Here is a 50900-nt window from a genome sequence, read left to right as displayed (position 1 = left end):
TTTTTTTTTTTTTCTCCCCCCCCCCCCCCCCCCCCCCCCTTCCTTTCCCCCCCCCCCCCCCCCCCCCCCCCAACAGGTCGGCGGCTCCTCGGCGCGCTCGCCGGCGTCAGTCCTCCACGACCAGCGACGGCGTCGACTTCGTGAGGACCTCGCCCCGGAAGAAGGCCGGGCTGCGGCGTTCGGTGACCGCCATGACGACCAGGCCGAGGCCCAGCAGGCCGACGCCGATGACGAAGACGCTGCCGACGCCGAGGACGGTGGAGCCGGAGCCGTAGGCCGGGTCCCACATGTCGATCAGGGTCTTGAAGAAGACGGCGGCGAGCAACAGTCCGCCCAGGACCGGGAAGACGCCCTTGAGAAAGAGGTCGCGGGTGCTGCGGCGCAGCTCGCCGCGGAAGTACCAGGCGCAGGCGAAGGCGGTCAGGGAGTAGTAGAAGCAGATCATCAGGCCGAGCGCGAAGATCGTGTCGGTGAGGACGTTCTCGCTGACCAGGGTCATCACGGTGTAGAAGGCGCCGGTGGCGACGCCCGCCATGACGGTGGCGCGGCCGGGGGTCTTGAACCGGGGGTGGACCTTGGCGTAGGCGGGCGGCAGGGCCTCGTAGGTGGACATGGCGAGGACCGTGCGGGCGACGGGGATGAAGGTGGTCTGGAGGGAGGCGGCGGCCGAGGCGAGGACGGCGACGAAGAGCAGGATGCCGAGGACGGGGCCCATGACGGGTCCGGCGAGGGCGGCGAAGACGTTGCCGGAGGTGTCGGGGTTGGCGAGGCCGAGGCCGGTGGTGCCGGAGCCGACGGCCATCTGGGCGGCGATGCCGGTGGCCAGGTACGAGCCGACGAGGACGACCATGGCGATGAGCGAGGCGCGGCCGGGGGTCTTGGCGGAGCCGGTGGTCTCCTCGTTGGTGGCCAGGCAGGCGTCCCAGCCCCAGTACATGAAGATCGAGAGGGAGAGTCCGGCGGTGAAGGCGCCCATGGACTCGACCGCGAAGGGGTTCATCCACTGCCAGGAGAAGTCCAGGCCGGTGTCGAAGGCCCCGGTGCCGGATCCGCCGGCGCCGCCGGTGGTGGCCTTCTGGAAGGCCATGACGACGAACACGGCGAGGACGGCGAGTTGGAGGCCGACCAGGGCGTACTGGACGCCCTTGGTGGCGGTCATGCCGCGGTAGCTGATGGCGGTGGCGACGGCGACGAGGGTGAGGCAGGTCGTGATGTGGACGAGCTTGTTGTCGTCGAGGGCGGCCACCGAGTCGCTGCCGGTGATCTCACCCGCGAGGAGCCAGAAGTAGGAGGTGGCGACGCCGGCGAGGTTGGAGAGGACGATGATCGTGGCGATCACCAGGCCCCAGCCGCACATCCAGCCGATGCGCGGGCCGAAGGCCTTCACGGTCCAGGTGAAGGAGGTGCCGCAGTCGGGCATGGCCTTGTTGAGCTCGCGGTAGGCGAAGGCCACCAGGAGCATCGGCAGGAAGCCGGCCAGGAAGACGGCGGGCATCTGGACGCCGACTTCGCCGGCGGTGGAGCCGAGGGTCGAGGTCAGGCAGTAGACGGGGGCGACGGTGGAGATGCCGATGACGGCGCTGCCCACCAGTCCCACGGACCCCTTGCCGAGGCCCTTGCCGCGTACGTCGGCGACGTCGCGTGCCGTGTCTTCGGCTCGGGGCCGAACGTCCAGCTGAGTCATGCCACAGGACGGTAGATCCTGCGATTTCCATATCCGGAGGTCTTAGATCCGGATCTCGGAACGGCGAATCCCCTTGGAATCCTGCGCCATGACCCGTTGGCGGATCGGCAATGAAAGGTTCACATGCCGGTGTTACCCCCGGTTCAGAGGGGCCCGGAACGCCGTTCCGATATGCGGAAACCGCAGCCATGCCCGTTTTGCCCGTTCCAAAACTTTCCCGTGCCGGTTTTTCGGCCGCGACGCTTGGCGCGGACATGCCGGTCGACCTAAGCTCCGACGGCCAAGATCATCTACACGGGGGAACGGGGACGACACGGACATGCCCTCCAGGACAGCCGGCGCCACAGCCGCAGCCACAGCCCTCGCCGCGCTCCTCACCCTCACCGCCTGCGGAGGCGGCGACGACGCCGCCGCCGGCTCCGGCATCGCCGCGATCGGCGGCCTCGAAGGCGGAAGCGGGACGGGAAACGGGAGCCGCGGCGACGGCGGGGCCGCGAAGAAGGGCAACGGCCTCGGCTTCAAGGGGCTGACGAAGGCCGGCTCCATGGCGGAAGCCGCCCGCATCATCAACGGCTACACCAAGTGCGACCGCATCAGCTCCACCAAGAACGACTCGTCGGGCTCCAGCAGCGACCCGGACGCCAAGTACGACAGCAAGACGTACTCCGTCACCGAGCGCGGTTACTGCGGACGCCGCAACGTCACCGGCATCTTCATGATCAAGGACCCCAAGGTCTTCCAGGCCGCCATCAAGGCCGAGACCGACAAGGACCACGCCGACGGCAAGGGCGGCAACATCAACAGCGGCCCCATCGTCGGCCAGGACTTCGCCACGGGATCCGAAAGCTCGGACGCCATGAGCGCCCTCCTCGCTCCCGGGAGCGGAATGCTGGTGCTCAACTGCCACCCCGGCTTCAACCCGCCGAGCGGATTCCGCAAGGAGCCGTCCCTGGTGAAGGGCTGCGTCCTCACCGACTACTACAAGGACTGAGCCGCGCACGAGACGGACGCCGCCGCGTACGAGGACGGCAGCGGGCCGGGGCGGAGGACCCCGGCCCGGCCCCGCCCCGCCTCCGCCCGCTCCCCTCAGCCCGCCCAGACGATCGACTGCACCTCGCTGTACGCGTGCAGTGCGTACGAGCCGACGTCGCGGCCGACCCCGGAGCGCTTGAAGCCGCCGAACGGCGCCTCCATGTTCCGGCCGATCGTGTTGACCCCGACCCCGCCCGCCCGCAGCCGGCGCGCCACCCGGAACGCGCGTGCCGCGTCCCCGGACCACACGTAGCTCAGCAGCCCGTAGTCGCTGTCGTTGGCCAGGGCGACGGCCTCGTCCTCCCCGCCCTCGAACGGCACGACCACCACCACCGGCCCGAAGATCTCCTCCCGGACCACCCGCATGTCGCTCGTGCAGTCCACCAGCAGCGTCGGCGCGACGTAGAACCCGCGCCCGCGGCCCGCGGCGCCCTCCACCACCGGGCGCGCCCCGCCGAACGCCAGGCGCGCGCCCTCCTTTCGGCCCAGCTCGACGTACGCCTCGACCCGGTCCCGGTGCGCGGCCGAGATCACCGGGCCGACGACCGTGCCCGGCGCCGCCGGGTCGCCGACCTTCATGTGGCCCAGGTAGGCGGTCAGCTTCTCGACCAGCTGTGCGTACACCGCCCGGTGCACGATCACCCGGGTCGGGGCGGTGCAGATCTGCCCGCTGTAGAAGGAGAAGGTGGTGCCGATCCCGGAGACCGCCGCGTCCAGGTCCGCGTCCTCGAACACGACCGCGGCGCCCTTGCCGCCCAGCTCCATCAGCTGCCGCTTCATGGAACGGCCGCAGACCTCCGCGATGCGCTGCCCGACCGCCGTGGAGCCGGTGAAGGACACCATGCCCACGTGCGGGGAGGCGACCGCGGCCTCGCCGACCTCCACCGCCTGCCCGCCGACGACGTTGACCACGCCCCGCGGCACCCCGGCCTCGGCCAGCGCCTCGGCCATCCGGAACACCGACAGCGGGTCCTGCGGGGCCGGCTTGACCACCACCGTGTTGCCCATGGCCAGGGCGGGGGCCACCTTGCCCGCCGGGTTCGCCCACGGGTTGTTGTACGAGGTGATGCAGGTGACCACGCCGACCGGCTGGCGCACCTCCAGCGCCCCCAGCACGGCCGCCCTCCCCATCGGTCCCGCCTCGGTGACCTGCGGCGGGAGGCCCCGCTCGACCGGTTCCAGGGCGCCCCTCGCGTACCGCCGGAAGCGGGCCACCCCCACCCCGACCTGCATGCCGCGCGCGATGCCCGTCGGGGCGCCGGTCTCCGCCCGGGCCAGTTCCGCCCAGGGTTCGAACTCCCGCTGGACGATGTCCGCGGCCCGGTCGAGGATCGCCGCCCGCTGCTCCGGCCTGGTCCGCGACCAGCCCTCGAAGGCCTCGGCCGCCGCCGCGGCCGCCTCCAGGACCTGCGCGGGCGAGGCCTCCGGCGCGAGGCCGACGACCGACTCGTCGGCCGGGTTGACCACCTCGTAGTGGCCGCCCGCCGGCTCCACCCACTCGCCGCCGATGAACAGGCACTGCCCGTCCCGGCCCTGCCCGCCCGGGCCCTGCCCGCTCCGGTCCTGCCCTGCGCCGGTCCCCGTCACCGGGTGCTCACCGTCCTCGTGTCCCGGCCCGACCGGAGCACGGTGCCCGGGACCGCGCCCGTCACCCGGTCGTCCCGTACCGTCTCGACCCCGTTGACCCGCACCGACACGATGCCGACCGCCCGCGCGTCCAGCCGCGGGCTGTCGCCGGGCAGGTCGTGGACCAGGGTCGCCGGCCCGGCCTCGATCCGCTCCGGGTCGAACAGCACCAGGTCCGCGTGCCAGCCCTCGGCGATCCGGCCGCGCTCGCGCAGCCCGAACAGCCGGGCCGGGTCGTCGGTGAGCATCCGTACCGCCTGCTCCAGCGGCAGCAGCTTGCGGCCGCGCAGGCAGTCCCCGAGGAACCGGGTCGTGTACGGGGCCCCGCACATCCGGTCCAGGTGCGCGCCCGCGTCCGAACCGCCCAGCATGACGTCCTCGTGCTGCCACGTCTCGGCGCGCAGTGCCCAGCTCGCCGGGTCGTTGTCGGTCGGCATCGGCCACAGCACCGTGCGCAGGTCGTCGTTGGCGCAGATGTCCACCAGGCAGTGGAAGGGGTCCTGGCCGCGCTCGGCCGCTATGTCGCGGACGACCCGGCCGGTGAGCCCCTCGTTCTCCTTGCTGTACGTGTCCCCGATGACGTACCGCCCGAAGTCGGCCAGGCGGCGGAACACGCCGGCCTCCTTGCTGTCGGCGCGGCGCAGCATCTCCGCCCGTACGACGGGGTCGCGCAGCCGGGCGATCCGCTCGGGCACGGGCAGGCCGAGGACCTCGCCCCAGCCGGGGATCAGGTTGAGGGCGCAGAAGGTGCCGAGGGACATGTTCATGGGGGTGAGGATCGGCATCGTCAGTGCGACGATGCGGCCGCCTGCCTTGCGGGCGCGCTCGCTGGGGACCAGTTGGCGCGGGACGCGCTCGGGGACGGCGGCGTCGATGGTGAGCACGTTCCAGTTGAGGGGGCGGCCGGCGGCGGCGCTCATCTCGACGAGCAGGTCGATCTCGGCGTCGGCGAACTGGTCGAGGCAGCCGGCGACGATGGCCTCCAGCTGGGTGCCCTCGTGTTCGCCGACCGCGCGGGACAGGGCGATGAGTTCGGCGGGCTCGGCGTGCCGGGAGGCGACGGGGGCGCCGTCCCCGTCGGAGTGGGTGGAGGACTGGGTGGTGGACAGGCCCCAGGCGCCCGCGTCCATGGCCTCGTGCAGGAGGGCGGTCATCTGCTCCAGCTGGGCGGGGGTGGGCCGGCCGCCGGTCGCGTCCGCGCCCATGACGTGCCGGCGCAGCGCGCAGTGGCCGACCATGAAGCCCGCGTTGACGGCGATCCGCCCTTCCAGGGCGTCGAGGTATTCGCCGAAGGAGGACCAGGTCCAGTCGACGCCCTCCTCCAGGGCGGCCAGGGCCATGCCCTCGACCTTGCTCATCATCCGGCGCGTGTAGTCGGCGTCCTCGGGGCGGGCCGGGTTGAGGGGGGCGAGGGTGAAGCCGCAGTTGCCGCCGGCGACGGTGGTCACGCCGTGGTTCATGGAGGGCGTGGCGTACGGGTCCCAGAACAGCTGGGCGTCGTAGTGGGTGTGCGGGTCGACGAAGCCGGGGCAGAGGACGAGGCCGGCGGCGTCCTCGCTGGTGCGGGCCTCCTCGGTGACGGTGCCGGGGGCGCCGATGACGGCGATGCGGCCGTCGCGGATGCCGACGTCGGCGGTGTACCGGGGGGATCCGGTGCCGTCGACGACGGTGGCTCCCCTGATCAGGTGGTCGAGCATGGCGGGTGACGTCCCTTCTCCTCAGTTCCGTTCCCGGCCGGGGCGGGGGCAGGCCGCTGCCCGCGCGCCCCGGCCGGTTCCGCGGGGCCGGGGCCCCCGGGACGGCGGTCCGGGAAACCGCCGTCCCCGCTGCACCGCCGGTCAGGCGCCCGCGTCGGCGCTCTGGCGGAAGCGGGTGGTGCGGTGCACCGGGTCGGTGTCGATCTCCGGGATGACGTGCTCGCCGATCAGCTTGATCGTCGTCATCGTGTCCTCGTACGAGACCCCGGTCGGCAGGCCGAAGGACAGCTGGTCGGCGCCCGCCTGCTCCCAGCGCTTGCACTGCGCGAGGACCTCGGACGGGTCACCGCAGATCAGCAGTTCCTCGGCGATGAGGAGCTCGATGATCTCCGCGTTGTACTCGGGCAGGATCTCGGGCCACTGCGGAATCGCCTCGGGCCGCGGGAAGGTGTCGTGGTAGCGGAAGACCAGCGACTGGAAGCGGTTCATGTTCGCGTTGACCGCGATCTCGACCGCCTTGTCGTGGGTCTCGGCGCAGATCGCCGTCGAGGTGACCATCACGTTGTCGTTGACGAAGGCGCCGATGGCCTTCGCCTCCTGGATCGCCGTCTTGTACTGCTCCAGCACCCACTCCATGTCGGAGACCTTCTGGACGCTGAAGCCGAGGACGCCGAGGCCCTTCTTCGCCGCCATCGCGTACGAGGACGGGGACCCGGCGGCGTACCACATGGCCGGGTGGGCCTTGCCGTACGGCTTGGGGAAGATCTTGCGCGGGGGCAGCGACCAGTGCTTGCCCTGGAACCCCTCGTATTCCTCCTGGAGGAACATCTTGGGGAACTCGGCGATGGTCTCCTCCCATATCTCCTTGGTGTGGTTCATGTCCGTGACGCCGGGCAGGAAGCCGAGGATCTCGTGGCTGCCGGCGCCGCGGCCGGTACCGAACTCGAAGCGGCCCTTGGAGAGGTGGTCGAGCATGGCGACCTTCTCGGCCACCTTGACCGGGTGGTTGACGGGCGCCAGGGGGTTGAAGATGCCGGAGCCGAGGTGGATGCGCTCGGTGGCGTGGGCGAGGTAGGCGAGGAAGACCTCGTTCGCCGACAGGTGCGAGTACTCCTCCAGGAAGTGGTGCTCGGAGGCCCAGGCGTACTTGAAGCCGGACTTGTCGGCCTGGATGACGTACTCGGTCTCCTCGATCAGCGCCTTGTGCTCTGCCTCGGGGTCGACCCTGGACCGCGCCTCAGGCACGTATCCCTGCACGAAGAGCCCGAATTCCAAGGGGGTTCACCGTCCTCGCTCATTTCTGACGATCCGTCAGATCGGATGGGTCGACTGTTCCACCACGGGGCGGGAGCGTCAATACCTGATTGACCGTCAGAACACGCTGACGCCCGCCATCCAGCCGCCGTCGATGACGAACGGCTGCCCGGTGATGTACGAGGAGTCCTCGCCCGTCAGGAACAGCGCCAGCCGGGCAACCTCCTCCGGTCGCCCCACCCGCCCCAGCGGCACCACCCGCCGGTACAGCTCCCCCATCGCCTCGCGCGCCTCCTCGCTCACGCCCGCCGGGTCCAGCAGCCCCGGATTGGCCATCGGGGTGTCCACCGCACCCGGGCACATCGCGTTGACCCGGATGTTCTTCGCCGCCAGCTCCAGCGCCGCCACCCGGGTCAGCCCGATGATCGCCGCCTTGGTCGCCGCGTACGCACCCACGTACGCCATGCCCGTCAGACCGGTGTACGAGGACGTGTTCACGATGGTCCCGCCGCCGGCCGCCTCGATCTCCGGGGCCAGCACCTTGATCCCGAGGAAGGCGCCGACCTGGTTGACCTGCACCAGCTCCTGGAACTCCGCCAGCGGGGTCGAGGCCAGCTCGTTGAAGCGCAGGATGCCCGCGTTGTTGACCAGGCCGTCGACCCGGCCGAAGGCCTCCCTGGCGGCGGCCACCGCGGCCACCCAGTCCACCTCCCGGCTCACGTCCAGCCGGACGTACCGGACCCGGCCCTCGCCGACCTCCTCGGCGATCTCCTTCGCCACGGCCGCACCCTGCTCGTCCAGCACGTCACCGAGGAGCAGCTGCGCCCCCTCGGCGGCGAACAGCCGGGCCTCCTGCTCGCCCTGGCCGCGGGCGGCACCGGTGATGAGGACGACGCGGCCGTGGAGCCTGCCGGTGGATATGCCCATGCCCGTACTCCCTCTAGTCGTTGAGGAGGGGCGCCACCTCGGCGCCGAACGCGGTGATCTGGTCGGTCAGCTCGGCGCGGTCGCGGCTGCGGAAGCGGACCTGGATCTGGTCGACGCCCAGCGCCCGGTACGCGCGCAGCGACTCGGCGAGCACCTCCGGCTTGCCGGACAGGGTGCGGCGGCCGGTGTCCCAGGCGGGCTCGCCGACGTACAGCGCCTCGGTGATCGCCCCGAACTCGAACGGCTCCGCGACCCCTGCCCGCTCCCGGAGTTCCCTGATCCGGGCGATCTGCGCGGGCAGCCGGTCCCGTGGATCGCCCTGCGGGAGCCAGCCGTCGCCGCGGACGGCCGCCCGCCGCACGGCGGCGGGCGAGGAGCCGCCGACCCAGACGGGGATCCGGGGCTGCACGGGCCGGGGCCGCTGGCCGAGGTCCCGGAAGGAGAACCGTTCCCCCTCGAAGGCCGGGAACTCCTCGGGCCCGAGGGCCGCGCGCAAGGCGTCGAGCGTCTCGTCGAGGAGGGCGCCGCGCCCGGCGAAGTCGACGCCGAGGACCTCGAACTCCTCCTGGACGTGGCCCGCGCCGACGCCGAGGATCAGCCGGCCGCCCGAGAGGTGGTCGACCGTCGCGTACTGCTTGGCGCCGAGCAGCGGGTGCCGCAGGCCCAGGATCGCGACATGGCTCAGCAGCCGCACGCGCTCGGTCACCCCGGCGAGGAAGGCGAGGGTCGCCACCGGGTCGTACCAGATGGTGCTCATGGGGCCGGCGAGGCGGCGCGGTACGGCCACGTGGTCGCAGGTGGCCACGTAGCCGAACCCGGCCCGGTCGGCGGCCCGGGCGACCTCGGCGAGGTCGGCGGGGCCGGCCGAGGCCTCCCAGGCCTCGGCGTACAGGGTGCTCTGCGACTGGATCGGGAGCTGCATCCCGTACACCAGCCGGCCTTCCGCAAACACGCGCGCCATAGGGTCCCCGCCTCGATGCTCTGTCCGGCTCGTCCGGGGGCCATCGTCTTATCTGACGATCCGTCAGGCAATAGGGCGGTCAGAAGCCGTGCGGACCCATCACGATGACCGGCTTCGCCGCCGGGTCGAGCGTCTTCAGCACCCTGTGCATGGCCTGCTTCGAGATGCCCACGCACCCCTGAGAGGGCCCGTCGTGGTCCACGTGCAGCCAGATGTTGCCGCCCTTGCGCTCCCCCTCCGGCTTCGTCGGGTCCAGCGGCGACACGCCCCGCTTGCGGTTGAAGTCGATCGCCACGACGTAGTCGAAGGAACCGGCCAGGGACTCCCCCTCGACGCCGTGACCGAAGGCCGTGAACGCCCTGCTGCGGTCGTACGGCAACCGCGTCCCCGGCGGCTTCGGCAGCAGACCGCCGGCGTCACTCAGCGAGAACACCCCTACGGGGGACGTGAGATCTCCATAACTACGCTCCGTGGACCACCCCCTGGCCCCGTTGCGCGCGGGCCAGCGCTCGGCCAGGACCCAGTCGGCACCGGCCGCGGGGCGCGTGTAGAGGGCGGCGGTCGCGTACGAGGAATCCCTCGCCTTGCCCGTGACCAGGATGAGCTGGAGGGAATCCGCCGGGATCCGCGCCAGGGTCTGCTCACTGATGCCGGGGAGCCCCTGCATGTCGTACCGCCAGGCCTCACGCCCGGCACGGCCGTCGGCGGTGGCGGCGGGGCGGTCGTCGGTGACGGTGTGGGCACGCGCCTCGGCGTTGCCGGGAGCGTCCTGGACGGCATGGAACCAGGCCGCCGTACAGGCCAGCAGGCCGGCGGCGGCAGCAGCGCCGACCCCGGCCCCGGCACGCGCGGCCACACGGGGCCGAGGAAAGCCGACTCGGGCGAACTTGCTCATTCCACCGACCGTACACAGCCCGGGCCCCCCACGCCGTGGACGTCAACCTCCCGGGGGGTGTCGAGGCGCGAGGGTGACGGCGACGGAGGGAGGCGGCGCCGGGGGGACGTACGCGCGGAGAGAGCAGACGGGGAAAAGAGGAGCACCCGGCACCGCCCGGGATCCGGCGCTCCCGGGGCAGCGGAACACCGCAAGGCGGAGCCGCGGGCGGGCGGCTCCGGCGGGGCCGTTTTATGGATGTGGTACCCCCTGGCCATCCTTCGGGGGCTTCCCGGCGACTCTTTGGCATTCCGGGGCGGGACGGTCGGTCAAGGGTGGCCGAAGGCCATCGCGAAGCGACGCGACCGGAGGGAGCGCCCTTGAGGGACCGGCCCGAACCGGAAGGACAATGGGCCGACGGGAAGCCCCCGAACACACTCCCGACCCCGAGTGCGGCATCCCGCCCCCACCCCCTTCCCCCCTCCGCGGCGTACGCTCGGGGGATGAGAACTCCCAGGCACGCAGCGCGCATTGTGGTTCTGGATCCCGGTGGGGCGGTGTTCCTGTTCCGGGAGAACAACGTCGAGGTCGGCATTCACTGGCTGCCGCCGGGCGGGGGGATCGATCCGGGTGAGACGCCCGAGGAGTGTGTGCGGCGGGAGCTGCGGGAGGAGACCGGCTGGACCGATCTCCTGCCGCAGCGGCTGCTGTGCACGTGGGAGCACGACTTCACGCACGAGGGCGTGCCCGTGCGCCAGCACGAGCACATCTACGTGACCACCGGCCCCCGCCGCGACCCCGTCCCCGAGGACCCCGGGGCGCACTGGCGGTGGTTGTCGCCGACGGCGCTGGCCGGACTCGGGGAGCCGTCGTGGCCGCCGCGGTTGGCGGAGCTACTGGCGGCCGAGAAAAGCGGGGAGCCCGTTCACCTGGGACTCGTGGTCTGATCCCCCGCACCGGCACCGGCACCGGCACCGGCACCGGCACCCGAGCCCACCCCAGTACCCGAGCCCGCACCAGCACCAGCACCAGCACCAGCACCAGCACCCGAGCCCACCCCAGCACCCGCACCCGCACCCGCACCCGCACCCGCACCCGCACCCGGGGCCACCCCAGCACCCGCACTCGCCCCCGCCCCGCCCGTCGCCCGGGCGTACAGCGCGGCCGCGTAGTCGCCGAGGACGGTGCTGGTCGAGACGTCGTCGGTGTCGCCGCCGGTCAGGATGCCCACGATCTTGCCGTCACGGGCGAGCCAGGCGCTGCCGCTCGTGCCGCCCGGGAAGTCCGCGCAGTCGAAGCGCTGCTGGGTCGCCGACTCGCGGACCGCCTTGGCCGTGCAGGTGCGCGGGACCTTGCGGTCGGCGGGGTAGCCGGTGACGGTGACCTCCTCGCCGGCGCGGCCCGTGGTGTCGAGGGGGGCTGCGCCGACGACGTCCTCGATGTTGCGGCCCGTGGCGTCGGGGGCGAGGCGGGCGAAGGCGAGGTCGTAGTCGTCGTCGGAGCCGTCGGACCAGCGGCTGTCCTCGAAGACCTCTTCGATCTTCCAGGCACCGTACGGGGCGGCCCCGTTCCCGTACGCGGGTGCGAAGAGGGCGCCGCCGCCCGCCACCTTGCCGGCGAGCAGACAGTGCCCGGCGGTGACGATGAGGTTCTTGCCGGGGCTGCGGACCACGGTGGCCGTGCAGAAGTGATCACCCTGCACATCGCCCTCGAACAGGGCTCCGGTGAAAGCGGCCGAGGTGCCCGGCTTCGGTATGCCGGCGGTGGTCAGCTGAGGCTGCTTGGGTGATTGCGTTCGCGAAGTCGGACTCGGTGAGGGTTGCGCCGGGGCCGCCGCTTCGGTCCGGGTCGCCGGTCGACTCCCCGGGTCCGGCACCACCTTGGTCATGGCGGCAGATGCGCCGATCGCCGCTATCGCGCACAACACCCCGGTCACCACGGTCCGCTTGTCCATCACTGCCGCCCCTTCAGCTTTGCTCTGGCGAAGCATGCCTTGGCGGTCCGGTCACCCGCAAGGGGACGGCCGTTCACCGTCCGCTACACCCCGCGCCCGAGGGGCGGTTCACCGCCCACCACCCGGGTCGGAGCGGCCGTTCACCGTCCGCTACGCCCCGGGCCAGAGCCCCTCCGGCGTCAGCCCCAGCAGCTCGATCGCGTTGCCGCGGACGATGCGTTCGACCACGTCCGGGTCCAGGTGACCCATCTGGGCCTCGCCGACCTCGCGGGACTTGGGCCAGGTGGAGTCGGAGTGCGGGTAGTCGGTCTCGTACAGGACGTTGCCGGCGCCGATGGCGTCGAGGTTGCGCAGGCCGAAGGCGTCGTCGAAGAAGCAGCCGTAGACGTGTTCGGCGAAGAGCTCGGACGGCGGGCGCAGCACCTTGTCGGCGACTCCGCCCCATCCGCGGTTCTCCTCCCAGACCACGTCGGCGCGTTCCAGGATGTACGGGATCCAGCCGATCTGGCCCTCGGCGTACATGATGCGGAGGTTGGGGAAGCGTTCGAACTTGCCGCTCATCAGCCAGTCGACCATCGAGAAGCAGCAGTTGGCGAAGGTGATGGTGGAGCCGACGGCGGGCGGGGCGTCGGCGGACGTCGAGGGCATGCGGCTGGAGGAGCCGATGTGCATGGCGATGACGGTGCCGGTGTCGTGGCAGGCCTGGAGGAAGGGGTCCCAGGCGTCGGTGTGGATCGACGGCAGTCCGAGGTGCGGGGGTATCTCGGAGAAGGCGACGGCGCGCACACCGCGCGCCGCGTTGCGGCGTACCTCGGCGGCGGCGAGTTCGGCGTCCCAGAGCGGGATGAGGGTGAGGGGGACGAGGCGGCCGTGGGCCTCGGGGCCGCACCACTCCTCGACCATCCAGTCGTTGTAGGCGCGTACGCCGAGCAGCCCCAGCTCACGGTCCTTGGCCTCGGTGAAGGTCTGGCCGCAGAAGCGGGGGAAGGTGGGGAAGCAGAGCGCGGACTGGACGTGGTTGACGTCCATGTCGGCCAGCCGGTCGGGAACCGAGTAGGAGCCGGGGCGCATCTGCTCGTACGTGATGACCTCCAGCCGGATCTCGTCGCGGTCGTAGCCGACGGCGGTGTCGAGGCGGGTGAGGGGGCGGTGCAGGTCCTCGTACACCCACCAGTCGCCGATCGGTCCGGGGTCGCCCTCGGCGCCCATGACGGGGGCGAACTTGCCGCCGAGGAAGGTCATTTCCTTCAGGGGGGCACGGACGATACGGGGTCCGGTGTCGCGGTAGCGGGACGGGAGCCGGTCCTGCCAGACGTGAGGAGGTTCCACGGTGTGGTCGTCCACCGAGATGATCTTCGGGAAGGTCTCCATGGCCCTCACGGTAGCGTCAATCTGACGAACCGTCAGCTAGTTGAGGAGTGATCGGTTCGACACGGGCTGACGGGTACGAGCAAGACAGGGCAGACTGACCCTTACACCGACGGAAGGCAGGGGGGACGACAGATGGAGGGCATACCGGCCATCCCGCACCAGCGGAACCACCCCGACGCAGCCCGGCGCGCACCCGGAACGGCCCAAGCCGCCCCCGGCACCCCGCAGGCCGCCCCCGGGCCCGAGGCCGTGCCCACGACCCCCACGACACCCGCCACCCCCACGACACCCGCGTCCCCCGCACCCCCCGGACCCCCGATGGCCGGCCCGGTCGCGCGGGCGGCCGCGCCCCCCACACCCCACGCCGCCGCAGACCCCTCCCCCGCCTCCCGCTTCGCCGTCCTCGGGCCGATCCGCGCCTGGCGCGGCGGCGAGACCCTGCCCTCCGGCACCCCCCAGCAGCGCGCCCTGCTCGCCGTGCTGCTGCTGCGCGGCGGCCGCACCGCCACCGCCCCCGAGCTGATCGACGCCATCTGGGGCGAGGACCCGCCGCAGCAGGCCCTCGCCACCATCCGCACCTACGCCTCCCGGCTGCGCAAGGTCCTCGACCCCGGCACCCTGGTCACCGACGCCGGCGGCTACGCCATCCGCACCCCCACCGGCACCCTCGACCTCGGCGTCGCCCGCAGCCTCGCCTCCGACGCCGACCAGGCCCGTACCGCCGGCGACCGGGGCCTCGCCCGCACCCTCCTGGCCCGCGCCCTCGACCTGTGGGACGGCGAACCCCTCGCCGGGGTCCCCGGCCCGCACGCCGAGACCGAGCGCGCCCGGCTCGTGGAGTGGCGCCTGCAGCTGCTGGAGACCCGCCTCGACCTCGACCTGGAGGTCGGCCACCACGCCGAGGCCGTCTCCGAGCTCACCGCGCTGACCGCCGCCCACCCCCTGCGCGAGCGGCTCCGCGAACTGCTCATGCTCGCCCTGTACCGCAGCGGCCGGCAGGCCGAGGCCCTCGCCGTGTACGCCGACACCCGCCGCCTCCTCGCCGACGAGCTCGGCGTCGACCCGCGCCCCGAACTGGCCGCACTCCAGCAGCGCATCCTGCGCGCCGACGCCGAACTCGCCTGCGCCGAGGCCCCGGCCCCGGCCGCCTCGCCCGTCCACGTCCGGCCCGCGCAGCTGCCCGCCACCGTGCCCGACTTCACCGGCCGCGCCACCTTCGTGGGCGAGCTCGGCGCCATCCTGTCCGCCGCCGACGGCCAGGTCATGGCCGTCTCCGCGCTCGCCGGCATCGGCGGCGTCGGCAAGACCACCCTCGCCGTGCACGTCGCCCACGCCGCCCGCCCGCACTTCCCCGACGGCCAGCTGTACGTCGACCTCCAGGGCACCGAACCGCGCCCCGCCGAGCCCGTCGCCGTCCTCGGTTCCTTCCTGCGCGCCCTCGGCACCCCCGACACCGCCATCCCCGACACCGCCGACGAGCGGGCCGCGCTCTACCGATCCACCCTCGACGGCCGCCGCGTCCTGGTGCTCCTCGACAACGCCCGCGACGCCGCCCAGGTCCGGCCACTGCTGCCGGGCACCGCCGGCTGCGCCGCCCTCGTCACCAGCCGGGTCCGCATGGCGGGCCTCGCCGGGGCCCATCTCGTCGACCTCGACGTGATGAGCCCCGAGGAGGCCCTGCAGCTGTTCACCCGGATCGTCGGCGCCGAACGCGTCGCGGCCGAACGCCAGGCCGCACTCGACGTCGTCGGCGCCTGCGGCTTCCTCCCGCTCGCCATCCGCATCGCCGCCTCCCGCCTGGCCGCCCGCCGCACCTGGACCGTCTCCGTCCTCGCCGCCAAGCTCGCCGACGAGCGCCGCCGCCTCGACGAACTCCAGGCGGGCGACCTCGCCGTCAAAGCCACCTTCGAGCTGGGGTACGGCCAGCTCGAACCCGCCCAGCAGCGCGCGTTCCGCCTGCTCGGCCTCGCCGACGGACCCGACGTCTCGCTGGCCGCCGCGGCCGCCGTCCTCGACCGGCCCGAGCACGACACCGAGGACCTCCTGGAGGCTTTAGTCGACTGCTCCCTGCTGGAATCCGCCGCGCCCGGCCGCTACCGCTTCCACGACCTCGTACGCCTCTACGCGCGTGCCTGCGCCGAACGCGACGAGCAGCCCGCGACCGAGCGGGACGCCGCCCTCGACCGGCTGCTCGACTTCTACCTCGCCACCGCCTCCGCCGTGTACGCCGTCGAACGCCCCGGCGACCGGCTCCCCGCCCACCTCGCGGCCACCCACCACCCCGGCCTGCGCTTCACCGAGCCCCGCGCCGCCCTGGACTGGCTGTACGCCGAGGCCGACCCGCTGCTCGCCTGCGTCCGGCAGTCCTCCGTACGCACCACCGGGCGCGCCGACGTGCTCCGCCGGGCCGTGGACCTGCTGTGGGCGGCCAAGGACCTCGCCGAGTCCGGCGCCAACTCCAAGCAGTACGAGTCCGCCGCCGCGGCCCTGCGCGACGCGGCCCGCACCGCCGCGGACCCGCACACCGAGGGCCGCGCCCGCACCGCGCTGACCAACGTCCACCTCGTCGCCGGCCGGTTCGCCGAGGCCGACGACGAGGCCCGGCAGGCCACCGTCCTGGCCCGCGCGGCCGGCGACCCGCTGCCCAGCTGCTGGGCGCCCAACGACCGCGGGATCATCGCCCTCTACCAGGCCCGCTACGCCGACGGCGAGCGCTACCTGCTGGAGGCCATCGAGAACTTCCGCGCCGACGGAAACCACATCGGCGAGGCCAGCGCCCTGTGCAACCTCTCCCGCATCCACGTCGAGCTGGGCCGGCTGACCAGCGCGATCGAGCTGGCCGAACAGGGCATCGCCATATACGACCGGATGGGCCTGACCCTGCGCCTGGCCAACGGCCGGTACGCGCTCGGCATCGCCCTCACCCAGGCCGGGCGGCTCGCCGAGGCGCAGGCGCAGCTCACCGAGGCGCTGTCCCTCTTCCACGACAACCGCCAGCCCCTGTGGGAGGGCGTGACGCACTTCCGGCTCGCCGAGGCGCACCTGGCCGCGCACCGGCCGACGCTGGCCGCCGCCCACGCCGAGCAGGCCATCGCACTGCGCGGCATCGGCGGCGAGTGGCGGCGGGCGACCGTGCTGACGGTGCTGGGCAAGGCCCTGCAGCGGCTGGGGCAGCGGGACCGGGCGCGGGTGTGCTGGCGGGACGCGGAGGCCGTCTTCGCGGGGCTCGGATCGCCGGAACTGGCCGAGGTGCGGGCGCTGCTGGCATCGGAGATCGCGGCCTGATCCCGCGGGCCGGCGGGAGTTGAACGAGGCATTCATCGTTCGTTTATCGCCTTCGGCCACGATGGACACATCGACTCACCGCGTCGGGGGGCGCGGGAGTCCGCTGGAGGACCGCCCGTTCGGCGGTCCGCGGGGGAATTGCCGAACGGGCCCTACCCATCCATCAGGAGATCCGATGACGACGAACGAGAACATCCTGCCGAACGAGAGCGACATCATCCCGCTCGACAACCACGCCTCGGGAATCGCGATCAAGCCGGTCGACGGACCCGTCGCGGGCGACGTCGACATCACTCCGATGGACAACCACGCCTCCGGCATCGCGATCAAGCCGGTCGACAAGCCGGCTGCGGACGAGGAGATCGTCTCGCTGGACAACCACGCGTCCGGCCCGCGTCCGTAACCGAGCGCTCCCCGCACGGCCGTCCCACGGGGGAAACGGGGGACGGCCGTGCACGGGGGACACGGGGGAAACAGGGGGGTGCGCCGGGGTCACGGGGGGACCACGGCGCCACCACGGGGGAGCACCACCACGGGGGAAGCAAGGCAACGGGGGAGCACAACGCAGGAACGGCGGCCGCGGTGGCCCGGAGGGGGAGCCACCGCGGCCGCCGCGTGCGTGCGTCCGGCAGCTGCGCAGCAGGTGCGGACGCGGCTGGGGCCGGGAGGAAGGGGCGGGCGCCGGTCCGTGGCTAGGCTGGGACCGTGTTCACCTCACAGGGGCCGAGCCTGCGCGAGCTCGCCGTTCAGGCCTTCTCTTCGGTCGAGCGGGGCTACGACCTGCTCGCGCCCAAGTTCGACCACACGCCGTTCCGCACCCCGGACCGCATGCTCGACGCCGTCGAGGAGGCCCTCGCCGGGTACGAGGGGTCCTTCGGCTCCGGCCTGGACGTCTGCTGCGGCACGGGCGCGGCCCTCGGAATGCTCCGCCGGCTGTGCCGGGACCGGGTGACCGGAGTGGACCTGAGCGCGGGCATGCTGGCCGAGGCCGAGCGGCTGTACGGCGGCGGCGCCGGGGTCGGCGGCGTCGACCTGGTGCGGGCCGACGCGCGGGCCCTGCCGCCCGGGCTGGCGGACACGTACGACCTGGCGGTCAGCTTCGGGGCGTTCGGGCACTTCCTGCCGGCCGAGCGGCCCGCCCTCTTCGGCGGTGTCCACCGGGCGCTGCGCGCGGGCGGGGTGTTCGCCTTCCCGATCGGGGCGCCGATACCGCCGACCTCCCCGCTGTGGTGGGCGGTGGCGGGCTTCGACGCGGCGATGCGCGTGCGCAACGCGGTGTGGCGGCCGCCGTTCGTCATGTACTACCGGACGTTCCCGTGGGGCGGGGTCCGCGCGGACCTGCGGGCGGCCGGCTTCACGGTGGGGACCGTGCCGTTGGAGCCCTTCGGGGAGCGCCCGGACGGCACCCCGCGCTGGCGGCTCGTCCTCGCCCGCAAGCCCGCCCGGTAGGTGGGCGTCAGCGGGCGCGGAGCTCCCGTTTGAGGACCTTGCCGCTCGCGTTGCGCGGGAGCTCGGGGACGAACTCCACGGCACGCGGGACCTTGTAGTTGGCCATCTCCCGCCGGGACCAGGCGATCAGGTCGTCGGCGGTGAGCGTGGAGCCGGGGCGGCGCACCGCGTACGCCTTGCCGACCTCGCCGAGGCGGGGGTCGGGGACTCCGACGACCGCCACGTCGGCGATGTCCGGGTGCAGGCCGAGGAGTTGCTCTATCTCGGCGGGGTAGGCGTTGAAGCCGCCGACGATGAACATGTCCTTGATCCGGTCGGTGATGCGCAGGTTGCCGCGCTCGTCGAGGACGCCGACGTCGCCGGTGCGCAGCCAGCCGTCCGGGGTGATGGCGAGGGCGGTCTCGTCCGGGTCCTCGAAGTAGCCCTGCATGACGTGGTGGCCGCGCACCCACACCTCGCCCGCCCCGCCCGCGGGCAGGACCCGGCTGTCGCCGTCCGCGATGCGGATCTCGGTGCCGGGGACGGCCCGTCCGGAGGTGGCGGCGATGACCTCGGCGGGGTCGCCGCGGCGGCACATGGAGACGATGCCGCCGGCCTCGGAGAGCCCGTACGCGGTGAGGACGGTGTCGACGCGCAGTTCGGAGCGGAGCCGCTCGACGAGCCGGAGCGGGACGACGGCGGCGCCGGTGACGACCAGGCGGAGGGTGGACAGGTCGTGGTGGCCGCGCTGGGGGTGGTCGAGGAGCGACTGGTGGAGGGTGGGCGGGCCGGGGAGGACGGAGATCCGCTCGGCCGCGATGTTGGCGAGGGCGGTGTCCACGTCGAAGACGGGCTGGGGGACCATCGTGGCGCCGCGCATGAGGCAGGCGAGGATGCCAGCCTTGTAGCCGAAGGTGTGGAAGAAGGGATTCACGATCAGGTAGCGGTCGCCCTCGCGGAGTCCGGCGAGCTCGCTCCACACCTCGTAGCAGCGCAGGGACTGGGCGTGGGTGATGACGGCGCCCTTGGGTCTCCCGGTGGTGCCCGAGGTGAAGATGATGTCGGAGGGGGCTTCGGGGCGGATGGATACGGCCCGCCGGCGGACGTCCTCGGCGGGGACGGCGTCGCCGCCGGCCAGGAAGTCCTTCCAGGTGCGGAAGTCCTCGGGGGCGTCGTCGGCGAGGACGACGACCTGTTCGAGGTGCGGCAGGCCCGGCAGCGGGCCGCGTCCGGCGGTGCCGCCCTGCGCGGTGGGGCCCTCCCCGGTGAGGCCCTGCGCGGCCGGGGCCTGCGCGGCGGCCCGGCGCAGGGAGGCGACGTAGGAGGTGCCGAGGAAGGTGCCGGTGACGAACAGCAGGCGGGCCCGGCTGCGGTCGAGGACGTACGCGGCTTCCGTGCCCTTGAAACGCGTGTTGAGCGGGACGAGGACGGCGCCCGCGGAGACCGCGCCGAGGGCGCAGACGATCCAGTCCAGGGTGTTGGGGGCCCAGACGGCGACCCGGTCGCCGGGCTCGATGCCGGCGGCGAGGATGGCTGCGGCGGCGCGTTCGACGCGCTCGCCGAGCTGCGCGTAGCTCAGCCGGGTGCGGCCGTCGGCCACGGCCTCGCGGTCGGCGTGGCGGGCTGCGGCCGCACGCACCAGGCCCGCGATGCTGCCCCAGCGCAGATCCCCCCGCACGCCCTCGTCCGTGGCGCCCGGGCCCGCCGCGGGACCTGTCCCGGTGCCTGCCACGGGCTCCGCAGCGGCCACTCCTGCTCCGGAGCCTGCTTCGGCTCCTGTGCCGGGCCCTGTGCCAGGTTCTGTGTCCGGCCCCGTGTCCGGCCCCGTGTCGGGCCCTGCTGCGCTTCCCGCCCCGCGTCCCGCCCCCGGTCCGGTTTCGGGACCCGGTCCGTGCCCGGACGTGCGTACGCCCTCGCCCATCGTCCGCCTCCCCACGACACCAGTAGCTGACTATCCGTCAGATTAGCTGTAGCCTTCGCGGCTGTCAGCACTGGCGCGGCCCCGGAGGTGGCGGATGGCGGCAACACTCAAGGACGCTACGGCGATCGTCGGAATCGGCCAGACGCCCTTCGCCAGACGGCTGCCCGGAACCGAGAAGGAACTCGCCTGCCGGGCGGTCCTCGCCGCCCTCGACGACGCCGGGATCGCCCCCGCCGAGGTCGACGCCTTCGCCTCCTACACCATGGAGGAGACCGACGAGGTCGAGGTCGCCAAGGCGATCGGTGCCGGCGACGTCACCTTCTTCTCCAAGGTGGGCTACGGCGGCGGCGGCTCCTGCGCCACCGTCGGCCACCTCGCCGCCGCCGTCGCCACCGGCCAGGCCACCGTCGGGGTCGCCTGGCGCTCCCGCAAGCGCGGCTCCGGGCCCCGCCCGTGGACCAACACCGCCGTGCAGCTGCCCACCCCCGGGCAGTGGACCCGCCCCTTCGGCCTGCTGCGGCCCGCCGACGAGATCGCCATGCTGGCCCGCCGCTACATGCACGAGTACGGGGCCACCCGCGACCACCTCTTCAACGTGGCCATGGCCTGCCGCAACCGGGCCAACGAGAACCCCGCCGCGATCATGTACGACCGGCCGCTGACCCGCGAGATGTACATGACCTCCCGCATGATCAGCGAACCGCTGTGCCTGTTCGACAACTGCCTGGAGACCGACGGGGCACTGGCCTGCATCATCGTCTCCGCCGAGCGCGCCCGGGACTGCCGGCAGCGCCCCGTGTACGTGCACTCCGTCGCCCAGGGCCTGCCCGCCCAGCACCACGGCATGGTCAACTACTGGAACGACGACCCGCTCACCGGCCCCGCCTGGACCGCCGCCCGGCACCTGTGGAAGCACGCCGACTTCGGCCCGCAGGACGTCGACGTCGCCCAGATATACGACGCCTTCACCCCGCTGATCCCGCTCTCGTTGGAGGGCTACGGCTTCTGCGGACGCGGCGAGGGCGCCGCGTACACCGAGGGCGGCGCCCTGGAGACCGGCGGCCGGCTCCCGATCAACACCGGCGGCGGCGGCCTGTCCGAGGCCTACGTCCACGGCTTCAACCTGATCAACGAGGGCGTCAAGCAGCTGCGCGGCGCCTCGACCGCCCAGGTGCCCGACGCCACCACCTGCCTGGTGACGGCCGGCGAGGGCGTCCCGACGTCCGCGCTCCTGCTGCGCGCCTGAACCGCCCCCGCGACGACCGAGGAGACGAGGTACCACCGTGACCGCGGCCCCCGAAGAACTGCTCCTGCCCGTCCCGGACGCCGACGGCGCCCCCTTCTGGGAGTACGCCGCCCGCGGCGAGCTCCGCGTCCAGGCCTGCACCGCCTGCGGCCGGTTCCGCTTCCCGCCGCGCCCGTGCTGCCCGCACTGCCAGTCCTTCGACTCCGAGTGGCGGCCCACCAGCGGCCGGGGGCGCATCTGGTCGTACGTCCGGCCGCATCCGCCGCTGCTGCCCGCCTACGCGGCGCAGGCCCCGTACAACGTCGTCCTCGTGGAGCTCGCGGACGCGCCGCACATCCGCCTCGCCGGGAACCTCGTCACCTCGGCCGACGCCCCGCTGAACTCGGTGGACCCCGCCCGGCTGCGCATCGGCGCGCGGGTCCAGGCGGTGTTCGCCGATGCGGGCGGGATCACCGTGCCGCGCTGGGTCCTGGAGAAGCCGTGACGCTGCGGGTGGAGCGGGACGGGGCGAGCGGGGTCGCGGTCGTCACCCTGGACCGCGAGCACCGGCACAACGCGATCGACCAGCCGACCGCCGCCGAACTGGCCGCGGTGTGGCGCGGGTTCCGGTACGACGACGGGGTGCGGGCGGTGGTGCTGACCGGGGCGGGCCGGGCCGCGTTCTGCACCGGCATCGACCGGGACGCCGCCGTCCCGCAGCCGGGCTCCCCGTACTCGGTCGACGACCCGCTGGCCGCGATCGGCCCGAAGGCGGCCGACCTGTGGAAGCCGGTGGTCGCCGCCGTCAACGGCATGGCCTGCGGCGGGGCGTTCTACCTGCTGGGCGAGGCGGAGTTCCTCATCGCCTCCGACGCGGCGACCTTCTTCGACCCGCACACCTCGTACGGGATGGTCAGCGCCTACGAGGCCGTGTACATGGCCCAGCGGATGCCGTTCGGCGAGGCCGCCCGGATGTCCCTGATGGGGACCTCGGAACGGCTGTCGGCGCGGCGGGCGTACGAGATCGGGCTGGTCTCCGAACTGGCCGCGCCCGCCGAGCTGGCCGGGGCGGCCCTGCGGGCGGCGCGGACCCTGGCCGGCTTCCCGACGGAAGCCGTGCAGGGCACCGTACGGGCACTGTGGTCGGCGAAGCAGGCGGCACTCCAGCAGGCGCTGGCCCAGGCCCCCGCGCTGATCGCACTGGGCAACCTGCCGCCGGACCGGCAGGCGGCCCTGTTCGCGGGCCGCCGGACGACGCCGGAGCCGCGCGTGCGGTGACGGGTACCGGCCAGTCGGCGGCTGGCGAAAAACCGCAGCTCGGCCCGCATCTGGCGGGCCGTCCGCCCTCCCCTCGCCCCCGGTGCGCCCGGCCCCGGGCGCCCCACCGCCCCTTCCCGGGGTCCGGGACTGCTTGGCCGGTTCACAGTTGCCATGCATATGATCAGCGCCAGCCGACGGGGAGCGCAGACATGGCAGATGAACTCGGTCCGGACCAGCAGGTGAGCATGCGGCTGAACGGCGAGGGGCCGCTGGCCCCCGGCGCGACCGCACCACCCCCACCGCTGCTGCAGTCACCCGGCACGGCCCACCCGCCGCTGCTGGCGACGGGCACGAACCCGCCGCCGCCCCTGCTGCAAGCGCCCGGCGGGCAGGACTTCGCCTCCACCCCGGCCGAGAAGAAGGCCGCCGCGAACACGATCGAGACCGAGCTCCAGCCGAACACGAAGACGGCCGCGGACCACGCGGACGACTCGACCGGCGCCGCACAGAAGGGCTTCGACGGCTGGGAGACCGCCGCCGGCCTGAAGAAGGTCGCCGAGACCTGGGACCAGCAGGTGAAGAACCTGATCGCCCGGCTCGAATCGGAGAAGGCCGCCCTACGCGGCGCTTCGGGTCTTTTCGCCCGCAACGACGTAGGACTGGGCAACGACTTCCTCACCACCAAGTCGAAGCTGAACGGCCTGTAGGGGGAGCTGAGCTGTGGCACTGAACTACCACGAGGTCATGGGCACGAACTTCGGGCTGCTCGGCACGGCCGCCGGCAAGTGGGAGTCGATGGCGGGCGAGCTGGGGAAGGTCGAGACCCGCTACGGCGAAACCGTCCAGAAGATCACCACGACGAACGGCTGGGCCGGCTACAGCGCCGAGAGCGCCTCGAAGGGCTTCGCCGCGACCCGCTACGAGTACGCGGCCGCGCAGGTGCAGGCGAAGGCGATCGCGGGCCTGCTGCGGGACGCCCAGGAGAAGTTCACCGACCTGAAGAAGAAGCTCGAAAGCGCCCGCGACGACGCGATAGCCGCCGGCATGACCGTCTCCGAGCAGGGGTACGTCGCCTTCGACTGGTCGAAGCTCACCCCGGGCGAGCGCAGCGCCTACCACCACGACCCCGACGGCCAGAAGGCCATCGGCGAGGCCGTCGGCAAGTGGCAGAAGCACATCGACGACCGGGTGAAGGCCGTCGCCGAGCTCGACCAGAACATCAAGGCCGTCCTCGAGACCGCCGTCACCGACAGCAACAAGGACGCCCTCGGCAAGGGCGCCGACATGTCCCTCGCCGGCTTCAACGCCGGCGCGACGGGCGACCTGGACCAGGCCCTGAAGGACGAGAAGGCCGCACAGGAACGGGCCGCCAAGGAGGCGGAGGCCGCCAAGAACGGGCCGAAGTCCGAAGGCGGCATCAAGTTCAGCGGCCCCGACGTGGGAGTTTCGGCCAGCGGCCAGAAGTACGGCAAGGAGGGCTCGGCCAAGGCGTACGCCGACCTCTTCAAGATGACCGCGGAGGGCAAGTACCAGAACGGGGACCTCACCCTCTCCGGCGTCGACGACATCACCCTGGGAGCCAGGGCCAGCGCGAACTACGGCATGACGCACGACGGCCTCGTGGGCAAGGCCGAGACCTCGGCGGGCATCCGGGCCCTGGTCGAGGGACGCGCCGAGTACAGCCACTGGGGCGCCGGCTACGCCCGCTTCGACGGGTTCGCAGGCGGCGAGGCCGCGCTCAGCGGCTCGGCACGGTGGGACGGCGTCAGCGCCGGCGCCAAGGCCTTCGCCGGCGCCAAGGCCGGCGTCGCGACGGGCGGCGAGGTCGCCGGCATCGGCGCCGGCGCCACGGCCGAGGGCTGGGCCGGCGCGGGCGCGGAGGCCAAGGCGACCTTCGGCAAGGGCGACGACGGCAAATGGCATGTCGGTGGCAAGGTGGGGGTCGCCCTCGGCATCGGCGGCTCGGTGGGCGGCGAGTTCACCATCGACACGGACAAGTTGAGCAAGTCCGCCGGTGACGCCGCCGACTGGGTGGGCGACACGGCCGGCGACATCAAGGACGGCGTCGTCGGACTGTTCGACTGATGCACTTCTCAGCACGAGGAAGGAGGGCCTGAGACAACATGCCCACGACACTGCCGATTCCGATCGCGTTCGCCCTGCCGGAGGGCTGGCGGCCCGCCCCTCCGGACGAGGTCGGCGCCCCGGGCGTGGCGTTCGTCGCCCTGCACCCGGAACCGGACGCCGGATTCACCGCCAACATCACCATCGACGGCGACTTCTGGACCGACGAGGAGGAGACCCTCGCCGACATGGCCGAGGGGTCGGTGGAACGGCTCCGCCGGGCCGCCGCCGGAGCCGTGGAGGTCGCCGCCCGCCGCGAGCTCGGCTCCGCGGACGCGCCCGGCCTCGCCCAACGGCTGACGTTCACCACCGTCGTGGGCGGCGTGCCGCGCGAGCTCGTCCAGTCCCAGGTCTACCTGTCCATGCAGGACGTGACCGACCCGCACAAGCGCGTGGTGATCCGGCTCATCCTGACCGTCACCGCGGCCCAGGAGGACGCCGTGCGGCCGGACTTCCAGGAATTCCTGCGCTCGGTCGAGCCGGACACCGGGGCCGCCGGCACGGATCCCGGGCCGGACGCCGGGGCCCCCGGGCCGGACGCCGGGGCGGGGGCGTAGCCATGGGATTCAAGGACAGGCTGACCGGTACGCGCCGCCCCGACGGCGGTATCCCGCCCGAGCCGGCCGCGGAGGTCCGGGCCGCGCTGCTCGCGCTGGGCGGGCCGGACGCGCCCTACACCGTGCGCAACGCCCTGCCCGCGGAGGACGCCGACCTGGTGGCGGAGTGGCGGGTGCGGGAGCCCGCCTGGCACGGCTTCTTCCTCCGCCACCAACTGGAGCGGCAGGTGCAGATCCGGATGCGGATCGACCCGGACGGGCACGAGGTGCGGACCGCCGACCGGCAGTGGGAGGTCTCGTGGGTCGGCGGCACGCCGCGGCTGGCGACGTCGGGCGAGTACTCCCGGGGCCAGGTGACGACGGTGTCGAAGCAGTGGACCATCGGGCGCGGCAAGGACGGCCGCACCGAGGTCGCGGAGACGTTCCGCTTCGCCACGTCGGACCTGAAGGCGCCGCTGCAGAAGGTGGTCCTCGGCGCGGGCTGGACCTGGCGCGGAGTGGTGTTCGGCCGGCTCTGACCGGCCGGCTCCGACGGGCACGACGCGGCGGAGGCCCCGCCCCCCGTAGGGGGCAGGGCCTCCGGCCGTACCGGGCGCGCCCGGGAAACGGAAGGGATCAGGCCTCGACGACGCCCGAAGCCGCGACCTCGATCTTGGCGCGAGTGGTGCCGGACGGCGAGCCCAGCTTCTCGATCGCGTCGACGATCTCGGTGCCCTCGACGACCTCGCCGAAGACGACGTGCTTGCCGTCCAGCCACGGGGTGACGACGGTGGTGATGAAGAACTGCGAACCGTTGGTGTTGCGGCCGGCGTTCGCCATCGACAGCAGGTACGGGCGGTCGTGCTTCAGGTCGAAGTTCTCGTCGGCGAACTTCTCGCCGTAGATGCTCTTGCCGCCGGTGCCGTTCTGGTTGGTGAAGTCACCGCCCTGCAGCATGAACTGCGGGATGACGCGGTGGAACGGCGAGCCCGCGTAACCGAAGCCGTGCACGCCGGTGGCCAGCTCGCGGAAGTTCTTGGTGGTCTTCGGGACGACCTCGTCGAAGAGGCGGAAGACGATCCGGCCGGCGGCCTCGCCGTTGATGTTGATGTCGAAGTAAACGTTGCTCATGGGGTCCATCCTGTCACTCCCGGTGCCGTACGCGACCCGGCGGGGCCGCGGAACGGCCCCGCACCCCCGTCCGAGCCGGTCACCCGCCGGTCGCGCCGCAGGTCACCGGCCCCGGGTCGGCGCGCCGCTCACCCGCCCGTGCGCGTCCCCGTTCCCTTGGCCGCGTCGAGCGCGTACACGCAGCGGTCCTTGCTGCACGCGTACACCACGCCACCCTCCGCGACCGGCGCCCCGGCGATCTCGCCGCCCGTGGCCAGCTTCCAGCGGAGCTGCCCGCCGGCCGCGTCGAGGGTGTACAGGCAGTGGTCGGCCGAGCCGAAGTGGACCCGGCCGTCGGCGACCGCCGGCGAGCCGGTGATCTCGCCGCCGGCCGCGAACCGCCACTTCGGGGTGCCGGTGACCGCGTCCAGCGTGTACAGGGCGCTGCCCGCACCGAGGTGGATGCTGCCGGCCGCGATCAGCACCGGGTCCGAGGACGAGCGGGCCTCGGTGGCGATGCGCCAGCGGTCCTTGCCGGTGATCGCGTCCAGCGCGTACACGGTGCCCAGGTAGTCCACGAGGTAGACGCCGCCACCGGTGACGGCCGCGCCCGGCGCGAACGCGGGCGGGGCCAGGAACACGGCGGGGGCCTCGAAGTGCCAGCGGACCCGGCCCGACGCCCGGTCCACGGACAGCACGCGGGTGCCGGCGGTGACGTAGGTGTTGCCGTCGGGGGCCGGGGTGACGCGTACGGGCACGTTGCCGCAGGAGGCCGCGTCGCCGACCGGGTACGACCAGGTCTCCAGGCCGCTGCGGGCGTCCAGGGCGCGCAGCCGCGCGTCCTGCCACACGTACACCGTTCCCTCGTGCAGGACGGGGGCCGCCTCGGGGGTCTCGAAGTCGCTCTGCGCCCCGGCCAGCTCCCACAGCTTCTGGCCGCTGGACGCCTCCCAGGCCTGTACGCCGCCGCCGCGGGTGGCGGTGACGACGGTGCCGCGGTCGGCGCGCAGGCCGTACACCCAGGCCTCGGTGGACAGCCGCCACCGCTCGGAGCCGTCGGAGGCGTCGAGGGCGTACAGGGAGGGGCCGTCGGAGGCGTGGATGCGGCCGTCGGAGACGGCCATGGACCAGGCGACGTCGCGGGTCTTGAACTGGCGGCGGCCGGTGGCCACGTCCAGGGCGTGCACCTCGAAGGAGGTGACGTAGAGCAGGTCGCCGGCGACGGTCGGGGTGCCCCAGACCTCGTTGGACATGCGGAACCGCCAGGGGCGCCAGCGGCCGCTGTCGGCGGCCGGGCCGGGGTTCGTCCCGGACGGCGCGCCCGCGGCCGAGGTGACCGCGGAGGCGGGGCCCGCGCCGGTCGGGGCCGGGGTGCCGCCGGGCGGGCGGACCCAGCCGGTGGCGGAGTCGGCGGCTCCGGCGTGGGCGGCGGGCGCCGACGCGGTGGCGCGCGGGCCGGGGCCGATCGGTACGGGGGAGCCGCCGAGGCGCACCGGCTCGCCGGAGGGCGCGGGTACGGCGCCGGGCGCCGAGGAGGGCGCCGACGTCGGCCGGGGCGGGTGCTGGGGGCGCTGCGGGATGGCCTGGCCGGTCCGCGGGTCGACGCCGGGCTCGGCGAGGCCGCGGGGCGCGTGGCGGTTCGTGGGCACGTCGGCGGGTCGCCCCTGGACGTCCGGGCCGGGGGCCGGGCCGGGGCCGCGGCCGGGCGCCGGGACCGGTGCGGCCACCGTGCGCTGGCCGGCCCGCCGGGTCTCGATCATCGCGACGGCCCGCCCGGGCAGCCAGGCGGACGCGGTGCCGCTGTCGTCGCCGCCGTCGAAGAGGTGGGGGGCGAGCTGGGCCTGGAGGTCGGCCGGGGTGGGCCGCTGGGCGGCCTCCATCTGCATGCAGGACTCGATGAGGGGGCGCAGCTCCTCGGGCAGCCCGTCGAGGTTGGGCTCCTCGCGCAGCAGCATGAACACCGTCTCCACCGGGTTCGCGCCGTGGTAGGGCGGGTGCCCGGTCGCGGCGAACACGAGGGTGGAGCCGAGCGAGAAGACGTCGCTGGCGCCCTTGACGCTCCGCGAGTCCTTCGCCTGCTCGGGCGACATGTAGGCGGGGGTGCCGACGGCGACGTTCGTCATGGTCAGGCGGGTGTTGGAGACGCCGCTCGCGATACCGAAGTCGATCACGCGCGGGCCGTCCTCGACGACGAGCACGTTCGACGGCTTCAGGTCGCGGTGGACCAGGCCGGCCCCGTGGATGGACTGGAGCGCCTCGGCGATGCCGGCCGCGAGCCACCGTACGGCCTGGACGGGCATCGGCCCGCACTCGTTGACGATCTCCTCCAGGGAGGGCGCCGGGACGTACGCGGTCGCCAGCCACGGCACGGCGGCCCGCGGATCGGCGTCGACGACGGCCGCGGTGTAGAAGCCGGACACGGCGCGGGCCGCCTCCACCTCGCGGGTGAAGCGCACCCGGAACAGCTGGTCCTCGGCGAGCTCGGTCCGCACAGTCTTGATCGCCACCCGGCGCCCGGACGCCGACCGTGCGAGATAGACCAGCCCCATGCCGCCGGCGCCGAGACGGCCCAGCACCTCGAAGGGGCCGATCCGTCTCGGGTCGTGCTGCGTCAGCTGCTCCACCACTCGCCTCACACCTCCCCGTACGGGCCTTGGCCTGGCCCGTTTCCACCTACACGCGCGCCGGCACGGTGGTCGGCCTCCGTGCAGCGTTGCATTCCGGGCGCCGCCCGGAGTCGCGCAACCCCGATTCTGTCAGGCCCGCGCCCAGGGCGTGTCGTCACAGTCGGGGCCGCGCCCGGACGCGTCGCTTCCGGCGGCCCGGGGAGGGCGTCCCGGGCGGTCCGCGGGGGGCGTCCCGGGCCGGTCCGTGCCGGGCCGGGCGGTCCGCGAGGGGTGCTTGCTTCAGGCCGGTCCGTGCGGTCCGGCCTGCTGCCCGGGGGACTCCGAGAGGAGGGCGAAGACCGCGCCCTGGTTGTCCGCGACGACCGCGATCCGCCCGTAGGCCGTGTCGAAGGGGTCGGCGGTGACACGCCCGCCGAGCCGCTTGACCGTCTCGACGGACCGGTCGCAGTCCGGGACGGCGAAGTACGCGAGGAAGTGCGCCGGCATGATCTCCGGGAAGGCGTCGGTGATCAGGCTGCGCCCCAGGACGGCCGTCTCGGCCCCGGGGGCGCTGCCGGGCGGGGACCACAGCCGGTACTCGACGCCGGAGCCGTCGTCGTCCTGGTCCTCGGGGACGAAGCCGAAGACGTTGGCGTAGAAGACGTCGACCGCGTCGCGGGCCCGCGTGTAGAGCTCCGCCCAGCAGTAGGTGTACGGCTCCTGGTGGGCCTCGAAGCCGTGGTGGGTGCCGGGCTGCCACAGGCCGAAGACGGCCCCGCCGGGGTCGGCGGCCAGGGCCGCGGTGCCGTACGGGCCGACGGGCTGCGGGTCCATCACCATCTGGCCGCCGGAGGCGCGGATGCGGGCGGCGCAGGCGTAGGCGTCCTTGGTGGCGAGGTAGATCCCCCAGACGGTGGGCATGCGGCCGTCGGGCTTCGGGGCGAGGGCGGCGACGTTGCGGCCGCGGCTGTAGGCCTGGGTGTAGCCGCCGTACGCGGCACCGGCGCTCTCGCTGAAGGTCCATCCGAAGAGCTCGCCGTAGAAGCGCTTGCCCGCCTCGACGTCCGGGAGCGAGGCGTCCACCCAGCAGGGTGTGCCTTCCGCGAATGCGGCCATGGCCCGTTTCCTTCCGTTGTGCGGGGGTGTGTACCCTCCGTACGCGCCTGCGCAGCTCCCGGCGATGTCCGTTTCGGCCATGATCTGCCCGAAGACTTGTCCACAGCCTGTTGATAAGACTAATCGGGGGATACTGGAAGAAAGCGACCACCCCCTCGGGCGGCCGGACCGGACCGTGCCCGCAGTCGGAACCAGGCCGGAAACCGCCCGCCGGAACCACCGGGAGCGCCCATTGCCCAGGCCGGGTAGCACGTAACCCCATTTGCAGGCGGCCGAATCGCGCCCACATCACCCCTCGGTAAGCTGACGGCATGACAGGACAAGTACGCACCGTCGACGGCCGCGTTGCCGGCCGACGCGGTCAGGCGACGCGGCAGAAGCTGCTCGACTGCCTCGGCGAGATGCTCAGCTCCTCGCCGTACCGCGACGTCAAGGTCATCGACGTCGCCCGCAAGGCCGGAACCTCCCCCGCGACCTTCTACCAGTACTTCCCGGACGTCGAGGGCGCCGTCCTGGAGATCGCCGAGCAAATGGCCACCGAGGGTGCGCAGTTGACCTCGCTCGTCGAGGGGCGCAGCTGGGTGGGCAAGGCCGGCTGGCAGGCGGCCGAGGAGCTCGTCGAGGGCTTCCTGGACTTCTGGCGGCGCAACGACGCGATCCTGCGCGTCGTCGACCTCGGCGCGGCCGAGGGCGACAAGCGCTTCTACAAGATCCGTATGAAGATCCTGAACTCCGTCACCAACTCCCTTACGGAGTCGATCAAGGAGCTCCAGGCGAAGGGCAAGGTCGACAAGGAACTCAGCCCGGCGGCGATGGCGGGTTCGCTGGTCGCGATGCTGGCCGCGGTCGCCTCGCACCAGAAGGGCTTCCAGACCTGGGGCGTCAAGCAGGCCGAGCTCAAGCCGAACCTGGCGCTCCTCGTACACCTGGGCATGACCGGCAAGAAGCCGACCAGGTAGCGGCGGACCTCCGGACCACCTGCCACCACCGGGGTCCGTCACGGTCGGGGTCCGCCTCGATCAACGTCGTTCCAGGCGGAACAGCCGGATCTCGCGCTCGATGCGTGCCTGGTACGTCGCGTACGGCGGCCAGAACCCCAGCACGGCCTGCCACGCCGCGGCGCGCTCCGCGCCCTGCAGCAGCCGGGCCCGTACGGCGATGTCCTGCCCCTTCCAACTCACCTCGGCGTCGGGGTGCTCGAGCAGGTTCGCGGTCCACGCCGGGTGTCCGGGGCGGCCGAAGTTGGAGCCGATCAGGATCCACCCGGCGCCGGACTCCTCCGGCATGCACGCGAGGGGCGTGCTGCGCGGCTGCCCGGTCCTGGCTCCCCTGGCGGTGAGGATCACCCCGGGGAGCATGCGGGCGCTGGGGATGACCCTGCCGCGGGTGAGCCGGTGCACGGTCCTGTCCAGGGCGGGGATGACGTGCGGTGCGATCCTCGCGAACAGCCTCGTCGAAGAGAGCTTCTGGATGAGCTTGACGCCGAGGGCCATCAGACGGCCGCCTTCTCGCTCGGGTGGAGGGGGGTGGCGGGGGCGGGTGCCGCGGCTGGTGCGAGTGGTGCGGGTGCGGGTGCGGGCGCCCCGGGGGAGAACAGTCCTGCCTGGTGGGCCGCGTGTGCGCGCAGCCGGTGGGCCGGCCCGAAGAGCAGCTCGTCGGCCGCGGCCCGCTTGAAGTACAGGTGGGCGTCGTGCTCCCAGGTGAAGCCGATGCCGCCGTGCAGCTGGATCGCCTCGCCGGCCGTGAGCCGCAGGGCCTCCAGCGCCTGGGCCAGGGCGAGGCCGCCCTGCTCCGGGTCCCAGGCGGCGTAGTACGCGGCCGAGCGGGCCGCCTGAACCTGTACGTACAGGTCGGCGAGCCGGTGCTTGACCGCCTGGAACGAGCCGACGGGCCGGCCGAACTGCTCCCGGGTGCGCACGTACTCCACCGTCCGGTCCAGCGCCCGGCCGGCTGCCCCGGCCGCCTCGGCGGCGAGCACGGCGGCGGCGGTACGGCCGGTGGCGGCGAGGGCGCGGAGCACGCGGCCGCCGTCGGCGGCGGCGCCGTACGTGTCGGCGGCACGGGTGTCGGCGGCACGGGTGTCGGCATCGGCGCCACCGGTTCCGCCGCCCAGCAAGTCGGCCTCCACGTGACGCAGTTGGACGCGCGCCTGCGGCCGGGTCTCGTCCAGGGCGGTCTGCCGCAGCCGGACGAGCCCGGCCGCGTCCCCCCGTACGAGGAACAGCAGGGTCCGGCTCCGGGCGAAGCCGCCCGTGTGCGCGGGGACCAGCAGCAGGCCGGCGCTGTGCCCGTCGAGCACCTGGACGGCCTCCCCGTACAGCCGCCAGCCGCCCTCCTCGGCCCGGCGGGCCTGCACCCCGCCGGCCCGGCCCCCGCCGGCCCAGTCGCCGGGGGCGTTGTCGGCGGTCAGCCCGAGGGCCGTGGACAGGGCCGGGCCGGGTACCGCGAGGGCGGCGGTGAGCCCGCCGGAGGCGAGCCGGGGCAGCAGCGCGGAGCGCTGGGCGGCGCTGCCGAGGGCTGTGATCAGCGGTACGGCCAGCGCGGCGGTGGCGAACAGCGGCGAGGGCAGCAGGGCCCGTCCGGTCTCCTCGCAGGCCAGCGCCAGGTCGCCGGGGGCGCAGCCCACGCCCCCGTACTCCTCGGGCACCGCGATGCCGGGCAGGCCGAGCTGCTGCGCCAGTTGCCCCCACAGCTCGTGGTCGTACCCGTCGGGGGTGCGGACGGCGGTCCTGACCTCGTCGGGGCCGCAGCGTTTGGCCAGGATCTCGCGCAGGGTGCGGCGCATGCCGTCCTGCTCCGCGGTGAAGGCGGCATCCATCATCGGGCTCCTCCCCGTATCTGACGGCGCGTCATATTAGGGCGGGCGGCCACAGATGCCCAGGGGTGCAACGACGCGGGAAACGGGGAGCCGGCCCCGGGCGCACCCTGGAACTGACGGGCAGTCAGATGTACGGTCCTCCCATGCCTGGACCCCTCCCCGGACCTCCGCCCGGGCCCTTGAGCGGCCCCGCCCCCACCCCCGACGCAGCGCGCCGCAAGGTCGCGGTCGTCGGCGTCGCCCTCTCGGACTGCGGCCGCGTCGACGGCCCCACCCCGTACGCCCTCCACGCACAGGCCGCCCGGCGCGCCCTGGCCGACTCCGGCCTCGACCGCTCCGTCATCGACGGCTTCGCCTCGGCCGGCCTCGGCACCCTCGCCCCGGTCGAGGTGGCCGAGTACCTCGGACTGCGCCCCTCCTGGGTCGACTCCACCTCGGTCGGCGGCTCCACCTGGGAGGTCATGGCGGCGCACGCGGCCGACGCCATCGCCGCCGGCCACGCGCGCGCCGTCCTGCTGGTCTACGGATCCACCGCCCGGGCGGACATCAAGGCCCGGCGCCGCACCTCGAACCTCTCCTTCGGCGCGCGCGGGCCGCTGCAGTTCGAGGTCCCGTACGGGCACACGCTCGTCGCCAAGTACGCGATGGCCGCCCGCCGCCACATGCACCAGTACGGGACCACCCTCGAACAGCTCGCCTCGGTCGCCGTACAGGCCCGCGCGAACGCCGCCGCCAACCCGGACGCGATGTTCCGCGACCCGATCACCGTCGACGAGGTCCTGTCCGGCGAGATGATCGCCGACCCCTTCACGAAGCTGCACTGCTGCATCCGCTCCGACGGCGGCTGCGCCGTCCTGCTGGCGGCCGAGGAGTACGTACCGGACACCGCCAAACGGCCCGTCTGGATCCTGGGAACGGGCACCGCCGTCTCCCACACCACCATGTCGGAATGGGACGACTTCACGGTGTCCCCGGCCGCCGTCTCGGGCCGCCTGGCCTTCCGGCGGGCGGGGCTCACCCCGGCGGACGTGGACGTCGCCGAGCTGTACGACGCCTTCACGTACATGACCCTGGTGACCCTGGAGGACCTCGGATTCTGCGCGAAGGGGGAAGGCGGAGCCTTCGTCGAGAAGGGCCGCCTGCTGCGGGAGGGCGAACTGCCCGTCAACACCGACGGCGGCGGCCTCTCGGCCTGCCACCCCGGCATGCGCGGCCTGTTCCTGCTGGTCGAGGCGGTCCGCCAACTCCGCGGCGAAGCCGGCCCGGCCCAGGCAACCCGCCGCGACGGCACCCTCCCGGAGGTGGCCCTGGCATCGGGCACGGGAGGCTGGTTCTGCTCCTCGGGGACGGTGATATTGGGTCGGGGGTGAGGGATAGGGGCGAGGGGACGGGGGCGACGGGCCGGGCGAGGGGACGGGGGCGACGGGCCGGGCGGGAACGGGAACCGCCCCGCCCACCACCCCCGGGGACCTCGCGCCCCCCCTACCCTGGCCCCATGCCCCCTGAGACGGACGAGTTCCACCGCACCCTGCACTCCCTGCGCGTCTGGGACACCGAGCTCCCCGGCTTCGACCCCGGAGCCGCGCCCGACGCGCCGGTGCCGCTGTTCCGGGAGTGGTTCGTGCACGCCGCCCGGGCGGGGCAGGTCGAGCCGCACACGATGAGCCTGGCCACCGTGGACGCCGGGGGGCGGCCCGACGTGCGGATCCTGATGCTGCACGACGCCGACTCCCGCGGCTGGCACTTCGCCTCGCACGCCACCAGCGCCAAGGGCCGCCAGCTGGCCGGGCAGCCGGATGCGGCGCTGGCGTTCTACTGGCCCGCGGTGGGCCGCCAGGTCCGCGTCCGGGGGCCGGTCACCGCGTGCGGCCCGCAGGAGAGCCGGGCGGACCTGGCGGTCCGCTCGCGGGGCGCGCTCGCCGCGGCGCTCACCGGCCGGCAGAGCGAGGTGCTCGGCTCCGTACGGGAGCTGGCGGAAGCCTCGGCCGCCGCCTGGGAGCGGGCCGGTGCGGAACCGGACGCTCCCGCCCCGACCTGGACGCGGTACGTCCTCGCCCCGGCCGAGGTCGAGTTCTTCCAGGGCGACGCCGCCCGCCGGCACGTCCGCCTGCGCTACCGCCGCACCCCGGAGGCCTCCGCATGGGTCCGCGAGCTGCTCTGGCCCTGACCCCGGTTCACCGCGGCCGGAACACCGCCACCCACACGCCCTCCGCCGCCTCGCGGAACGCCACCTCCAGCGGCATCCCGATGCGGAGGTCCGCCGCGTCGCAGTCCACCACCTCCGTCATCATCCGCGGCCCTTCGGCCAGGTCGACGACCGCGGCCGTGTACGGGACGCGCTGCCCGAAGGGCGGCAGGTCGTTGCGGTGGACGACGGACCACGTGTAGAGGGTGGCGCTTCCGCCGGCCCGCTCCCAGACGACCTGCTCCTCCCCCGCCCAGCAGAACGGGCAGAACTCCCGCGGGTAGTGGTGCGCCCGCCCGCACCGCGTGCAGCGGCGCAGCAGGAGTCGCCCTTCGGCGGCCGCTTCCCAGTAGGGGCGGGTGAAATCGTCCACGTCCGGCAGGTCGAACCGCACCCCACCCCCACCCGAGCCCGAGCCCGAGCCCGCGGCCGCGCCCGCGCCCGCGCTCACAGGAACAGTCCCAGCGCCGAGTCGAGGGACCAGACCTGCCAGCCCATGGCGAGGAGCGCGACGAGGGAGACGAGCATCATCATCGCGTTCTGCCCCTGCTCGGCCCAGTCGTGGATCATCAGCAGCAGGTAGAGCAGGTTCAGCAGAAGCCCGCCGACCAGCGCGATCGGCGTGAGGAACCCGAGCACCAGCCCCAGGCCGAGTGCGAGTTCCGCGTAGACGACGACGTACGCCATCAGCCGCGGCCTGGGCCGGACGACCTTCTCGAAGCCGCCCTTCACGAAGGGCCAGCGGTGTTTGCCCGCGACGTCGGCGGCCCAGGCGATGCCGGTGCCGCGTTCGAACCAGCCCTTCTTGTCCTTGTGCCGCCAGCTCTCCAGCCACCACAGGCCGAGGCCTATTCGGAGCACGGCGAGCCACTCGGCCCCACTGAGCCAGACGGTCCGCATCGGCAGTCCCCGCCTTCCCTCTCCGCACGATCTGACGGTACGTCAGTTGAGCGGATCCGGGTCGATCCCGCAAGGCCCCGCGTCCGCACGACGCCCGCAGCGGGGCCGCACCCCGCACCCGCCGTGACCGATCCGCAATCGATTTCCCTCCTTCTCCGAGACCCAACAACGCTGTGTGTCGATACGCTCACTCCTCATGCCCGGAGACCCCACCGCCCCAGACATGACCACCCAGCCCCGACCCGTGTACGTGATCGGTGCCGGGCCCGGTGGCCTCGCCGCGGCCGCCGCGCTGCGCGCCCGCGGGATCCGCGCGGTGGTCGTCGAGAAGACCGACACGGTCGGCTCCTCCTGGCGCGGCCACTACGACCGCCTCCACCTGCACACCACCCGCCGGCTCTCGGCCCTGCCTGGCCTCGCCATGCCCCGCCGGTTCGGCCGGTGGGTGGCCCGCGACGACGTGGTGCGCTACCTGGAGAAGTACGCCGAGTTCCACGAGCTGGAGCTCGTCACCGGCGTGGAGGTGACCCGCATCGAACGCGCCCCGCACCCCGCCGACAGCGGGCCGGAAGCCGGCACCGGCACGGGCACCGGCCGCAAGGGGAAGGGCAAGCGCAAGGCCGGGGCCGGGTCCAAGGCCGAGCACGACCCCGAGGCCGACGCGTGGCTCCTGCACGCCAGCGGCGGGCGCGTGCTGACCGGCCGCGCCGTGGTCGTCGCCACCGGGTTCAACCACACGCCCGCGCTGCCCGACTGGCCGGGCCGGGACTCGTACGGCGGCCGGCTGCTGCACGCCCGCGACTACCGGAACGCGGAGCCGTACACCGGCCTGGACGTCCTCGTGGTCGGCGTCGGCAACACCGGCGCCGAGATAGCCGTCGACCTCGCCGAGGGCGGCGCCGCGCGGGTGCGGCTCGCCGTGCGGACCGCACCGCACATCGTGCGCCGCTCCACCGCCGGCTGGCCCGCCCAGCGCAGCGGGATCCTGGTGCGGCGACTGCCCGCGCCGATCGTGGACCGGATCAGCGCACTCATCGCCAGGGCGTCCGTCCCGGACCTGTCGGCGCACGGGCTCCCCCGCCCCACCACCGGCCTGTACAGCAGGGTCAAGCAGGGGGCGATCCCGGTGCAGGACGTCGGCCTGATCGACGCCGTCCGCACCGGCCGGGTCGAGCCGGTCGCCGCGGTGGACTCGTTCGACGGCGGGGAGGTGGTGCTCGCCGACGGCTCGCGGATCACCCCGGACGCGGTGATCGCCGCCACCGGCTACCGGCGCGCCCTGGAGGGCCTGGTCGGACACCTGGACGTGCTCGACGAGCGCGGCCGGCCCCGTGCGCACGGCGCGCGCACCCTGCGGCACGCTCCGGGCCTGTACTTCACCGGCTTCGGCAATCCCATCAGCGGGATGTTCCGCGAGATGGCGCTGGACGCCGAGAAGATCGCCAAGGTGCTGGGCCGCCGCCTCGGCGTACGCTCCGGGGCCCGGGCCAAGGTTCGGGAGGAGGCCCTTCAGGACACCGGCCTCCGCCCGGTCGATCCCCTCGCCTGACGGGGGCGCGAGACGCGGCGCGCAGGTGCCGGTGCGGGAGCGAGGAGCCACTCCCGCAACCCTCCCTCGACGCCCTCCCGCACCCCTCTCCCGGCTGCTCCCACGCCTCTCGCCCCACCTCGGCCGAATCCACCCCTGGACCCGCGCCTCCCGCATCTGCCACCGTTCCCTTCCACACATCTCCTCCACCACCTTTCCTGCGCAGCAGTGTTCCTGACGGCATGTCAGTTCAGTAGTCTGGGTCACGGCGGGAATCTGACGACGCGTCAGTAATCGCCTTCGAGGCTGGTCGTCCATCGAGCAGGGAGCGGGCGAAGCGATGCTTGGATCTACTCACGGCACCCTGACCACCGACTTCCGCGCGCGCGTCGAGGCCTGCGGGGAAACCCCCCGGGAGGCCGTCCATTCCACCGCCCCGGCCTCCGCCGAGGACGCGGTCGCCCTGGACGTGAGCGGACGGCCCCTGGACGCCGAGGTGCCGGACCTGGACCGGTTCTTCCGACCCGAGTCCGTCGCCGTCATCGGCGCGTCCGACGCCGAGGGCAGGCCCAACACCGGCATCACCCGGCAGCTGATCGCCTGGGCGGAGCGCGTCGGCGCCCGTATCCACCCCGTGCACCCCACCCGCACCAGCGTCTTCGGGCTGCCCTGCCACCCGTCCGTGGCCGCACTGCCCGAGCAGGTGGACCTCGCGGTGCTGCTCGTCGGCGACCCGGTCGCGGTGATCGAGGAACTGGCCGAGGCCAAGGTGAAGTTCGCCGTCGCCTTCGCCTCCGGTTTCGCCGAGACCGGCGAGACCGGGGCTGCCGCCCAGGCGCGGCTGGCGGCCGCGGTCCGGCGATCGGGCCTTCGCCTCCTCGGCCCCAACACCAACCTCAACGCCTTCCAGGAGTTCCGCGACGACCTCCGGGGCCCGGCCATCGCGCTGATCACCCAGTCCGGCCACCAGGGGCGGCCCGTGTACACCCTCCAGGAGCTGGGCATCCGGCTCTCCCACTGGGCTCCCACGGGCAACGAGGCGGACCTCGAAACCGCCGACTTCATCTCCTACTTCGCCGAGCAGCCCGAGGTCGGCGCGATCGCCTGCTACGTGGAGGGCCTGAAGGACGGCCGGTCGTTCCTCCTGGCCGCCGACCGGGCCGCCCGCAACGGGGTCCCCGTCGTCGCCGTCAAGGTGGGCCGCACCGAGACCGGCGCCCGGACCGCCGCCTCCCACACCGGCAAGCTGACCGGCGCCGACGCCGTCGTCGACGCCGCGATGCGCCAGTTCGGCGTCATCCGCGTCGACGCCCTGGACGAGCTCCAGGACACGGCCGCGCTGCTCGCCCGGGCCCGCCCGCCCCAGGCCGACGGGGTCGTCGTCTACTCCATCTCCGGCGGCACCGGCGCCCACTTCTCCGACCTCGCCACCGAGGCCGGCCTGCACCTGCCCGCGCTCTCCCGGGCCAAGCAGGACGAGCTCCACCAGTGGATCCCGGACTACCTGAACGTCGCCAACCCCATCGACAACGGCGGCCACCCGGTCGGCGACTGGCGCGGCCGGAAGATCATCGACGCGATCCTCGCCGACCCCTCCGTGGGCGTGCTGATCTGCCCGATCACCGGCCCCTTCCCGCCGATGAGCGACCGGCTCGCCCAGGACCTGGTGGCCGCCGCCGAGGAGACCGACAAGCTGGTCTGCGTGGTCTGGGGCTCGCCCGTCGGCACCGAGGAGGCCTACCGCACCACCCTGCTCGGCTCCTCCCGCGTGGCCACCTTCCGCACCTTCGGCAACTGCATCACCGCCGTGCGCGCGTACCTCGACCACCACCGCTTCACCACCGGCTACCGGTCCCCCTTCGCCGACGCCCCGCGGACCCCGTCCCCCTCGTACCGCAAGGCGCAGGCGCTGATGCGCCCGGGCCAGCAGCTCAGCGAGCACGCGGCAAAACAGCTGCTGCGGGCCTACGGGATCAGGGTCCCGCGCGAGCAGCTCGTCACCAGCGCGGCCGCCGCGGTCCGCGCGGCGGGCCTGGTCGGCTACCCGGTGGTGATGAAGGCCTCGGGCCCACAACTCGCGCACAAGACGGAGCTGGGACTGGTCAAGGTCGGGCTGACCTCGGCGAGCCAGATCCGGGACGCCTACCGGGAGCTCACGGACATCGCGCGGTACGAGAACATCCCGCTGGACGGGATCCTGGTCTGCCAGATGGTGCAGCGCGGCGTCGAGATGTTCGTCGGCGTCACCCAGGACGCGCTCTTCGGCCCGACCGTGACGGTGGGGCTGGGCGGGGTGCTGGTCGAGGTGCTGCACGACGCGGCGGTACGCGTGCCGCCGTTCGGCGAGGACCAGGCCCGGGCGATGCTGGCCGAACTGCGCGGCCGGGCCCTGCTCGACGGGGTCCGGGGAGCACCCCCGGCCGATGCCGACGCGCTGGTCGAGGTCGTGCTGCGGGTGCAGCGGATGGCGCTGGAGCTGGGCGGCGTCCTGTCGGAACTGGACATCAACCCGCTGATGGTGCTCCCGCGCGGGCAGGGAGCCGTGGCCCTGGACGCCCTGGCTGTCTGCCGCTGACACGGCCGCCTTCGCCATCGCCCCCGCCGCCACCGCCCCTGCCGGCGGTGCCCCCGCCGGCGGCGGCACCCCGACGGCCGGCGTCGGGGCGCGGAGCCCGCCCGGGCCCCGTAGGTCCTGCCCGCCCCGTAAGCCTCGTAAGCCCGGTAAGCCCGGTAAGCCCAGTGAGCCGCGCAAGTCCCGTAGGCCGTGCGAGTTCCGTGGTGCGACGCGCAGATCGGGCACCGTGCGCGCGAGCCTCACGACCGCCCGTACGGCCCCTGCGGCCCGTCCCGTCCACACCCCGAACCGGAGCTGCTCCCCCATGACCGACTCCCCCCAAGCCGAACCCGAAGCGGCGACACGCCCCCTCGACACATTGGTACGGCACCGCACTGACAACGGGGTCTCGTGGATCACCCTCAACCGCCCCGAAGCCATGAACGCCCTGACCTGGGACCAGCGCGAACGCATCATCGCGCTGCTCGCCGAGGCCTCCGCCGACCCCGCCGTCCGGGCCGTCGTCCTCACCGCCACCGGCAGGGGTTTCTGCGCGGGCGCCGACCTGCGCGGCTCGCCCGCCACCGGAGCCACTCCCGCCACCGGCGGCGAGCGCGTCGCCGGCGACGTGGCCCGGATGATCCGGCTCGGCGCGCAGCGCCTGATCACCGCCGTGCTCGACTGCGAGAAGCCGGTCATCGCCGCCGTCAACGGCACCGCGGCCGGCATCGGCGCGCACCTCGCGCTCGCCTGCGACCTGGTCGTGGCGGCCGAGTCGGCCCGCTTCATCGAGGTGTTCGTCCGCCGCGGCCTGGTCCCCGACGGCGGCGGCGCCTACCTGCTCCCCCGGCTGGTCGGCCCGCAGCGGGCCAAGGAACTGATCTTCTTCGGGGACGCCGTCCCGGCGGCCGAGGCCCAGCGGCTCGGCCTCGTCAACAGGGTCGTCCCCGACGGGGAGCTGGAGGCCCGCGCGCGGGAGTGGGCCGAGCGCCTGGCGCAGGGCCCGACGCGTGCCCTCGCGCTGGCCAAGCAGCTGGTCAACGCCTCCTTGGACGGCGACCGGGCGGCGGCCCTGGCCGCGGAGGCCACCGCTCAGGAGATCAACATGACCACGGTCGACGCCGCGGAGGGCGTGGCGAGCTTCGTGGAGCGCCGCACGCCCAAGTACCTGGGCCGCTGACCGGACGGGGCGACGGGCGCCGCCGGCTACATCTGCGGGTTGGGCTTCAGCAGGGCGAACACCGCGCCGAAGGGGTCCGCCAGCCAGGCGATCCGGCCGACGTCCGGCACGTCCGTCGACGGCATCAGCACCGTCCCGCCCGCCTTCACCGCCGCCGCTTCGGTCGCGTCGGCGTCCGCGACGTTGAAGTACGGCACCCAGCGCGGCCGCTCCCCGCCGCTCTCGCCGCCCGCCCCGTCGCCCATCGGGGCGATCCCGCCGAACGAGGCCGCCTTCTGGTCGCCCTCCTCGGTGCTCACCACCCGGTACGTCATGCCGGGCGTCTGCATGTCCTCGCCGCGCCAGCCGAAGAGCCCGCCGTAGAAGGCGAAGGCCGCGGCGGGGTCCGGGACGTGGAGCTCGGCCCACAGCAGCGAGTTCTCGGCGGACGCCACCTCGAAGCCGGCGGTCTTCCCCGGCTGCCACAGCGCGAACTCCGCGCCCTGCGGGTCGGTGGCCTGCGCCAGCCAGCCCTCCGCCATGGCGTCCTCCGGCTCCATGCGGATCGTCCCGCCGCCCGCCTTGACCGCGTCGACGGTGGCCCGGATGTCCGGGGTCATGAAGTAGACCATCCAGGCCGACCTCGCGCCCTCCTGCGTCAGCTGCCCGAGCCCGGCGACGGTCTTGCCGTCGCGCTGGAGGAGCCCGTACCCGCCGGCGTCGGGCCCGGCGGACTGGTGGGTCCAGCCGAAGACCGCGCCGTAGAAGGCGGCGGCCGCTCCGGTGTCGGGGCTGCCGAGGTCGAGCCAGTTGGGCGAGCCCTTGCGGAAGTCGGTTCCGAGCACGGTTCCTCCTGCGGGTGGTCCAGGGATACGGGTACGGCTACAGGTACGCGTACGGATACGGGTACGAGTGGGCGACGGTCCGGGCGGGCGTACGGGCCCGGGGATGCGGTCCGGGGCCACCTTGCCCAGCCCGCCCGGCGGGGCCGCTCCGCTTGCGGACACCGCCCCGGCCGATTCACCCGTTCGGCGGAACCTCGGCACCGCACCCCCCTGGAGGCCGCGGGCCTACCCGTACCGGCCTGCGCACACACCTTCCCATCTGACGAACCGTCAGTTTCAATCGGCAGTGTGATGGGACACGCAGGGATGGCGGCCACCGTCGTCCGATACCTCAGGTCAGTCGGCGCACCGGGTTCCGGCCCCGGCTCCGCCGCACACGCGCCGGAGCCCTCCGTTCTGCCCCGTCCCGACCTGCGGGCCGTCGGCGAGGACGAGCGCGCCCCCGTCGGCCCCGCCGAGTTCCGGGCCGTGCTCGGGCACTTCGCCAGCGGTGTCACCGTCGTCACCGCCCCGCCCGGCGACGGGGAGGACGACCCGGCGGGCTTCGCCTGCCAGTCCTTCGCCTCGCTGTCGCTGGACCCGCCGCTGGTCGTCTTCATGGTGGGCCGTACGTCGACCAGCTGGCCGCGGATCGCCCGCGCGGGCGCGTTCTGCGTCAACATCCTGGGCGCCGGGCAGGGCGAGCTGTGCCGCCGGTTCGCGGTCAGCGGCGCCGACAAGTTCGCCGGGGTCGCCCACTCCCCCTCCCCCGCGACCGGATCCCCGCTGCTCGACGGGGTGTCCGCCTGGGTCGACTGCCGGATCCACGCCGTGCACACCGGTGGCGACCACCTGATCGTGGTCGGCCGGGTGGAGGCACTGAGCGCGGCCGGCGACGAGGGGCCGCTGCTGTTCCACCGGGGCCGCTTCGGCCGGCTCGCGGACACGGACGACGCCTGAGCCCCCGACCCGGGCCCGCCCTGTCCAGCCCCCACCCCGCCCCCGCCCCCGGGCGTGTCCCGGCGGCCCTACGCCCCTCCGGCCGGCCGGAGGGGCGTACACGTACGGCGCCGCGCGGGCGGGCACGCGGGAACGCGGGAGCGGTCCCGCGCCTGCCACGCGCCGACCCACACCGGCCGTGCACCGATCCGCCCCGCCGCGCGCCGGTGCGCCGCCTCAGAACGTGAGCACCCCCCGCGCCACCCGCCCGTGCTTCGCGTCGTCCGCCGCCTTCGCGAAGTCCTCGACCGGGTAGACCTCGGTCACCAGCTCGTCGAGCAGCAGCTGCCCCTTCCGGTACAGCTCCGCGTACAGGGCGATGTCCCGCTGCGGCCGCGCGGACCCGTACCGGCAGCCCATCACGGTCTTGTCGAGGTACATCGACGACACCCGGAAGGACGCCTCCTCCTCGAAACCGGGCACGCCCAGCAGCACGGCCTGCCCGTGCCGGTCCAGCAGGTCGATCGCCTGGCGGATCAGCCGGACGTTGCCGACGCACTCGAAGGCGTGGTCCGTGCCGGTCGGGAGGATCTCCTTCACCGCCGCCGGCGCGTCCGCGACCGCAGAGGCGTCGACGAAGTGCGTGGCCCCGAACTGCCGGGCCACGGCCTCCTTGGCCGGGTTCGCGTCGACCGCCACGATGGTCGTCGCACCCGCGATCCGGGCGCCCTGGAGCACGTTGAGCCCGATGCCGCCCGCGCCGATGACGACCACCGACTCGCCCCGGTCGACGCGCGCCCGGTTCAACACTGCGCCGACGCCGGTCAGCACGCCGCAGCCGATCAGGGCCGCCGACGCCATCGGGATGTCGTCGGGGATCTTCACCGCCTGCACGGCCTTGACGACCGTGCGCTCGGCGAACGCGGAGTTCGAGGCGAACTGGAACAGCGGTTTCCCGCCGCGCGAGAAGGGCTGCCCCGGCCTTCCGATCGCCTTGCGGCACATGGTCGGCCGGCCCCGGTCGCAGTCGGCGCAAGCACCGCAGTTGGCGAGCGTCGACAGCGACACGTGGTCCCCGGGCGCCACGTGCGTCACCCCCGCCCCGACCGCTTCGACGACCCCGGCCCCCTCGTGCCCCAGCACCACCGGCGGGGGGAACGGGATCGTGCCGTCGATCACCGACAGGTCGCTGTGGCACAACCCGGCCGCCGCTATCGCGACCAGGACCTCCCCCGGCCCCGGATCGCGGACTTCCAGATCGTCCACCACCCGGGCCTGCTTGCCGTCGAACACGACGCCCCTCATGCCTTCACCGCGCCTCTCTGGGCAGGCCGAGCACCCGCTCGGCGATGATGTTGCGCTGGATCTCGTCCGAGCCGCCGTAGATCGTGTCGGCGCGGGTGAACAGGAACAGGCGCTGGTCCTCGTCGAGCCCGGGTCCGTACGGGAGGTCCGGCGCCCAGGCCGCGGGCCCGGCCGTGGCGGCCGCGCCCCGGACCGCCACCGCCAGCTCGCCGAGCCGCCGGTGCCAGCCGCCCCACAGCAGCTTGGCGACACTGGGCGCACCCGGATCACCGCCACCGCCGTCCCCGCTGCTTCCGCCGTCCCGGCCGTCCCCGCCGTCCCGGGCGGCGGTGCCGAGCGTGCGCAGGGCGTTCCAGCGCATCGTGCGCAGCTCGGCCCACTGCCGGACGAGCCGGTCGCGCAGTACGGGGTCCCCGGCGCCGTACGCGCCGGAGGCATCGGGCACGCCGGGCGCATCGGATGCGCCGTGTGCGCCGTGTGCGCCGACGTACGCGGCCAGGACGCGCTCCAGTTCCGCCGCGAAACCGATCTGCTGGACCAGGGTGGAGACCCCGCGTTCCAGGGCCAGCAGGCCCATGGCCACGGTCCAGCCGTCGCCCTCCCCGCCGACGACCTCGGCGGCGACCGCCCCGTCGAAGAAGACCTCGTTGAACTCGGAGGTCCCGGTCATCTGCCGGATCGGCCGTACCTCGATCCGGCCCGGCTGGTCCATCGGCACGAGGAGGAACGACAGCCCCCGGTGCCGCCGGGAGCCGGGCTCGGTGCGGGCGAGGACGAAGCACCAGTCGGCGTCCCGGGCCAGCGAGGTCCAGGTCTTCTGGCCGGTGACGCGGAACGACCCGCCGGCGGTGTCGCGGACCGCCGCCGTCCGTACGCCCGCGAGGTCGGAGCCTGCGCCGGGCTCGCTGTAGCCCTGGCACCACAGCTCCTCGCCGCGGGCGATGCCGGGCAGGAAGCGGTCCTGCTGTTCGCGGCTGCCGTACGCGACGAGGGTGGGGGCGAGGAGGTTCTCGCCGATGTGGCCGACGCGGGCGGGGGCGCGCGAGGCGGCGTACTCCTCGGCCCACACCACCTGCCCGGTCAGCGAGAGCCGCTGCTGCCCGTACGTCCCGGGCGGCGCGTCCCAGCCCTGGCCGATCCAGCCGCCGCGGCCGAGTTCGCGTTCCCATGCGCGGCGCGCCCCCACTCCCTCGTGCTCGCTGCCGGGCCCGCCGAGTCCTGCGGCCTGCGCGTACGGGCCCGTGAGGTGCTCGGTGAGCCAGGCCCGGGCACGGCCGCGCAGCTCCTCGTCCTCGGCGCCGAAGCTGAAGTCCACGGTGTGCCGCCCCTTCTAGGCGTTGGGGCGGTCCTTGGCGGCCGCCGCCCTGGCCATGGCCTCCAGCTGCGCGAGCATCGGCATCGGGTCGGTGCCGACGGTGCCGGGCAGGAAGTCGGCGATCTTCTGGGGGGTCCAGGGGCCCTCGGCGTATCCGGCGCGCAGTTCGCGCGGCTGGGCCCAGACGGCGATCTTCGGGCCGGCGATCGTGTAGACCTGCCCGGTGATGCGCTCGCCGCCGGGGGCGACGGCCTTGTCGCTGAGCAGGTAGGTGACGAGGGCGGCGACGTCCTCGGGCTCGCCGATCTCCTTGAGCTCCATGGGGACGTTCGCCGACATGCGGGTGCGGGCGACCGGGGCGACGGCGTTGGCGGTGACGCCGTACTTGTGCAGGCCGAGGGCGGCGGAGCGGACGAGGGAGATGATGCCGCCCTTGGCCGCGCTGTAGTTGGCCTGGGATACGGATCCCTGGTGGTTGCCGCTGGTGAAGCCGATGAGGGTGCCGGAGCCCTGGCGGCGCATGACGGCGGAGGCGGCGCGGAAGACGGTGAAGGTGCCCTTGAGGTGGGTGGCGAGGACCGGGTCCCACTCCTCCTCGGACATGTTGAACAGCATCCGTTCGCGCAGGATCCCGGCGACGCAGACGACGCCGTCGATGCGTCCGTACCGGGTCAGCGCGGTGTCGACGACGCGCTGGCCGCCGTCCATGGTGGAGATGTCGTCGGCGACGGCGACGGCCTCGCCGCCCGCGGCGAGGATCTCCTTCACGACGGCCTCGGCTATCTCGCTGGTCGGTGCGCCGCCGTCGATGCCGACGCCGTAGTCGTTGACGACGACCCTGGCACCTTCGGCCGCGGCGCCGAGAGCGACGGCGCGGCCGATGCCGCGCCCGGCGCCGGTGACCGCCACGACCCTGCCTGCCAAGAAGTTCCCCACGCCGACCCCTTCCCGCGGTTTCTGACGGACCGTTAGATTTTATGGGCAGTCGGACGCCGCCGCACAAGCCCGCCGCAGCCGCAATCACGGCCGAGGAGTTGATGGACCGTGGCCCTGCCCGCCGAGTTCCACGAGATCGCCAAGCGCGTCAACAACTGGGGGCGCTGGGGCGCCGGCGACGAGATCGGCACCCTGAACCTGATCACCGACGAGGTGGTCCGGGCCGCGGCCGCCGAGGTGCGGACGGGGCGCCGGGTCCCCCTGGCGGTCCCGCTCAAGGAGGACGGCGTCCAGGCCGGGCTGATCCCCGGGCGGATCAACCCCCTGCACACGATGGTGCAGATCAACCAGGAGCTGTTCGGCCCCGGCACGGTGGCCTGCAGCGACGACGCCGTGACCATGGGGCTCCAGGCGGGCACCCACTGGGACGCCCTCACCCACGTCTCCCACTCCGGCCGCATCTACAACGGCCGCCCCGCCGGCACCATCACGGCGCACGGGCGGGCCGCGTTCAGCGGGATCGACAAGGCCGCCCCGATCGTCTCGCGCGGGGTCCTGCTCGACGTGGCCCGGGCCAAAGGGCTGGACCGGCTGCCGGGCGGCCACGCCGTGACCCCGGAGGACCTGGCGGAGGCGGAGGAGTTCGGCGGGACGACCGTCCGGGCGGGCGACGTCGTCCTCGTCCGCACCGGCCAGATCCAGGTCTTCCTGGCCGGGGACAAACACGGCTACGGCTTCCCGTCCCCCGGCCTGTCCGTCCGCACCCCGCAGTGGTTCCACGCCCGGGACGTGGCGGCCGTCGCCAACGACACCCTGACCTTCGAGGTCTTCCCACCGGAGATCGAGGACCTCTGGCTGCCGGTCCACGCCCTGCACCTGGTCGAGATGGGCATGCACCAGGGCCAGAACTGGAACCTGGAGACGTTGTCCACAGCCTGTGCAGAAACGGGTCGCTACACCTTCCTCCTCTCCGCCATGCCGGAACCCTTCGTCGGCGCGGTCGGCACCCCGGTCGCCCCGGTGGCCGTCCTCTGACCCCGGCACCCGCCCGGCCCGGCCGCGCCCTACCCGGCCCGGGCCGATCACGCGCCGGGTCGATCGGCGCGCCGGCCCGGTAGCCCGGCGGCCCGGTGCGCTTCCGCGAGGCCTGCGCCGCCGCCGTTCAGATCCAGGTCACTTGCCGGATGTAGACCCGTTCGTGGCGCGGCACGACGAGATACACGAAGAACCCGTCTCCGACGTGCGCAGTGTCGCCGCTCGGACTCGTTCCCTCGCAGTTCGTTCCGTCGAGGTAAAAGGCCTCGGCTGCCCGAACCAACTCGTCAGCCTTCCTGATGACCTCTACGACGAAGGCGGGCGGTGAGTCACCGAGGACATACGCCTCGTCGGGGACGTACTCCCACTTCCAGCTCCCTCCGGCACCGCCCGGGCAGCCTCTTCCTCCACAGTCCGGAGCTCATCCATGCCGGCCTGAAAGCGGCGTCATTACGGCTTGCGGTCCCCTGGACGGCCGCCAGGGCGCGGCTGCGGCGTGCGGACAGATCCGGTCGGCGCTCAATTTCCACCTCGGCTGCCCAATGGCTGATCCAGTGCTGGACATGGCCGATCTTGTTGCTGCTGATGGCTGCGGCGAGAGCGGCGTTCTTGTGCCTCTCCATCTCGTCCAGGCGGTGCGGGGCGATGCGGGCCAAGGCAATGCGGACGGCGTCGGGCGTGCGCTCAGGACGCGGAATGAGTTCGCCCTGATGGTCGGACTGTGTAGTCATGCTGTCCTCCAGGTAGGCCCCCGGCCAGCCTAACCAGCCGGGCGTCGCGGGGGGCGGGCTTAGCAGCAAGCCCGGCATGCGCGTGCCCGCGAGACCGACCCGGCCCTGCCAGGACACCGTGGGCGGGGTCGGGCACGAGCTGCGGGTCCACGCCCTGCACCTGGCCGAGATGGGCACGGAGCGCTTTCCACACCCCATGCCGGAACCCTCGTCGGCGCGGTCGGCACCCCGGCGGTCCTCCTCGACCGGCCGCGCGGCCCCTGCGCCGCCGCGGCCCTGCTCGCCGGCGTAGGCCGGCGCATCATCGGCGCCGCCCTCTCGCCGCACGAAGCGATACGGGCCCAGACTGTTGTGCGGCCGTCCGGTCCGGGACGGTCTCGCGGATCACCCGCGAGACGGCGCAACAGCCACGAGGGCCTGAGGAACGTGGAAACCAACTGGCGCTCCAAGTCGGCCGACCAGGGCAACTGCCTGGAAGTCGCTATGCAGAACGACGCGGTCCTCCTGCGCGGAAGCGACGACCCCGACGTCGTCATCCGGACCACACGGGCCAAGCTCCGGGCCTTCATCGACGGCGCCGCCGCCGGCGAGTTCGACGACCTAGCCTGAGCAGCAGGTCCCCTCGCCGACGGGCCGAGCTGGGTAGGTCACTCATCCGTCGCGAGGCTGAACCAGACGACCTTCGTCCGCTCCTCCTGCGGCACGGCCGCCCAGTCATCGGCATACGCCGCCACCAGCGCGAGCCCGCGGCCGTGCGTGTCGAGCAGGCCCGGCCGGCTGCCACCCCCGTCCGGCGGCCGGTTCTCGGCTGCGGAGTCGTACACGGAGACCGTGACGCGGCCGCCGGACAGCACCATCTCCACGGCGATCTCCCGCGTGTCCGTGTGCCGGTGGGCGTTGGTCACCACCTCGGAGGTGCACAGTCGCGCCCGCTCCGTGAGCTGCGGATGCCCGGCACCACGCAGGACCGACACCACCCAGTCCCGGGCGATGCGGGGTGTGTCCGGCCGGCTCGGCGCGACCATCCGGTAGGTGAGGGCGTCCTCCGCCGCAGGCTCGGTGGGGATCAAGACGCTCGTCTTCATGCTGCTTCTCCCAACGCGGTACGAGTTCACGCGCCCCGCCGCGCGCTGCATGCCGTGGCTCTGGCCGTCCCCAGGCAGCGCGCGCCAATGCGCGCGCCGGCGGCTGCACTTCGGTCTTGTCGCGGAACGACGCGGTGCGACTCCAGACTGTAGCGACGCGCGTACAACCCGTTGTACCGTTTGGGAAAACACCACACGCAAGTGGACCTCACCCGAGACAACGGGCCAAGATGTGAGCCGACAGGAGGGGAGTCGCATGCCGCCAAGGAAGGCTCCAACTGCCCGCCAGCGCCGGCTGGGAGCTGAGCTCCGAAAAATCAGGGAGCACTCCGGAATCTCCCTGACCGACGCAGCGGCCCAACTGAGCACCGACCGAACCACGATGAGCAATGTCGAAAGCGGACGATTCGGCGTGAGCAGCGAACGGGTGCGCGCCTGGACGACCTTCTACGGGTGTTCGGATGCCACCTATGTCGATGCGTTGATCTCCATAGCAGAAGAACGAGGACGTGGATGGTGGGACGACTACCGCGACGACCTCTCGGCAGGCTTGCTCGACCTCTCGGAAATGGAGCATCACGCTGTCGCGATCCGCGTCGTGCAAATCATGCACGTGCCCGGCCTGCTCCAGACCGAGGACTACGCCCGGGCCGTCTTCGAAGAAGCCGTACCCCCGCTTCCCTCCGTGGTGATCCGGCGCCGGCTGTCGCACCGCATGAGGCGCCGTGATGTTCTCGACCGCAAGGACAAACCGCAGTTCACGTTCTTGATCCATGAAGCCGCTCTGCGGATGAGGTTCGGCGGCGCGAAGATCGCGGCGGGTCAGCTCGATTACCTGCTCCAGCAGTCCGAGCGAGAGAACGTCACCGTTAGGGTGATCCCGTTCGCAGTGGGCGGGTTCCCCAACGCCGGTAGCTCAACACTCTACGCATACGGGCCCGTTCCGCAGCTCGACACCGTCCAAACGGACACGCCGAGCGGCCCCGCTTTCCTTGACGCCGAGACGCGCCTCGCAAACTATCGCGCGGTGCTGGACCGGACGGAGGAGCGGTCGTACGACCCAGAACGGTCTCGCGATTTCATTCGCGAGGTGGCGCAACAAGTGTGAAGGCGTGAGAACAGTGGAAATTCAGTGGCGCAAGTCCTCCAGGTCAACTGACGCAGAGGGCAACTGCCTCGAAGTGGCGGTGAAGGACGGCGAGGTCCTGATCCGTGAGAGCGATGACCCCGGCGTCATCATCCGGACCAGCCGGGCCAAGCTCCGGGCGTTCATCGACGGGGCCGCGGCCGGCGAGTTCGACGACCTGGCCTGAGCCTGAACAGCGCGACCACCCCCGACCCCCTGCCCACCCCGGCCAGGGGGTCGGGTCTTTGCCCCTCGCGTCACCGCGGCATATGCCAGTCTCACCCGTTAGACGTCAAACGCTTGATACCCATCTGTCGCCAGCATTAGCGTCTGCCGTGGGGGGGGGGGGGGGGGGGGGGGGGGGGGGGGGAGGAGCGGCGGGGGGGGGGGGGGGGGGGGGGGGGGGGGGGAGGGGGGGGGGGGGGGGAGGAGGAGGGGGGGGGGAGGGGGGGGGGAGGGGAGGGGAGGG

The 50900-nt window shown here is 73.3% G+C and carries 46 protein-coding genes; 23 read left to right on the top strand and 23 right to left on the bottom strand.

The genetic code is table 11. The features are described 5' to 3' along the window. Positions 1-106 precede the first annotated feature (106 nt). Entirely contained in the window at positions 107-1684 is a 1578-nt protein-coding gene (locus ACZ4VL_RS29465) for an APC family permease (protein ID WP_468205797.1), read from the bottom strand. Positions 1685-2003: 319 nt separating this feature from the next. Here ACZ4VL_RS29465 and ACZ4VL_RS29460 point away from each other — a divergent pair, with 319 nt between their 5' ends. Continuing rightward, positions 2004-2675 carry a hypothetical protein gene (locus ACZ4VL_RS29460; protein WP_468205794.1) on the top strand — a complete coding sequence of 224 codons (672 nt, stop codon included), beginning with the start codon at positions 2004-2006 and terminating at the stop codon, positions 2673-2675. A gap of 95 nt (positions 2676-2770) precedes the next feature. On the opposite strand, the gene ACZ4VL_RS29455 is transcribed toward ACZ4VL_RS29460, so the two are convergent. From ACZ4VL_RS29455 to ACZ4VL_RS29430, 6 genes are all read right to left on the bottom strand, one after another. After that, a complete protein-coding gene (locus tag ACZ4VL_RS29455; RefSeq protein ID WP_468205810.1) occupies positions 2771-4231 on the bottom strand; it encodes an aldehyde dehydrogenase family protein in 1461 nt (486 codons plus the stop codon). A gap of 68 nt (positions 4232-4299) precedes the next feature. After that, a complete protein-coding gene (locus ACZ4VL_RS29450) occupies positions 4300-6039 on the bottom strand; it encodes an N-acyl-D-amino-acid deacylase family protein (protein ID WP_468205792.1) in 1740 nt (579 codons plus the stop codon). Positions 6040-6180: 141 nt separating this feature from the next. After that, the gene (locus ACZ4VL_RS29445) at positions 6181-7314 is read right to left on the bottom strand and encodes an LLM class flavin-dependent oxidoreductase (RefSeq protein ID WP_468205790.1); all 1134 of its coding nucleotides are present in this window, start codon (positions 7312-7314) and stop codon (positions 6181-6183) included. Between the two features lie 96 nt (positions 7315-7410). After that, entirely contained in the window at positions 7411-8220 is an 810-nt protein-coding gene (locus ACZ4VL_RS29440) for an SDR family NAD(P)-dependent oxidoreductase (RefSeq protein ID WP_468205787.1), read from the bottom strand. A 13-nt stretch (positions 8221-8233) separates the two neighbouring features. Continuing rightward, complete coding sequence (locus ACZ4VL_RS29435) at positions 8234-9181, bottom strand: LLM class F420-dependent oxidoreductase (protein ID WP_468205785.1); 948 nt, start codon at positions 9179-9181, stop codon at positions 8234-8236. 79 nt (positions 9182-9260) lie between these two features. Next, positions 9261-10076, bottom strand: coding sequence for a L,D-transpeptidase family protein (locus tag ACZ4VL_RS29430; protein WP_468205782.1), 816 nt, complete (start codon positions 10074-10076; stop codon positions 9261-9263). Between the two features lie 482 nt (positions 10077-10558). Between ACZ4VL_RS29430 and ACZ4VL_RS29425 the strand changes: the two genes are divergently transcribed. Beyond that, positions 10559-11002, top strand: a complete 444-nt coding sequence (locus ACZ4VL_RS29425) for an NUDIX hydrolase (RefSeq protein ID WP_468205779.1) — start codon at positions 10559-10561, stop codon at positions 11000-11002. Here the strand turns inward: ACZ4VL_RS29425 and ACZ4VL_RS29420 are convergent. Beyond that, positions 10981-12009 (bottom strand): trypsin-like serine peptidase, encoded by a 1029-nt coding sequence (locus ACZ4VL_RS29420; RefSeq protein WP_468205776.1) that lies wholly within the window; start codon positions 12007-12009, stop codon positions 10981-10983. The genes ACZ4VL_RS29425 and ACZ4VL_RS29420 overlap by 22 nt on opposite strands. A gap of 150 nt (positions 12010-12159) precedes the next feature. Continuing rightward, positions 12160-13380 carry an amidohydrolase family protein gene (locus tag ACZ4VL_RS29415; protein WP_468205773.1) on the bottom strand — a complete coding sequence of 407 codons (1221 nt, stop codon included), beginning with the start codon at positions 13378-13380 and terminating at the stop codon, positions 12160-12162. Between the two features lie 132 nt (positions 13381-13512). Here ACZ4VL_RS29415 and afsR point away from each other — a divergent pair, with 132 nt between their 5' ends. The 3 genes from afsR to ACZ4VL_RS29400 all read left to right on the top strand — a co-directional run bounded on the left by afsR (position 13513) and on the right by ACZ4VL_RS29400 (position 18114). Next, positions 13513-16665, top strand: coding sequence for an SARP-family global regulator AfsR (gene afsR / locus ACZ4VL_RS29410; RefSeq protein ID WP_468205769.1), 3153 nt, complete (start codon positions 13513-13515; stop codon positions 16663-16665). Between the two features lie 175 nt (positions 16666-16840). After that, positions 16841-17068: a hypothetical protein gene (locus tag ACZ4VL_RS29405; RefSeq protein WP_468205766.1), complete on the top strand. Its 228-nt coding sequence runs from the start codon at positions 16841-16843 to the stop codon at positions 17066-17068. A 302-nt stretch (positions 17069-17370) separates the two neighbouring features. Continuing rightward, complete coding sequence (locus tag ACZ4VL_RS29400; protein WP_468205763.1) at positions 17371-18114, top strand: class I SAM-dependent DNA methyltransferase; 744 nt, start codon at positions 17371-17373, stop codon at positions 18112-18114. A 7-nt stretch (positions 18115-18121) separates the two neighbouring features. Here the strand turns inward: ACZ4VL_RS29400 and ACZ4VL_RS29395 are convergent, their stop codons facing one another. After that, complete coding sequence (locus ACZ4VL_RS29395) at positions 18122-19771, bottom strand: fatty acid--CoA ligase family protein (protein ID WP_468205760.1); 1650 nt, start codon at positions 19769-19771, stop codon at positions 18122-18124. A 337-nt stretch (positions 19772-20108) separates the two neighbouring features. On the opposite strand from ACZ4VL_RS29395, the gene ACZ4VL_RS29390 reads away from it, so the two are divergent. The 7 genes from ACZ4VL_RS29390 to ACZ4VL_RS29360 all read left to right on the top strand — a co-directional run bounded on the left by ACZ4VL_RS29390 (position 20109) and on the right by ACZ4VL_RS29360 (position 25698). Further along, positions 20109-21260, top strand: a complete 1152-nt coding sequence (locus tag ACZ4VL_RS29390) for a lipid-transfer protein (protein WP_468205758.1) — start codon at positions 20109-20111, stop codon at positions 21258-21260. Between the two features lie 37 nt (positions 21261-21297). After that, complete coding sequence (locus ACZ4VL_RS29385) at positions 21298-21744, top strand: Zn-ribbon domain-containing OB-fold protein (protein WP_468205755.1); 447 nt, start codon at positions 21298-21300, stop codon at positions 21742-21744. Next, positions 21741-22517 (top strand): enoyl-CoA hydratase/isomerase family protein, encoded by a 777-nt coding sequence (locus ACZ4VL_RS29380; protein WP_468205752.1) that lies wholly within the window; start codon positions 21741-21743, stop codon positions 22515-22517. Before ACZ4VL_RS29385 ends, ACZ4VL_RS29380 begins: the two co-directional genes overlap by 4 nt. A 191-nt stretch (positions 22518-22708) precedes the next feature. Continuing rightward, positions 22709-23206, top strand: coding sequence for a hypothetical protein (locus ACZ4VL_RS29375; RefSeq protein WP_468205749.1), 498 nt, complete (start codon positions 22709-22711; stop codon positions 23204-23206). A gap of 13 nt (positions 23207-23219) precedes the next feature. After that, positions 23220-24584 carry a hypothetical protein gene (locus ACZ4VL_RS29370; RefSeq protein WP_468205747.1) on the top strand — a complete coding sequence of 455 codons (1365 nt, stop codon included), beginning with the start codon at positions 23220-23222 and terminating at the stop codon, positions 24582-24584. A 38-nt stretch (positions 24585-24622) separates the two neighbouring features. Further along, positions 24623-25180 carry a hypothetical protein gene (locus ACZ4VL_RS29365; protein WP_468205744.1) on the top strand — a complete coding sequence of 186 codons (558 nt, stop codon included), beginning with the start codon at positions 24623-24625 and terminating at the stop codon, positions 25178-25180. A gap of 2 nt (positions 25181-25182) precedes the next feature. Further along, positions 25183-25698 (top strand): hypothetical protein, encoded by a 516-nt coding sequence (locus tag ACZ4VL_RS29360; protein ID WP_468205741.1) that lies wholly within the window; start codon positions 25183-25185, stop codon positions 25696-25698. A gap of 97 nt (positions 25699-25795) precedes the next feature. Here the strand turns inward: ACZ4VL_RS29360 and ACZ4VL_RS29355 are convergent, their stop codons facing one another. The 3 genes from ACZ4VL_RS29355 to ACZ4VL_RS29345 form a co-directional block, all read right to left on the bottom strand. Beyond that, positions 25796-26290 carry a peptidylprolyl isomerase gene (locus ACZ4VL_RS29355; RefSeq protein WP_468205739.1) on the bottom strand — a complete coding sequence of 165 codons (495 nt, stop codon included), beginning with the start codon at positions 26288-26290 and terminating at the stop codon, positions 25796-25798. A 128-nt stretch (positions 26291-26418) separates the two neighbouring features. Continuing rightward, positions 26419-28893 carry a protein serine/threonine kinase AfsK gene (afsK, locus tag ACZ4VL_RS29350; protein ID WP_468205807.1) on the bottom strand — a complete coding sequence of 825 codons (2475 nt, stop codon included), beginning with the start codon at positions 28891-28893 and terminating at the stop codon, positions 26419-26421. A 282-nt stretch (positions 28894-29175) separates the two neighbouring features. After that, positions 29176-29991 carry a VOC family protein gene (locus ACZ4VL_RS29345; protein WP_468205736.1) on the bottom strand — a complete coding sequence of 272 codons (816 nt, stop codon included), beginning with the start codon at positions 29989-29991 and terminating at the stop codon, positions 29176-29178. A gap of 311 nt (positions 29992-30302) precedes the next feature. Between ACZ4VL_RS29345 and ACZ4VL_RS29340 the strand changes: the two genes are divergently transcribed. Continuing rightward, entirely contained in the window at positions 30303-30950 is a 648-nt protein-coding gene (locus ACZ4VL_RS29340) for a TetR family transcriptional regulator (RefSeq protein WP_179176458.1), read from the top strand. Between the two features lie 60 nt (positions 30951-31010). Here the strand turns inward: ACZ4VL_RS29340 and ACZ4VL_RS29335 are convergent, their stop codons facing one another. Both ACZ4VL_RS29335 and ACZ4VL_RS29330 read right to left on the bottom strand, forming a co-directional pair. Next, positions 31011-31484: a nitroreductase family deazaflavin-dependent oxidoreductase gene (locus tag ACZ4VL_RS29335; RefSeq protein ID WP_468205733.1), complete on the bottom strand. Its 474-nt coding sequence runs from the start codon at positions 31482-31484 to the stop codon at positions 31011-31013. Further along, a complete protein-coding gene (locus tag ACZ4VL_RS29330) occupies positions 31484-32809 on the bottom strand; it encodes an acyl-CoA dehydrogenase family protein (protein ID WP_468205804.1) in 1326 nt (441 codons plus the stop codon). Before ACZ4VL_RS29330 ends, ACZ4VL_RS29335 begins: the two co-directional genes overlap by 1 nt. A 143-nt stretch (positions 32810-32952) precedes the next feature. On the opposite strand from ACZ4VL_RS29330, the gene ACZ4VL_RS29325 reads away from it, so the two are divergent. Continuing rightward, complete coding sequence (locus ACZ4VL_RS29325; protein ID WP_468205730.1) at positions 32953-34179, top strand: thiolase C-terminal domain-containing protein; 1227 nt, start codon at positions 32953-32955, stop codon at positions 34177-34179. 125 nt (positions 34180-34304) lie between these two features. Then, complete coding sequence (locus ACZ4VL_RS29320; RefSeq protein WP_468205727.1) at positions 34305-34976, top strand: pyridoxine/pyridoxamine 5'-phosphate oxidase; 672 nt, start codon at positions 34305-34307, stop codon at positions 34974-34976. Positions 34977-34983: 7 nt separating this feature from the next. On the opposite strand, the gene ACZ4VL_RS29315 is transcribed toward ACZ4VL_RS29320, so the two are convergent. After that, the gene (locus ACZ4VL_RS29315) at positions 34984-35388 is read right to left on the bottom strand and encodes a Zn-ribbon domain-containing OB-fold protein (RefSeq protein WP_468205725.1); all 405 of its coding nucleotides are present in this window, start codon (positions 35386-35388) and stop codon (positions 34984-34986) included. A 53-nt stretch (positions 35389-35441) separates the two neighbouring features. Then, a complete protein-coding gene (locus ACZ4VL_RS29310; RefSeq protein ID WP_468205722.1) occupies positions 35442-35894 on the bottom strand; it encodes a DoxX family membrane protein in 453 nt (150 codons plus the stop codon). A 223-nt stretch (positions 35895-36117) separates the two neighbouring features. Here ACZ4VL_RS29310 and ACZ4VL_RS29305 point away from each other — a divergent pair, with 223 nt between their 5' ends. From ACZ4VL_RS29305 to ACZ4VL_RS29295, 3 genes are all read left to right on the top strand, one after another. Next, a complete protein-coding gene (locus ACZ4VL_RS29305) occupies positions 36118-37443 on the top strand; it encodes a flavin-containing monooxygenase (RefSeq protein WP_468205719.1) in 1326 nt (441 codons plus the stop codon). Between the two features lie 319 nt (positions 37444-37762). Then, on the top strand, positions 37763-39997 hold the full coding sequence (locus tag ACZ4VL_RS29300; protein ID WP_468205718.1) for an acetate--CoA ligase family protein: 2235 nt from the start codon (positions 37763-37765) through the stop codon (positions 39995-39997). Between the two features lie 304 nt (positions 39998-40301). Further along, positions 40302-41156 (top strand): enoyl-CoA hydratase/isomerase family protein, encoded by an 855-nt coding sequence (locus ACZ4VL_RS29295; RefSeq protein ID WP_468205715.1) that lies wholly within the window; start codon positions 40302-40304, stop codon positions 41154-41156. 26 nt (positions 41157-41182) lie between these two features. Here the strand turns inward: ACZ4VL_RS29295 and ACZ4VL_RS29290 are convergent, their stop codons facing one another. Further along, a complete protein-coding gene (locus tag ACZ4VL_RS29290; RefSeq protein ID WP_468205712.1) occupies positions 41183-41980 on the bottom strand; it encodes a VOC family protein in 798 nt (265 codons plus the stop codon). A gap of 306 nt (positions 41981-42286) precedes the next feature. Between ACZ4VL_RS29290 and ACZ4VL_RS29285 the strand changes: the two genes are divergently transcribed. Next, positions 42287-42919 carry a flavin reductase family protein gene (locus tag ACZ4VL_RS29285; protein WP_468205802.1) on the top strand — a complete coding sequence of 211 codons (633 nt, stop codon included), beginning with the start codon at positions 42287-42289 and terminating at the stop codon, positions 42917-42919. Between the two features lie 216 nt (positions 42920-43135). On the opposite strand, the gene ACZ4VL_RS29280 is transcribed toward ACZ4VL_RS29285, so the two are convergent. The 3 genes from ACZ4VL_RS29280 to ACZ4VL_RS29270 are packed head-to-tail and all read right to left on the bottom strand — an operon-like array spanning position 43136 to position 46454. Then, on the bottom strand, positions 43136-44203 hold the full coding sequence (locus ACZ4VL_RS29280) for a Zn-dependent alcohol dehydrogenase (protein WP_468205710.1): 1068 nt from the start codon (positions 44201-44203) through the stop codon (positions 43136-43138). Positions 44204-44207: 4 nt separating this feature from the next. After that, positions 44208-45518: an acyl-CoA dehydrogenase family protein gene (locus ACZ4VL_RS29275; protein WP_468205708.1), complete on the bottom strand. Its 1311-nt coding sequence runs from the start codon at positions 45516-45518 to the stop codon at positions 44208-44210. Positions 45519-45533: 15 nt separating this feature from the next. Further along, on the bottom strand, positions 45534-46454 hold the full coding sequence (locus ACZ4VL_RS29270; RefSeq protein ID WP_468205705.1) for an SDR family NAD(P)-dependent oxidoreductase: 921 nt from the start codon (positions 46452-46454) through the stop codon (positions 45534-45536). A gap of 108 nt (positions 46455-46562) precedes the next feature. On the opposite strand from ACZ4VL_RS29270, the gene ACZ4VL_RS29265 reads away from it, so the two are divergent. Then, positions 46563-47489 carry a cyclase family protein gene (locus tag ACZ4VL_RS29265; RefSeq protein WP_468205702.1) on the top strand — a complete coding sequence of 309 codons (927 nt, stop codon included), beginning with the start codon at positions 46563-46565 and terminating at the stop codon, positions 47487-47489. A 329-nt stretch (positions 47490-47818) separates the two neighbouring features. Here the strand turns inward: ACZ4VL_RS29265 and ACZ4VL_RS29260 are convergent, their stop codons facing one another. After that, complete coding sequence (locus ACZ4VL_RS29260; protein ID WP_468205699.1) at positions 47819-48220, bottom strand: hypothetical protein; 402 nt, start codon at positions 48218-48220, stop codon at positions 47819-47821. Between the two features lie 426 nt (positions 48221-48646). On the opposite strand from ACZ4VL_RS29260, the gene ACZ4VL_RS29255 reads away from it, so the two are divergent. Further along, positions 48647-48829, top strand: coding sequence for a DUF397 domain-containing protein (locus tag ACZ4VL_RS29255; RefSeq protein WP_468205698.1), 183 nt, complete (start codon positions 48647-48649; stop codon positions 48827-48829). Positions 48830-48867: 38 nt separating this feature from the next. Here the strand turns inward: ACZ4VL_RS29255 and ACZ4VL_RS29250 are convergent, their stop codons facing one another. Beyond that, entirely contained in the window at positions 48868-49305 is a 438-nt protein-coding gene (locus ACZ4VL_RS29250) for an ATP-binding protein (protein ID WP_468205696.1), read from the bottom strand. A 256-nt stretch (positions 49306-49561) separates the two neighbouring features. Here ACZ4VL_RS29250 and ACZ4VL_RS29245 point away from each other — a divergent pair, with 256 nt between their 5' ends. Continuing rightward, positions 49562-50413: a helix-turn-helix domain-containing protein gene (locus ACZ4VL_RS29245; protein WP_468205693.1), complete on the top strand. Its 852-nt coding sequence runs from the start codon at positions 49562-49564 to the stop codon at positions 50411-50413. Between the two features lie 13 nt (positions 50414-50426). After that, positions 50427-50618 (top strand): DUF397 domain-containing protein, encoded by a 192-nt coding sequence (locus ACZ4VL_RS29240; protein WP_468205799.1) that lies wholly within the window; start codon positions 50427-50429, stop codon positions 50616-50618. Positions 50619-50900 lie beyond the last annotated feature (282 nt).

The organism is Streptomyces sp. NPDC029014, from assembly GCF_055564695.1.
Note: the sequence above shows the minus strand (reverse complement) of the source record. Positions and strands in the feature narration are given on the sequence as shown.

Bases quoted from the DNA above. Each gene is read 5' to 3' on its own strand.
- ACZ4VL_RS29465 (WP_468205797.1), bottom strand. From the start codon at position 1,684: ATGACTCAGCTGGACGTTCGGCCCCGAGCCGAAGACACGGCACGCGAC.
- ACZ4VL_RS29460 (WP_468205794.1), top strand. From the start codon at position 2,004: ATGCCCTCCAGGACAGCCGGCGCCACAGCCGCAGCCACAGCCCTCGCC.
- ACZ4VL_RS29450 (WP_468205792.1), bottom strand. From the start codon at position 6,039: ATGCTCGACCACCTGATCAGGGGAGCCACCGTCGTCGACGGCACCGGA.
- ACZ4VL_RS29440 (WP_468205787.1), bottom strand. From the start codon at position 8,220: ATGGGCATATCCACCGGCAGGCTCCACGGCCGCGTCGTCCTCATCACC.
- ACZ4VL_RS29435 (WP_468205785.1), bottom strand. From the start codon at position 9,181: ATGGCGCGCGTGTTTGCGGAAGGCCGGCTGGTGTACGGGATGCAGCTC.
- ACZ4VL_RS29430 (WP_468205782.1), bottom strand. From the start codon at position 10,076: ATGAGCAAGTTCGCCCGAGTCGGCTTTCCTCGGCCCCGTGTGGCCGCG.
- ACZ4VL_RS29425 (WP_468205779.1), top strand. From the start codon at position 10,559: ATGAGAACTCCCAGGCACGCAGCGCGCATTGTGGTTCTGGATCCCGGT.
- ACZ4VL_RS29420 (WP_468205776.1), bottom strand. From the start codon at position 12,009: ATGGACAAGCGGACCGTGGTGACCGGGGTGTTGTGCGCGATAGCGGCG.
- ACZ4VL_RS29415 (WP_468205773.1), bottom strand. From the start codon at position 13,380: ATGGAGACCTTCCCGAAGATCATCTCGGTGGACGACCACACCGTGGAA.
- afsR (WP_468205769.1), top strand. From the start codon at position 13,513: ATGGAGGGCATACCGGCCATCCCGCACCAGCGGAACCACCCCGACGCA.
- ACZ4VL_RS29405 (WP_468205766.1), top strand. From the start codon at position 16,841: ATGACGACGAACGAGAACATCCTGCCGAACGAGAGCGACATCATCCCG.
- ACZ4VL_RS29390 (WP_468205758.1), top strand. From the start codon at position 20,109: ATGGCGGCAACACTCAAGGACGCTACGGCGATCGTCGGAATCGGCCAG.
- ACZ4VL_RS29375 (WP_468205749.1), top strand. From the start codon at position 22,709: ATGGCAGATGAACTCGGTCCGGACCAGCAGGTGAGCATGCGGCTGAAC.
- ACZ4VL_RS29365 (WP_468205744.1), top strand. From the start codon at position 24,623: ATGCCCACGACACTGCCGATTCCGATCGCGTTCGCCCTGCCGGAGGGC.
- ACZ4VL_RS29360 (WP_468205741.1), top strand. From the start codon at position 25,183: ATGGGATTCAAGGACAGGCTGACCGGTACGCGCCGCCCCGACGGCGGT.
- ACZ4VL_RS29355 (WP_468205739.1), bottom strand. From the start codon at position 26,290: ATGAGCAACGTTTACTTCGACATCAACATCAACGGCGAGGCCGCCGGC.
- ACZ4VL_RS29345 (WP_468205736.1), bottom strand. From the start codon at position 29,991: ATGGCCGCATTCGCGGAAGGCACACCCTGCTGGGTGGACGCCTCGCTC.
- ACZ4VL_RS29340 (WP_179176458.1), top strand. From the start codon at position 30,303: ATGACAGGACAAGTACGCACCGTCGACGGCCGCGTTGCCGGCCGACGC.
- ACZ4VL_RS29335 (WP_468205733.1), bottom strand. From the start codon at position 31,484: ATGGCCCTCGGCGTCAAGCTCATCCAGAAGCTCTCTTCGACGAGGCTG.
- ACZ4VL_RS29330 (WP_468205804.1), bottom strand. From the start codon at position 32,809: ATGGATGCCGCCTTCACCGCGGAGCAGGACGGCATGCGCCGCACCCTG.
- ACZ4VL_RS29325 (WP_468205730.1), top strand. From the start codon at position 32,953: ATGCCTGGACCCCTCCCCGGACCTCCGCCCGGGCCCTTGAGCGGCCCC.
- ACZ4VL_RS29320 (WP_468205727.1), top strand. From the start codon at position 34,305: ATGCCCCCTGAGACGGACGAGTTCCACCGCACCCTGCACTCCCTGCGC.
- ACZ4VL_RS29310 (WP_468205722.1), bottom strand. From the start codon at position 35,894: ATGCGGACCGTCTGGCTCAGTGGGGCCGAGTGGCTCGCCGTGCTCCGA.
- ACZ4VL_RS29305 (WP_468205719.1), top strand. From the start codon at position 36,118: ATGACCACCCAGCCCCGACCCGTGTACGTGATCGGTGCCGGGCCCGGT.
- ACZ4VL_RS29300 (WP_468205718.1), top strand. From the start codon at position 37,763: ATGCTTGGATCTACTCACGGCACCCTGACCACCGACTTCCGCGCGCGC.
- ACZ4VL_RS29295 (WP_468205715.1), top strand. From the start codon at position 40,302: ATGACCGACTCCCCCCAAGCCGAACCCGAAGCGGCGACACGCCCCCTC.
- ACZ4VL_RS29285 (WP_468205802.1), top strand. From the start codon at position 42,287: ATGGCGGCCACCGTCGTCCGATACCTCAGGTCAGTCGGCGCACCGGGT.
- ACZ4VL_RS29280 (WP_468205710.1), bottom strand. From the start codon at position 44,203: ATGAGGGGCGTCGTGTTCGACGGCAAGCAGGCCCGGGTGGTGGACGAT.
- ACZ4VL_RS29260 (WP_468205699.1), bottom strand. From the start codon at position 48,220: ATGACTACACAGTCCGACCATCAGGGCGAACTCATTCCGCGTCCTGAG.
- ACZ4VL_RS29250 (WP_468205696.1), bottom strand. From the start codon at position 49,305: ATGAAGACGAGCGTCTTGATCCCCACCGAGCCTGCGGCGGAGGACGCC.
- ACZ4VL_RS29245 (WP_468205693.1), top strand. From the start codon at position 49,562: ATGCCGCCAAGGAAGGCTCCAACTGCCCGCCAGCGCCGGCTGGGAGCT.